Source organism: Winogradskyella bathintestinalis, from assembly GCF_030407435.1.
Taxonomy (GTDB): Bacteria; Bacteroidota; Bacteroidia; order Flavobacteriales; family Flavobacteriaceae; genus Winogradskyella; species Winogradskyella bathintestinalis.
The window spans coordinates 1-57,671 of the sequence record NZ_JASDDK010000006.1 but is presented as its reverse complement, the minus strand read 5'-3'; the positions used below and the strand labels follow the sequence as shown (position 1 = coordinate 57,671).

Genomic DNA, 57,671 nt, shown 5'->3' with positions numbered 1-57,671 from the left:
ACGGTTGATTTGGAAATAATTTTCGTAATGATGCATTGGCAAATAAGTTACCAAAACCACCTTCTATATCAATCCAACTATCTACGCGAGTTGCACCTGTTCTATAACTTAAATCATAAAAAGCTTCTTTTCTTTTAGTTAGGTAAAATGCTAGTTTTTTTAGCATATTACCACGTTCTTGAAAGGTCATTTTAGAAAGTACTTTTCGCCCTGTTGTTCTTCCATAATTAAGAATTTTAGGGATATCTAAACCTTCTATTGCAATGCTTGTGAATGCTTCTCCGGTTACAGCATCTAAAATTGGTGTTCCTTCTTCTTTTCCTGTTGTCCAAGAACCAGTTACATAATGTTCTATCTTTCTCATCGATAAATTTATTTATCGTTCCCATGAATTCCGAAAACTATCGGGAGGGAAACTATATTATTTCTTCTCGATAAATTCCGATAAAAAAATCGGAATCACTCGAAGTGACATTCTTTATTTTTAACAGCACACGCACGCGTTAGCGATTGAACGGTCTGTTTGAGCTCCTTTTTGCTTTTCTCAAAAAGAGCGCGTAGTGAAAGCGCGACCCTTGTGGTAACGCCCACTATATTTTAAATATTTACGTTTTCTATAATCGCAGCATAACCTTGACCTACACCAATACACATGGTAACCAAAGCGTAGCGCTTATTGGTTTCTTGCAATTCGAGTGCAGCAGAATATGCAATTCTAGCTCCTGTTACACCTAATGGGTGACCAATAGCAATTGAACCTCCATTTGGATTTAGTCTTGCATCGTCATCTGCTAATCCCCAAGCTCGCGTACATGCCAATGCTTGAGCAGCGAAAGCCTCGTTCAATTCAATGACATCCATATCGTCCATGGTTAAGCCCGCTTTTGCTAATGCTTTGTTAGAAGCTTCGACTGGACCAATTCCCATGATTCTAGGTTCAACCCCAACCACTGCCGAACTTACAATTCTTGCCAATGGTTTTAGATTGTATTTTTTTACAGCTTCTTCTGAAGCGATTATCGTTGCTGCTGCTCCATCATTTAATCCTGATGAATTTCCAGCCGTTACGCTTCCGCCTTCTTTTTTAAAGGCAGGGCGTAATTTTCCTAATACTTCTAGAGATGAATTTGGTTTAACAAATTCATCTTTAGAAAATTGTATCGGATCTTTTTTACGTTGTGGAATTTCAACGGTTACAATTTCTTTTGCCAAGCGACCATTTTCTTGTGCTTTGGTGGCTTTCATTTGACTCCAATAGGCGAACTTATCTTGGTCTTCTCGAGAGATATTATATTTTTCTACGAGATTTTCAGCCGTGTTACCCATCCCATCGGTACCGTATAATTCTTTCATTCTTGGGTTGATAAAACGCCATCCAAATGTAGAATCGTACATCTTAGAATCACCACCAAATGCGGTTGATGGTTTTGCCATAACGTATGGCCCGCGTGTCATATTCTCAACACCTCCCGAAATGAATAGATTTCCATCGCCTGCTTTAATTGCACGATTTGCATGAATTATAGCGGATAGTCCTGAACTACACAATCTGTTTACAGTTTCACCAGGTACGGTAAAAGGTAACCCTGCTAAAAGTGAGGACATTCTCGCCACATTCCGGTTGTCTTCTCCTGCTTGATTGGCACAACCCATTATCACATCGTCATAATCTTCTTTTGGAATATTAGGATTTCGTTTTACAATTTCTTCGATTACTAGGGCTCCTAAATCGTCTGTACGAACTGCTGATAATGTACCTTTGTAATTTCCTATTGGCGTTCTAATGCCGTCTATTATATATGCTTCTTTCATAAACTTGTATAATTCCCTCGTTAAAGGGAATCTTGTAATTTTAATTTAAGACCTTTCGCCAACTTCGTTATATACTTTCTATGAAAATATATTTTCATTTCAGTAATGCTCAAGGTGCCATTTATTTTATATTTATAAGATTCCTACCTTCTCAGAAATTGATTAATTCAATAATGCAGAAAATGTATCTCCTTGCTTCATATCTCCTGTATTATAACCTTTCATAAACCATTGCATACGTTGTTCTGATGTCCCATGAGTAAAACTGTCGGAATTAACGCTTCCTCTTGTACGTCTTTGTATGGCATCGTCTCCTACAGCATTAGCAGCACTCATAGCTTCTTCAATATCTCCAGCCTGTAGGTGTTTTTTGTTATGATGTGCCCAGACTCCTGCGTAAAAGTCAGCTTGCAATTCTTGAGCAACCGATAATTTATTGGCTTCCGTTTTGCTACTTTGTTGCTGTAATTGCCTTACTTTTTGAGAGGTTCCTGTGATGGTTTGAATATGATGACCAATCTCATGAGCCGTTACGTAAGCAATTGCAAAGTCGCCTCCTTTAGCACCGAATCGGGTTTTAAGCTCATCAAAAAAAGCTAAATCCATGTACACTTTTTGTCCGGCTGGGCAGTAAAAAGGACCTGAGGCTGCCGTAGCATTTCCGCAACCTGTTGAGACTGCATCTGTAAACAAAACCATTGTTGGCTCCTTGTAATCACCAAGATTGTTTTCCCTAAAAAGTCTGTTCCATACATCTTCTGTATCTGCTAAAACTGTAGCCATGAAGTTCCCCATTTGTTTTTCTACATTTGTAAGCTCTCTTTGTGTGACTTGTTGTGTAGTTTGACCTCCACCAACTTGTTCAATAATTGGTGCTAATTGCTGACCTGTCTCACCTCCAAAAAGTTGTAAAAGAATTACAACCACAGCAACAACTCCACCACCAGCAGCTAACTTGCCTTTATTCCCCATACCTCTTCTGTCTTCGAGGTTACCACTTTTTCTTCTACCTTTCCATTTCATGATGCTTATGATTTAATTAATTTGTTATAAAATTATTCTTGCCATTGTTTTTGTGTTCTATACACAACACCTTTAAACAAAGCTACTAATTCTTCCCCACGTTTCACTTCTACAATATTGAATCCCAACTTATTATTTACTTTTTCTATAACAGATTCTGCAACTATATAATCTCCTTCATTAAGAGCTTCAATGTGATTTATACTTGTTTCTATTGAAACCGCATAATTACCATGTGTATTAGCCGTAAACCCAAACGCAGTATCTGCCAATGAATAACTGATTCCTCCATGTGCTTTGTTCATACTATTGAGCATGTCCTTTCTTATGGTCATTCCTACTTTACATTTGCCTACTTCACATTCTAGAATTTCTATGCCTAGCCATGTACTGTAAGCATCTTGGCTTAACATTTTATGTGGTATTTGATCTCCTTTCATGTTTACATTCTACGATGTTGGGGATTTTATTATTTTATTTTTTAACACCCCTAAAGTCCCATCAAGGGGACAATTAATAAAACTTAAAAAAACGTTTTACTTTCTCTATTCATTTTACGCAACAATGGACTGCAACGGTATCTGTCTTCGTGATACTCATTATATAGTCCATCCATTTTATTAACGCACCAATCAATTCCTTTTTCGTCGGCCCAAGCTAATAATCCTTTTGGATAATTAACTCCTTTGGTCATTGCATTGTCTATATCTTCAGCTGATGCTATGTTAAAAAACAGAGCGTCTGCGGCTTCGTTTATTAGCATGACTAGTACTCTATCGAATATTTTTTGAGCAAGAGACCTCTCCACTGCGCTCGAGGTGATATTCTGAGATTCTTCGCTATCGCTCTGAATGACACGTTTTCCGTTTTTATCATAATTGTAATAGCCTTTTCCTGATTTTCTTCCTAAATAACCTGCTTCAGCAAAACGCTTTTGTGTAAAAGCTGGTTTGTACCTTGGATCAAAATAAAATGCTGTAAATACGGTTTCGGTTACCACATAATTTACATCATTTCCTATAAAATCCATCAATTCGAATGGACCCATTCTGAACTTACCAATAGTTTTCATCGCATTGTCAATGGTTGCAAAATCAGCAATTCCTTCCTCATAAATTCTCAACGCTTCCCCGTAAAATGGTCTTGCCACTCTGTTTACAATAAAACCTGGTGTATCTTTAGCAACGGCGACAACTTTTTTCCAATCTGAAATCGTTTGAATCGATTTTTGAAGTACTTCTTCTGATGTTTGAATAGCAGGAATCACCTCAACTAATTTCATTAAAGGTGCTGGGTTGAAAAAATGAATTCCAACACAGCGTTCTGGTTTTTTTAAGGACGCTGCGATAGATGCAATGGATAAACTTGATGTGTTTGAAGCAATAATACAATCATCAGACACATAACTTTCTAATTCTGAAAATACTTTTTTCTTGATGTCAATATTTTCAATAATTGCTTCTATCGTTAAGTTTGAATCCGCTAAATCCTTTAAATTATCGACATAATTGATGTTAGATTGAATTCTATTTTTTTCATCTGAATCAATTCGTCCTTTTTCGATCAACCTTGATAAAATCTTATCCAATGCAGCTTCCACTTTATCTAAAGCTGTTTGATTTGTATCATATAATTTTACCGTACAACCAGAAGTTGCTGCAACTTGTGCAATACCGCTTCCCATTGTTCCGCCTCCTATAATTCCTACTTTCATCTTTTTGCCCACGAAAGTGGGTAACTTTTAATTAAACTTATTTTAAATACCTTTCAGGTTTTTAAAACCTTACAGGATAAAATTACTTTTCTCATACAAAAGGTAGATTTTTTAAATCCACATTCCCGCCAGAAATTATAATTCCGACGTTTTTGTTTTTAAATTCTGATTTATTTTTTAATACTGCTGCCAAAGGCACGGCACTTGAGGGTTCGATGATTATCTTCATTCGTTCCCAAATGAGTTTCATTGCTTCTTTAATTTCATGTTCTTCAACACGAATAATTTTATCGACATAATCCTTAATGATTGGAAAATTTCTATCCCCAAGATGTGTTTTTAAGCCATCTGAAATCGTATTTACGGTTTCATTTGTTTCGATTTTACCAGAAATTAAAGAACGATAAGCATCGTCTGCTTCCATTGGCTCACCTGCAATAACTTTACATTTTTTTGAAAAATGATGTGCGGCTAAAGCAGTTCCTGCTAATAAACCTCCACCTCCAACTGGTGTTAATATAAAATCTAACTCAGGTTGTACTTCCAACAATTCCATTGCTGCTGTACTATTACCATATATCACCTCATCTTGATTTGAAGGATGTAAAAATGTTGCTCCTTTCTCTTCTTTTATCTTATTTGCTGCAGCTTCCCTTGCTTGCAATGTTGATTTGCATTCTATAATATCACCTTTGTAAGTTTTAACTGCATTTTTTTTAACTTGTGGTGCATTCTCTGGCATTACGATATAGGCTTTTACACCTAACTTTTGGGCTGCTAAAGACACAGCTTGGGCAAAATTTCCAGAGGAATGGGTTACCACTCCATTACTTTTCTCTTCTTCTGAAAGTGATATTATAGCGTTTGCCGCACCACGCATTTTAAAGGCACCCATTTTTTGAAAATTCTCACACTTAAAAAACAAATTACAACCAGATACTTCATTTAATAACTGTGAAGTTAACACAGGTGTGTTGTGAATAAATGGTTTTATTCTTTGGTGGGTTTCTAATAATATCTTTTTACTTGGAAGATTAGGATTGTCCACTTGAGGGGACTTTAGGGGTGTTTTTAATAATTTTATTTCTTCTTCAATTGACAATGAAACACTAAACATATTATTTTTAACATCCCGATCGGAAAACCTAATAAATTTAACTCCATAATCCTCTAATTTATTCTGCCTTTTTACATCCTGAAAATACCTGTATTCATGAGAATCTCCATCAATTTCTATGGCTAACATTAATTCATGGCAGTAAAAATCAACAATATAATCTAACATTGGTACTTGTCTATGAAACTGAACTCCCAATGCTTTATTTTTGATGTTTTTCCATAGTAAAACTTCAGCTAAAGTGCTATTTTTTCTTAGCTCTCTTGCATAATCTTTCAATTTTGGATTGTATGGAATTATTGTGTTTCTCATTTATTGTTTTACACCCCTAAAGTCCCCTCAAGGGGACAATACTCATGAGTATAATTCTAGTTCCCTTTAAAATTCGGTTTTCTTTTTTCAATAAATGCTGCTACTCCTTCTGCATAATCTTCTGTGCTGGCAGCTTCGATTTGTAATTTAGATTCTAAAGCTAATTGAGCATCTAAATTATTTGTCATTGATTTATTATATAATTCTTTAATCAATCCTAATGCTTTAGTTGGCATATTTGCTAATTTGACAGCAATTTTGTTAATCTCTTCTTCAAAATTTTCAAGTGGAATCATTTTATAAATCATTCCCATTTTTTCAGCTTCTTCAGCTGAAATTTTATCACCTAACATAGCTAAAGCCAATGCTTTTTGAAAACCAATTAGTCGTGGTAGAAAAAAAGTTCCGGCACTATCTGGTACTAATCCTATTAAACTAAATGCTTGAATAAAACTCACTTTTTCGTGTGCTATAACTATATCGCAAGCTAATGCAATGTTTGCCCCGGCGCCTGCTGCTACACCATTAACAGCTGCTATGATTGGCTTTTTAATAGCTCTAATTCTAGTGATTATTGGATTGTAATGTTCTTCTAATATTTTTTTGAATCCTGGATTTAATTCTGGATCTGTAACTTCTTTTAAATCTTGCCCAGCACAAAAGGCTTTACCATTTCCTGTTAGAATTATAGCTCTGACTTCATCATTTTTTTCGCAATCATCTAAAGTGTCATGTAATAAAAATGCCATTTCACGATTGAAACTGTTAAAGACTTCTGGTCGGTTTAGTGTTATAGTTGCAACTTTGTTTTCTATTTTTAGTTGTATGCTTTTGCTCATGTTCATATTTTTATAGTGAATTCCGCATTATGTGCGGAATGACAAATCCTATTTTCTTGACTTGATGAGATCCTGAAACAAATTCAGTATAACAAATCATTGTTATTTCAAACATTTAAAATAATCGAATGGTTCTTGGCAATCGTCGCACTGAAATTGTGCTTTACAAGCCGTTGAACCAAACTGACTAACTAAACGCGTGTTTTGCGAACCACAATTAGTGCATTTTACTATTCGCTTTTCGTTTAACAATACATCTTTGTCTGCTTCTGCGTCTAAAGGTGCTGCGATTCCGTAATCTTCGAGGGCTTTTCTTCCTCTTGGTGTTATCCAATCTGTGGTCCAGGCTGGATGTAGAATTAAATCTATTTCAGAGTTGTATCCTGCTTCTTTTAATGCTTTTTTAATATCATCACCTATGACATCCATTGCTGGGCAGCCACTGTAGGTTGGTGTGATTTCAATTTTAACAATACCATTTTCAAAAACAGCAGAACGCACCACTCCCATATCCATTATGGATAGTACTGGGATTTCTGGATCAGATACTTTTTCCAGAATTGGAATTAGTATTTCTTCGATATTTTGCGTTTCTGCTATCATTTTAATACCTTTCGACTGCGCTCGAGGTGACAGTTTACTTAAATTTATGAGATTCTTCGCTTTACTCTGAATGACATTTAATTTTTATACTAATAAGATTCCTGCTTTTGCAGGAATTGGTTTTACCATTCCATATTAGGATACGTGCGTTGCATGTATTGCAAATCACTTAACAAATAGCCTAAATGTTCTGTATGAATGCCTTCTTTTCCTCCTTTTTGAAAATATTTTGATTCTGGAACTTCTAGCGTTGCTTCTATTAAAAGATCGTTTACTGACTTGTAATAAGCGTCTTTTAAAGTTGTGACATCAACACCAATCCCCTCATTTACCATTGTTTTATCGGCTTCCGTTTGATGAAATAATTCATCTGTATAAGTCCATAATGTATTGATTGCATCTTGCATTTTCGCTTTACTTTCTTCGGTGCCATCTCCTAAACGTTTTACCCAGTCGGAAGAAAATCGCTCGTGATAACGCACTTCTTTGATACACTTTTTAGCAATTGCCGATAGTGTTAAATCCTTACTTTTTTCTAATTCTGAAAGAAATGCTAAATGATAAACATCAAATAAAAACTGTCGTCCGATCGTATAAGCGAAATCTGTATTTGGTTGCTCTACTAACAGTACATTTTTATACTCGCGCTCTTTACGTAGCATGGCAATATCATCTTCTGTTCGCTCATCTTCTGCAATTTTTGCAGCGTATTGGAAATAGCTTCGTACTTGTCCGAATAAATCTAATGAAATATTAGTGCAAGCAATGTCTGTTTCTAATGTTGGGCCGTGACCACAAAGCTCTCCTAGACGCTGACCGAGGATTAAGCTGTTGTCTGCAATTCCGAGGATATAATTATATAGGTTTTCTTTCATATTCATTTCCCACGAAAGTGGGAATCTTTTTAATTGAACATTTTGGTTCTAACTATTGAGACCTTTCGACTGCGCTCAAGGTGACATTTAGTTTCTATTTATGAGTTTCCCACTTTCGTGGGAATTGTAATTTAAGCAAAGCTCAAATTACATGTGTTTTACCTCATCAGGTAAATCGTAAAATGTTGGGTGACGATACACTTTGTCTTGAGCCGGCTCAAATAACTCACCATTATTCTCAGGATTTGAAGCTGTGATATTTTTAGATTCTACAACCCAAATACTTACTCCTTCATTTCGCCTTGTGTATACATCTCTAGCATTTTCTAATGCCATATCTTCATCTGCAGCGTGTAAACTACCGCAATGACGATGTTCTAATCCGTTTTTACTTCTAACGAAGATTTCCCAAAGGGGCCAGTTTTTTTTCATTTTAAATCGAATTTTAAGTTGAATTTTATAATCTTTAGTGCAATTTAAAAACACCCCTAAAGTCCCCTCAAGGGGACAATCAAAATATTAAAAAACCCAACTATAATTTTATCTATATTTATTAAAGAGCGGTCGTGTAGTCTGAAACCTAACAGCGAAGCGGTCTAAAATCATTATTCTTTTTATACGGCTTGCCTTTCTTTTCGTTCTTGTTTCTTTTCGGCATGAGCCATTGCTGCATCTCTCACCCATTCTCCACGTTCCCATGCGCCAAGTCTGGCTTTCATTCGTTCTTTATTCATTGGACCATGACCTTTAACAACTTGCCAAAACTCATCCCAATTGATTTCACCAAAATCATAACTTCCTTTTTCTTCATTCCATTTTAAATCTGGATCTGGAATTGTGAGTCCGATTAAATCTGCTTGTGGCACAGTTTGATCTATAAATTGCTGACGTAAATCGTCATTTGATTTACGTTTTAATTTCCATTTCATAGATTGTTCTGTATGCACGGAAACATCATCTGTTGGCCCAAGCATCATTAAGCTTGGCCACCACCAACGATTTAGCGCATCTTGTGCCATTTCCTTTTGTTCTGGTGTTCCGTTTGCCAATTTTATCATGATTTCATAACCCTGACGTTGGTGGAAACTTTCTTCTTTACACACACGAATCATAGCTCTGGCATAAGGTCCGTAAGAAGTATTACATAAAGGCACTTGATTAATAATTGCTGCACCATCTACTAGCCAACCTATAGCTCCCATATCTGCCCAAGTGATTGTTGGGTAATTAAATATTGAAGAGTATTTTGCTTTACCTGTATGCAGTTGTTCGTACATTTCGTCTCTAGAAATCCCTAAAGTTTCTGTTGCAGAATATAAATATAATCCATGTCCTGCCTCATCTTGAACTTTTGCAAGTAAAGCTACTTTTCGTCTTAAAGAAGGTGCTCTGGTGATCCAATTTCCTTCTGGCAACATTCCTACAATTTCAGAATGCGCGTGCTGCGACATCTGACGAATGTGCGTTTTACGATACTTCTCTGGCATCCAATCTTTAGGTTCAATTTTTTCGTCACGTGCTATGCGTGCTTCAAATTGATCTTCTAAATTTTTAATTTGTTCTTCACTCATAATTTATAGTATTTAGTGAATAGTTATTAGTTTTTAGTGGGTTCCGCATCATACTTCGACAAGCTCAGTAAAACAATGCGGAATGACAAATAATTAAACATCAAAATCAACGACTACTTTATCTGAAGTTGGTACGGCTTGACAGCTCAACACCAAATTCTGCGATACTTCTTTTTCATCTAAAGCATAGTTAATTTTCATTTCTACGGTTCCTTCTTTCACTTCGCATTTACATGTGCTACAAACGCCGCCTTTACAGGCAAAAGGCAAATCTGCTCCTGCTCCAAGTGCTGCGTCTAAAATGTTATCGTACTCTTTTGTCATGGTGAATTCAAATTCTTTTCCACCATCTACAATAGTTACTTCAATACCTTCAACTTTCTGTTGTGCTAATCGCTCTGCACGTTTAATATCTTCTTCTGAAAGTCCGGTTACAAACAATTCAAAATGAACCAATTCTTTTGGCAAACCTGCATTGACCAAATAATCTCCTACATAATTCACCATTTGCTCTGGACCACACAAAAAGACTTCACTTGTATCTGGAATATCGATAAACGTTTGCGTAAGCACCTTCATTTTTTCATCATCAAAACGTCCGTTGAACAAATCGATATCACGACGCTCTTTGGTTAGAAAATAATAGATTTCTAACCTCCCAAAGTATTTATTTCTAAGCTGCTCTAGCTCTTCCTTAAAGATAATAGATTTTGCCGTTTTATTTACATAAAATAGCTTACAAGTTGAATTTGGCTCTGCAACTAAATGCGATTTTATCATAGACAGGACTGGTGTAATACCGCTTCCTGCTGCAAAAAATAAGTAATTTTTAGATGCTTGTGGTTGCACTTCTACACCAAATGTTCCGCTAGGAGCCATCACTTCGAGCTCATCACCAGATTTTAATTCTTCGTTTACATAGGTTGAAAACTTACCTCCTAGAATTTGCTTTACTGCAACTTTCCATTGATTTTCATCTGGGCTTGAGCACAAGGAATACGATCGTCTTACATCTTCACCATCAATATCTGCTTTTAAAGTTAAATGTTGCCCTTGTCTAAATTTAAAAGCCTCGTTTAAATCTGAAGGAATTTTAAAAGTGATGACCGATGTATCGTCGGTTTCCTTATATATATCTTTAACCTTTACGTTGTAAAATTCTGCCATTGTGTTTGAAATAAATCAAAACTAACACTTGTTAGTTTACATGACAAAGTTAAGAAATAAAAATGAAATTATTTGTTAATTCCGTGAATGAGCACATCATTTAGGCTGTTTGACAAATCTGATGTGTTAAGATCTTCTTTTTTAGGTATCCAAAGGTACAAGGAACGTAAAGTAGTAAGCATAGAAAACATAATGATTTCCGGATTGTTTGCTTTTATTTCTGAATTACTTATGCCTTCTTTAATGATTGTTAAAAAGTTATTTTCATAATCTGTTCTCAGCTTTAAGTAGTAGTCTAGTTGTTCTTCAAGATGCATCCAATCATTATTTAATGAAGCCATACCGCTAGTATTATTGGCGGTGATTGCTACGTGTAAATTTATTATTTCTTTCAGCTTAGAAATGGTGGACACTTCTGAATTTATAATAGCATCCATACCATTAGTAAATTCTTCCGCAATTGAAATGATAATTGTTTTTAACAAATCTTGTTTAGAGCTGATATGGTTGTAAAGACTTGCCGCTTTTATGCCCATTGTCGTTGCCAAATCGCGCATTGTTACTGCGCTGTATCCTTTTTCTTTGAAAAGTTTTGCAGCGGTGTTTACAATTTCGTCTTTACGTGTTTCTTGTTTCATTGGTCCTAATTAAATTACTATTGCAAACTACAATAATAAATAGAACATAGAAAGGCTGTTTTATTCTTAACTTTGGCTGTCATAAAAATCGACAAGTACTATTAGAATTATGGATAAAAGCATAGAAACCAATCCGCTTATAGATAGGCTTCCACCACACTTAAAACAATTTATTAAGCCGCAGCATTACGATGATTATTCTCCAATAAACCAAGCTGTTTGGCGCTATGTAATGCGTAAAAACGTTTCTTATTTGAGTAAGGTTGCGCATCATTCGTATTTAAATGGACTGGATACTACTGGGATTTCTATTGATACAATTCCAAGCATGTACGGCATGAACCGAATACTGAAAAACATTGGTTGGGCTGCCGTTTCGGTTGATGGTTTTATTCCACCAAATGCGTTTATGGAGTTTCAGGCATATAAAATTCTGGTGATTGCCTCTGAGATTAGACAATTAGAAAATATAGAATATACGCCAGCACCAGATATTATACATGAAGCGGCTGGACATGCACCAATAATTGCAAACCCAGATTATGCTGAGTATTTAAGACGTTTTGGAGAAGTTGGTGCCAAAGCCATTTTATCTTCACACGATAATGACATGTATGAAGCCGTTAGAAAACTTTCAATTTTAAAAGAAGCACCCAATAGTTCACAAGAAGACATTGACAATGCAGAAACACATGTTAATGATCTACAAAATAAAAAAGTGCCACTTTCTGAAATGGCAAAAATCAGAAATTTACATTGGTGGACAGTTGAATACGGTTTAATTGGCACTGTTGAAAATCCAAAAATTTATGGCGCAGGTTTATTATCTTCCATAGGAGAAAGCAAATGGTGCATGACTAATGAGGTTGAAAAAAAACGCTACAGTATTGATGCTGCCGAAGTTGAATTTGACATAACAAAACCACAACCTCAACTTTATGTCACTCCAGATTTCGCTTATTTAATGGAGGTTTTAGAGGAATTCGCCGGAACAATGGCACTTAGAAAAGGTGGTTTTAGAGGTTTGCAAAAACTCATAGATTCTAAAAAAGTTGGAAGCATAGAGCTTAATACAGGCTTACAGATTTCTGGTGTGTTCACAAATATGATTACAGATGAAGACAATAATGTTGTTTTCTTCAAAACCGAAGGCCCAACGGCTTTAGCGAACAGAGAAAAGGAACTTATAGGACATGGAAAAGACGCCAACCCAAACGGGTTTAGCTCACCAATTGGTAAATTAAAAGGAATAAGCTTAGCTATTGAAGATATGCAACCTCGCGATTTAAAAGCCTACAATTTTTACGATGGTAAACGTATTGCCATAGAATATGAAAGTGGTATTACAATTGAAGGTTTAAATGTGACCGGAATTAGAAATGTTTACGGTAAACTTATCCTCATTGAATTTGAAGATTGTACAGTAAATTACAAAAACGACGTCTTATTCTCACCTGAACAAGGTACTTTTAAACTTGCCGTAGGCTCATCTATATCTTCCGCTTTTGCTGGTGCCGCAGATTACAGATCTTTCGATAATTTATATCATGTTTCTGAAACCGAAACGCAGCAATTACCTAAAACTGAACATAAAATAGAGCTTGAGTCTCTTTATAAATCCACTCAAGAGTTAAGAAGATCATCTTATAATACTGATAGTGCTAAACAAATAGTTACTCTTTTAGACAAAAATCATCCTACCGATTGGCTTTTGCGATTAGAGTTGTATGAATTGTCTAAAAATCACGACAAAACATTAAGTACTTCTATTTTAAACCAACTTAATGCCATAAAAACGCAAAGGCCAAAAATAGAACACCTTATCACTGACGGCTTAGAACTAATTAAATAAAAAAAATGGGATTATTAGAATTTATTTTTGGCGCTAAAAAGCGTCGTATTAAAGATTATCTTACAAGAGATGCTGTAATATTAGATGTTAGAACACAAAAAGAATGGGACAATGGACATATTGAAAATTCTGTTCATATTCCGCTAAACGAACTTAATAACAGAGTTGGTGAAGTAAAACAACTGAACAAACCAATTATTACGTGTTGCCAAAGTGGTGTTCGTTCTGCTAAAGCTGCAAAATTTTTAAATTTAAATAACATTGAGGCAACCAATGGTGGTGGCTGGCTGAGCTTAAAAAGCAAGCTCTAATTATAGTTTAAGTTTCTGTAATGCTTCTGAGGATTCAATTGGGTTTTCGTTGTATTCTAATGTCCAACCCAAAGAATTAGTAAGTATATAAAATTTTGAAAGTTCACTAATTAAGCGGTTCTGTGCATTAGATTTTAAGTCTGAAGCTTCAATATTTTTCATCAACTGCTTTTTTACCGTCACTTTAATGTCATTATAATCTTTAGCTTCAAACTGACTTAAATAGTCAGCTTGAACATCGTAATATTCAAAATCTGGATTTATTTTTATTTCTTCCTTTGGGATACTTATTATGCGAAGCGTTTTAGTTAGTTCGTCTATTTCATATTCAATTTTACTTAAATCGTATGCAACCGTAACATCTGCATTAACTACGACTAAAGCTTTCTTTTCGACTTCAATAAACCGATCAAAAATTACTTTATCCTTTTTACTATATGAAAAAACTTGACTAAAGTGACCTTCAGTTACTATTAGTTTGCTGACATTTTTAAGCTGTTCTCGTATTAAAGCAGAATTTTCTTGTAATATAATTTTATCATCTTTTTGGTCTCCACAATATTTAAAAGTGAATAAAACAACTAATGTAATTATAACACCGAATAGTATTTTTCGCATAAGCTAATTTAAATATTTAATGTTAAATATCACTCAAATTATTTTTAAGTCTTAATTTTTTTGATGTAATAATTTCGCTTATATGAATTAAATAATTGACGAATAGCGTTATAGAAAAGACTTGGATCTAAGTATCTTTGAAGGCGTAAAGTATCGACTAAACGACTCTAGACTTATAAAATCATGATTAAACAATATTCTATTCTACTATTTACAATTTTTGCCATCTTCTCTTATGGTCAAGATGTCACATTTGAAAAAAATCACAACAGAGCGGCTAGCGGACTAGAGCAAAATATTAATAAGAAAGGGGATAGTTTAATATTTAAAAGTGATAAAGTAATTCGACAAGTAGATATTTTTAATAACGATTACATGAAAAGTATTCCTGTAAATAATTATGAATCTAAAATTGAAGTTGGAAATCTACCGGTAGGCGAGTATATCGTTCAGGCCAGACTTGGTAGGAAACGGATTATAATGTACTTAGTAAAAAATGGACCAATTGTTCCCGATCCTGAAATTTTAGATATAAATATTAATGATGACTCCGCAGTTGCTCAAACAGATAATAGTGTTGAAACTTCTAATGACAGCTCCGCCTTGGTAAGCGAAAATATTACAAGTGAAGAATTAGATTCAGAGAAAATATCATATTGGGTGGTGTATGAAAAAAACACGTCTTCAGGTTCCTATAAATCTATGAGTTTAGAAAATATAAATGAAGTGTCTAGAATGATTTCAAAAAACAAGCTGGAATTGAATACTGAAATTGCAAAAAATAATACGTTGATTGTATATGAAGTCTATAATTCTTCAAAATTTATGCGTAAGCAGTTAAGAAAACCCACCTATTTTAAATCATCTGACAATTCGAAAATATTTAATGGAAAACCGTACTATGCATCGGCGAATGTGAATTTCGATACAGATGAATTACCTTAATGACTGTTTTTACATCATTTTATATTCTTCAACTGTCTTTTGCTCATTATAAACAATAGTTTGAATAACTTTAAATTGTCAATTTAAAAATTCTATATCTCTTTCAAATAGAAAAAACTTCAACAAAATTGGAGTTAAATTAAACCTTTATTTTTTGCTTTACATCGTGTGTGCTTGTGCCTTATCTAAAAAAGCTGCAAGATGTCTTAGAAATATTTTAGCGTAGTCCGATGATTATAACTTTGCTTTTAGAAAGGTAAATATTGATGTTTTAATTCACAGGTATTTGCTTTTAGCCCACAAATTTTAAAAGTAAATGTTATGATTAAAAACATTTGTACACTCGTCATCCTACTTGTGGCTGTAAATAATTACGGTCAAAACATTACATTGTTAAAAAACAATAATCCAAAAGCCAAAGACTTATCGCATCAATTGAATGCCGCCAAGGATAGTATTCTACTAGCTTGTAAGACTAAAATCCTCCAAGTTGATATTTTTAATGAAGATTTCGAAAAAATAATTATAATAGATAATTATGAAGCAAAAATTTACTTGGGAGATATTCCGGAAGGCAAATTTGTGCTAGAAACCAAATTAGAAGATAAGGTGGTATTAATAGGGTTGATGCGACACACTGATTTGCAGACATCAGAAATCCATTATAATAAGGACATTAATGAGGGTAAAGGTATGATGCTAGATGAAAGTTTGAAGGTAATAACGAAAGTACCGAATAAAAGTATTGCATTTATTTTAACAGGCTCTAAGCCGAAGCATCCGACTTATAAAAATCAAAAGTTTTATTGGGCGGTACGTAAAATAAATACTAAAAGTGGTGCTAATAGAACCATGCAATTATTAGACAAGACCTCTGTGGATAGAATGATTTTAAAACATAAGGAACAGTTAAAAAGAGTTGCAGGCCGCCATAGTGAGTTGATGATTTGGGAAGTTTATGATACATCCAAATTTATGGAACATCAGGTTTCAAATCCCGATTTCTTCTATTCATTAAACTCGGATTTATTCAATACAATTCCATATTACTCTACTAATAATAAAGTGGTAAATCTTTAAGCACGATACAGCAGGTTAAATAATGATAGCTTGTGAGTTAATGTGTGTTTATGCCATGATTTTTGTGTTATGTCGACACCCGATACACATTAACTACAAAACAAGTAACATAACTGAATTTTAAAAATCAATACAGAAAATCTAATAACTTTGTAGTTAACATCTAAGAAGTCTTACGAGGCTTTTTCGGTGTTAAAATTGTTTCCCAAAAACAAAACCTACTTATTATGAAACTACTATACACACTTGTGTTTGTCTTTTTGACGACTATAGTTTATGGTCAAAAAACCACATTGTTCCAAAATACTAATGTTAGAGCCAAAGAGCTAAAACATGACCTGACTGCATCTGGCGATAGTCTAATTTTTAAATGTGAAAGAACCATCTTTGAGGTTGCAATTTTTAAAGACGATTTTGAGCGCATAATAAAGGTTAGAAACAATGAAGCTGTCATTCCTGTCGCTGATTTGCCTGTCGGAAAATATATTGTAGAAGTACTACTTAGAGATAAGTTAATTGTAATAACTTTACTTAGAAACGAACCTTTTGATTTGCTTGATGCTGCTCCACTAATAACTGGTAATTCTAACATTATCAGTACCCGACCAATTAAAAAACATCTCGTAGCGCATTTTACGAAACCAAAAACTAAAATGCAATCTGATGAAGAAAATTATATTGAAAAAACAAATCAATTGGTTTTGTCTAAAAAAGATGCGTTTACAGAAGAGTACAATACAAGTACAACGGACTTGGCAGTAGCCGGAAAAAGAGCAACTGCGGCACGCGGAACATCGATAAGAGCTAATTCGTCACAGTCCACCTTAGCAAAAGGATCAATCTCAAAACCGAATAAAAAATATTGGGTGGTTTATAAAATTAACAATGGTCAGAGCTCTGAAAAAATTCAAAGAATGAGTGACCAAGAAGCTGTTGATCGTTTAATTAAGAAAAATGAAATAGACTTAACTACAAAAACGGGGAGATTAAATGAACTTATTGTTTGGGCTATTTATGATTCGTCTATGTTTGTGCAGCATAAAAGGAAACACAAGACTGATTATATGAATATCGCCTCAGAAAGCTTTCAGTTAAAACCGTATTATAAAAAAGTTAATTCAGTAGAAACCAATTAGTGTTTTTAGTTAAATAAAAGAAGTCAATAAAAATCTCAAAGAAGTGTTTTCTTTGAGATTTTCAGTTATAGCCTTTCTTGTTTAATTTTGGAGTGGTATTTAAATCAACAAAAAATTGTGTTATTTCTTTTTAAGATCTAATTTCTCGGCGAAATAATCACAAAAATCTTTCATTGTGGCGGTCATTTTTTCATCTTGGGTAGCCCTTAAAAATGTATCACTCATAGTCACTAAGGTTTGATGAAAAAACAATTTCATTTCATCAACAGGCATATCCTTGGTCCACAAATCTATTTTTAATGTTTCTTGAGCACTACCATCCCAAACCGATAACATTATTGCTTTTGCTTCTTCGTGGTTAACACCTCCGTCTTGGGCAGACCAATTTAATTTTTCGGGAACACGATTTTCGTCTAGTTCGACATTTAGAACTATTTTAGATTTTATAACTTTAGACATTATTTTTTTGGTTTAAATTTTGCTTTATTAAATATATCTTGAGGTTCTGTTTGCATAATTGTTAATAAATCCTCATTTGTTTTTTCGGCATAAGACCTAACAATTTGCCAACCCATATACTGACCCAAACGACCTGGCGATTGGTTGTCTAATTCTAAATAAAATTTTGAAAAAGGTGCATCTGCAATAAAACGATTTGGCAATTTAGGATCGGTACTGTACAATAATTCCTTTTCAATAAAATAGCTCCATATTTGACTTTCATTAGCTTCAGCCCATTTAATTTGAACATCAGAATAGCCTATTTTTTCTGCATCTGTTTTAAACGGAATCATTATATCCTTGAAATAAAGTAGTTTTCCAAAATAAATCATTTCATCTAATAGTGTTTTCCTATGAGTTTGAAAGATGAATTTTTTAGCATAACCATTGGCCACATCCGAAACAATTTGATTTTTATTCAAATTTGCGGCAATAAACATGGGTATGTTCTGATAAAATTCATGCTTAGCACCTAAATAATTATCTAATGCAATAAGTACTAAAGAATCATTAACTATAATTTTATCTCGGTAAGCTACGTCGTTCGTTAGCGTAATTACTCTAGGAGCCTTAAATGTTTTATCGTAATATTTTAAGTGTTTAAATAAGCCTTCTAACTCTTCTTTAGAGGTTTTAAAATCTGGAAAAGTTTGTTGCACCTCGTTTAGTAATTTGTTTTGTAATGAATCTTCCATTCGATTAATTACTATTGAGTCTGGAATGTGTTTAGAAAAGAAAAACGGATAGGCGCTTTTTAACTCTAACAAATTTTCGGGCAGGGCTTCGAAAAATGCTTTATCAAATCGTTCTACAGTAAAATCAGTTTCAATTTTTGCGATTTCTTTTTCAATCTTAGAGTCATCATCACAGGATAGTAGCACTAAAATGAATAGAATTATAATATTAAATTTGATTTGCATTTTGTAAAACATTTTTAATCTTAACACTATTGCGTTACTTTTGTTGTGCAAAGGTACACTTCTTTATGAACTCATTTCTATTTTTTGAGTTTAAGCGCAAATAATTGTGTCTAGTTCTATTGCAGTTTCCTTCTTGATGGTGAAAGAATAGAAATGGCTTATATAGGTTTTTAATTATCAGAATTTATGGAATCAAAAAGTATTAACGAATTTATATAAAATATAAAAAACTATGCAAACGGAACAGGTTGTAAATCATTTAGTAGATTGGTTAAAAGACTATGCCGTAAAGGCAGGTGTTAACGGCTTTGTTATTGGTATTTCTGGTGGAATTGATTCTGCTGTAACATCTACACTTTGTGCCAAAACAGGTTTAGATCTTTTGTGTATTGAGATGCCTATCCATCAAGCTGAGAGTCATGTAACTAGAGCACAAGAGCACATTTCTCAATTAAAGGAACGTTTTTCTAACGTAAAAGATAAGGTTGTTAACTTAACTCCCGTATTCGAAGAGTTTAAAACCGAAGTCAGTTTAGACGGTAAAAAAGCTACAGTAGATATGGCTTTGGCAAATACAAGAGCGCGTTTGCGAATGACAACATTGTATTATCATGCAGGACTTTTAGGTCTTTTGGTAGCAGGTACAGGTAATAAAGTAGAAGATTTTGGAGTGGGTTTTTATACAAAATACGGTGATGGAGGCGTGGATTTAAGTCCAATTGCAGATTTATTAAAATCTGAAGTTTACGAAATAGGGGAGTATTTAAAAGTACCAGCGTCCATTATGAATGCTGCGCCTAGTGATGGTTTGTTTGGTGATGCAAGAAGTGATGAAGATCAAATTGGCGCCTCCTATCCAGAATTGGAATGGGCCATGCAAATGAAAGACGAAGGTAAAACACGAACAGATTTTGAAGGAAGAAATCGGGAGGTTTTTGATATTTTTATGCGTTACAATACATCCAATAAACATAAAATGATAGCGATACCAATTTGCGAAATTCCTAGTAATTTAAAATAATTTTTGTGTTTTAGCAATTAAAAGTCTTAAATTATTTAATTTTTGATTATTTTTGTTAGACAAATCTCCACTTTTGTATTTATTTACGCTATTAATTAATAGATTTTTAACCCTAACCAAGAAAACAAAATACAATTGTTATGATAAATATTTTAATTGTGGACAGGCATCCAATCGTTAGAACCGGATTAGAGTTGGTTTTGAGCAATAAATCTGATTTTGAAGTTATAGGTAGTTTGGGTAGTGGGATCGAGATTTTTGAATTTGTAAAACGTCATAAAGTAGATGTTATAATCTCCGAAATCGATTTGCCAGAACTTAATGGCATAACTGCACTAAGAGCTATAAAAAAAGAAAATAATGACGTAAATGTCTTAATGTTTAGTCATCAGCCAGAAGAAATTTATGCCATAAGTACTATTAAAGCAGGTGCTTCTGGATACTTAAACAAATCTGCGAGTATTGAAGAATTGATAGTGGCAGTCCGAAAAGTCAGTAATGGTGAAACATCTCTAAGCGAAAAAATGGATAAACATTTTAGATATGAAGACACTCGAAAGAGTCGCAGTCGCATGTTTAAAAAATTATCAACTAGAGAGGTGGAAGTTTTAAAATTACTATCCATAGGACGCAAAAATAAGGAAATCGCTCAAGAACTAGATATTAATGAAAAAACAGTGAGCACTTATAAAGCGCGATTATTTAAGAAACTTAATGTTACTAATATTGTTGACTTAGTTCACCAAGCGAAACACCATAATTTAGCTTAATCATCTTTTAACCCACAACTTTACCTAATTTACGGGATAATAACATTTTCAGCCCAACATAATCCTTTACATCTTCTATGATTGAGCGTGTATCTGCATTTTGGTTTAAAGTTTCATTTTTATACTCAGCTACTTTTTTGTCAATTAGGTGACAACGTAAACTTAAAATGGTTTGACTTACCAATTGTGAAATAGAATCTTTCTTTTCCTTAGGCACAATTTGATTGCGTTCCCAATCATGAAGATTGTAACGTTCATCTTCCATTAAGATACTTGTTACGGTACTTGCAGCTTCCTGGTCTAATTGATTAACGAAATTTTTAGTAGAGAAACTGTCGTCTTGGTTCAATCTATCAATAATGGAGTAGTAGAGTACTTTAAACTGCGGATTAGAAAACTGCATTTCGTCCTCTTGAAGATCTAAGTATATTTTCTCGAATACACGCGTTTCATGCATGGTAGGTTCTAAAATTAATTCGCCTGAAGATTCTTCCTCCCTTAATATTAAATCCTCAAATTGTTCGGTTCGATCTCCGTATAACATTAATATCTCAATAATTTTACGTTCTAGTTCAAACTGAATATCGACCTTCTTCTTTGTCTGTTCTTCATTTTTAACAACCTGAAATGCTTTCTGATCTTGTTTATAGGATTTGCTGGCTTCTTGAGTTTCTTTCTTATTAATTTGTGCTAGCGTACTAAACAGAACGTTTTCGCTAATATCCATAATTCGCGCACATTCTTGAATATAGATTTCACGTTTTATCTGATCTGGGATTTTGGCAATGCTGTTTACAATTTCACGAATTGTCTCAGCTTTTTTAATCGGGTCATTATTTGCTTCTTTTACTAATAAAGACGCTTTAAACTGAATAAAATCTTTGGCATTGTCGTTGAGATATTCGGTAAGTTCTTTTAATGTATTATTTTTTGAAAAACTATCTGGATCTTCACCATCTGGAAATGTGCAAATCTTTACATTAACGCCTTGTTCCAAAATTAAATCGATACCACGAATAGAGGCTCTTATTCCTGCAGCATCACCATCAAAAAGTACTGTAATATTATTTGTAAGCCTATTAATTAAACGAATTTGGTCAGCCGATAACGCTGTTCCAGAAGAGGAAACTACATTCGTAATTCCAGTTTGATGAAACTGAATAACATCTGTATAACCTTCTACCAAATAACAATTATCTTCTTTTGCAATACTTTGTTTGGCATGATATAATCCATAGAGAACTTTGCTTTTATGGTAAATTTCGCTCTCTGGTGAATTTAAATATTTGGCTGCTTTCTTATCGTTAACTAATATACGGCCACCAAAACCCAGTATACGACCACTCATACTATGAATAGGAAACATAACTCTGCCCTTAAATCTATCGAAGCGTTTTTCACCTTTAACAATAGTTAAACCAGTTTGCTCTAAAAATTGAAGTTGATAGCCCTTTCCTAATGCATCATCTGTAAAGGCTTGCCACTCGTCTAAGGAATAGCCTAATTGAAATTTTTTAATGGTTTCTTCTGTGAAACCACGTTCTTTAAAATAGCTTAAGCCTATTGCTTTTCCTTGATTGGTGTTATGAAGTACTTTCTGAAAATAGGTGTTTGCATATTCGCTAACCAAATACAAGCTCTCTCTAGTATCTGCTTGGGCTTTTTCTTGATCGGTACGCTCAGTTTCTTCTATCTCAATATTGTATTTTTTGGCGAGATATTTTATCGCTTCTGGGTAAGTGAAATGTTCGTGTTCCATTAAGAAAGTAACAGCATTGCCACCTTTTCCACTAGAGAAATCTTTCCAGATTTGTTTTACAGGAGACACCATAAAACTAGGTGAGCGCTCTTCACTAAAAGGACTTAAACCTTTAAAATTACTACCCGATTTTTTGAGTTGAACAAAATCGCCAATAACCTCTTCTACGCGAGCTGTTTCAAATACTTGTGCTATGGAATTTTGTGAAATCAAAGAATTACGTTTTTTGTAAGTCGGTAAATTTAAGATAAAACAATTTTATAAAAAATTAATCATCAGGTGTAAATTGATTATATTGTCTAAAATAGGAAACTTATAAGGTTTTAGAGAAAATAGTGTATTTACATGAATTGGATTTTACTTATTGTTGCAGGATTATTTGAAGTAGCATTTGCAGCTTGTTTAGGTAAAGCTAAGGAAGCTACAGGTACTGAAACCACATATTGGTATATTGGTTTTTTAATATGTTTATTTATAAGTATGTTATTGTTGGTTAAAGCAACGCAACAAATACCTATTGGGACGGCTTATGCAGTTTGGACAGGTATTGGTGCCATAGGAACTGTGCTAGTGGGCATATTTATATTTAAAGAACCAGCTACTTTTTGGAGATTATTTTTTATAACTACCTTAATTATTTCAATTGTTGGTTTAAAATTTGTTTCAAATTAAACACAAAAAAAACCTATCTAATAAGATAGGTTTTATACTTAAAAAGGTTGTAAGATATATAATTATATAACTTTTACATTTACTGCATTTAATCCTTTTTTTCCTTCTGCTAAATCGAATTCTACATTATCACCTTCTCTAATCTCATCGACTAAACCAGAAATATGTACAAAATGCTCTTTTCCGTTTCCTTCTTCTGTTATGAATCCAAAACCTTTAGAGTCATTAAAAAATTTTACTGTACCAGTACTCATATTATATATTATTTAATTAAAAAACAAAGGTAATCTAATTAGTTGGTAATCAAATATTTTGAGTCTATTATTTTTAAGGCCTATATAAGTGTCTAAAAATTAGTCTTTAGTAGTACTAAAAGTGCAATAAAAAACTAAATATTATATTCTGACAGTGGTTTGGTGAATTTTTCAGGGTTTTCTGCTAAATGGTATCTAGGATCGTCAATAGCTTCAACAATAACGTCTCTAAATTTAGGGCTAGCCTTGTAAAGCAATATTTTACAGTCTTCACTTAAATGTTTAAGCTTAATGGTTTTACCCATGGCTTGGTATTTTTCAACGATAATAAATATGGCTTCAATAGCGGAATGATCTGAAATTCGGGCTTCAACAAAATCGATTTCTACATTATTAGGATCATTCTTTATATCAAATTTTTCATTGAAAGAGGTAATACTGCCAAAAAACAATGGTCCCCATATCTCATAAGTTTTTGTACCATCTGGTTGCATACGTTTTCTTGCTCTAATTCTTTTGGCGTTTTCCCATGCAAAGGATAAAGCCGATATAATAACACCAACAAATACGGCAATGGCCAAATCGAAAATTACGGTGACCACAGAAACAATTACGAGCACTACAGCGTCTGACATTGGTATTTTTTTCATAATTCGGAAACTGGACCATGCAAAAGTTTCTATAACCATCATAAACATAACTCCTACTAATGCCGCGATTGGTACTTGCTCAATATATTTGTCTGCAAATAATATAAAACTCAGTAAAGTTAATGCCATCATTACACCAGATAAACGCCCTCTACCGCCTGCATTAATGTTAATTACCGTTTGTCCTATCATTCCACAGCCACCAGTACCTCCAAATAATCCACTAAGCATATTTCCGGCTCCTTGAGCGACACATTCTTTATTTCCGTTACCTCTAGAATCTGTTAATTCGTCAACAAGATTCATAGTCATAAGCGTTTCTATTAAACCAACAGAGGCAGCTAAAAAAGCATAAGGGGCAATAAATTTTAAAGTGTCTAAGTTGAAAGGTAAATGGCTCCATAATTCTAGAAGATTGAGCTTACTAGATAATTCATCAAATCCATTGAGTCCTGCGCCACCACCGTCTCTAATGAACTCTCCAACGTTGATAGACTGCAGTCCGCCAAAAATTGAAATTAAGGTGACTATTAATATTGCTGTTAATGCTGCAGGCAGTTTTTTTGTTAATTTAGGTAGTCCCCAAATAATTAACATGGTTAGCAATACTAGGCCTATCATTACATACAGCTTTTGGCCTTGCATTAAAGATTTTACAACACCATTATCTTTAACAGCATAAAAGCCATTATTCTTTATGTTAAAAACAACTCGTTTAGTGTCGACATCAAAAACTTGATTGTCTGACATTATAAAAATGGTTTCACCTGTATTAATGTTGTTTATATTCTGGCCGTTTATAGAAAATAACTCCGTACCCGAAATTAAATCTTTTACTGTATTACCACTTACGTTGTAAACCAGTTCTTTAGAAACGGTGTCGCGCATGTTTTGTCCGAAAACATCTTTTTTATTTTCTTTAAACATGCCTAATTGCGCCATAAAAATAACTATGGCCAATCCATTAACAAATCCCATCATTACCGGGTGTGGAATTAACCTCACAAACTTTCCAAGTTTAAAAACGCCTGCTAATACCTGAATTACACCCATTAATACTACGGCGGCCAACAGATAGAAATAGCCCATATTTTCTACGGGCGTATCGAAAAGAAGTCCTTTAGCGTGGCCTTCTTGAATCATGTATACAAAGATAACAGCTACAGCTCCAGCGGCTCCGGATATTAGTCCAGGTCTACCTCCAAAAAGTGCAGAAATAATTCCAATGACAAACGCTCCAAAAAGTGCTACAATCGGACTTATTTGAGCCACAAATGCAAAAGCCACAACCTCAGGGATCATTGCTAAAGAAACGGTTATACCTGCAAGAATATCATTCTTAGGGTTTTGAGTGATTTTTTTAATGGTGTTTCTGGCAAGCATCATAATTCTTCAAATTAAAAGTCGGCAAAGATAGACTTTTTGAATTTAATTGATAAAAAGTTCTATGTTTTCCCAACATCCTGTGTGGAAAATATGGTTTTATGAGAGGTGAAGGAGGTATTTATAGGTATCACAATAAGTCGCTATGAACTGAATTTTTTGATTATAACACATCTTAAATAGGGAGCAAAAAAAAGCATTGGGTTCCCAATGCTTTTCATAATTATCAAAATTGCCCTTATTTTTTCTCTGGAGGAAACTGCATCATCATTTCAGATACAAATTCCTTAATTCTAGCTTCTTTCTTTTCCATGTTTCTAGTTTCAAGATTACCTGTGCCAGAGCCCTGCCAAATTAATTCTTTCTTTTGGGCATCGATTAAATCTATAAATAATACACCTTCTGTAGAAGTAGAAACTTGGTTATTGTTCCAGCCAGATCGCCATCCCCAGCCACCATATCCTCCCCAACCCCAGGCTCCATAGCCCCAAGCATTGTTGTAAATATCTACTCGTTGGTTAGATTTGGTGAAAATACTAACTAACATATCGGGATTTTCAGATTTAATATACCCTTTGGCCATCAATTCGGCCTCAATAGCTCTTAAAATTCTTCGTTTATCGAGATCGTTTAATTCTGCCTTGTCAATGCCTGGTTTAAAAAATGCAAAAGTTTTGTAAGCATCAAAATTAGCTTCTCTATCGTAGTCCGTTGCAACTCTTACTGAGCTACAAGATGAGAGTACAAACAATAAAAGTAAAGCTGGTACAATTTTGAGTGGTTTCATTAAATGTTTCATAGCGCTTTTTTTTAAATTATAAATTTTCTAATAATTCATCATCAACAAAATTTGGTAAGGTTACTTTTAGGTCTGGCTCAGATGCCATAGCCCGTTTAATAGCGAAAATGGCTCCTTTATTTCTGGCCCAACCTCGTCTTGAAATTCCATTGTTAACATCCCAAAACAACATTTGTTTGAGACGTTTTGATGCCTCTATACTACCATCAAGAACCATACCAAAGCCGCCATTTATAACTTCTCCCCAACCGACACCTCCGCCGTTGTGAATGCTGACCCATGTCGCTCCTCTAAAGCTATCTCCAATTACATTATGAATCGCCATGTCTGCTGTAAATCGAGAGCCATCGTAAATATTGCTAGTTTCTCTATAAGGAGAATCGGTTCCTGAAACATCGTGATGATCTCTACCTAATATAACCGTTCCAATCTCATTATTAGCGATAGCTTGGTTAAAAGCTTCAGCAATTTTCATTCTACCTTCAGCATCTGCGTACAATATTCGGGCTTGCGAGCCCACGACAAGTTTATTTTCTTGAGCACCTTTTATCCATTGGATATTATCGGCCATTTGTTGCTGAATTTCTTCGGGTGAATTTTTTTTAATCGTCTCTAAAACTTTACAAGCAATGTTATCGGTTTTAATTAGGTCTTCAGGTTTTCCAGAGGCGCATACCCATCGAAAAGGACCAAAACCATAATCAAAACACATTGGCCCCATAATATCTTGAACGTAGCTAGGATATTTAAAATCAATATTATTCTCAGCCATTATATCCGCTCCCGCTCGAGAGGCTTCGAGCAAAAATGCATTTCCATAATCGAAGAAATAAGTGCCTTTAGCCGTATGTTTATTAATAGCATCTGCATGGCGACGTAAGGATTTTTGAACGTTTTCTTTGAATAATTCAGGGTCGTTCGCCATCATGTTGTTCGCATCTTCAAAGGCAATATCAACAGGATAATAGCCGCCAGCCCAAGGATTATGAAGGGAAGTTTGATCGCTTCCTAAGTCGATTTGTATATTGGCTAAATCAAATTTTTCCCAGAGATCAACTATGTTTCCTAAGTAAGCGATGGAAACGGTTTCCTTCTCATCTTTTGCTTTACGCACTCTTAGAACTAATTCATCTAAATCGGTAATTTTTTCATCGATCCAACCCTGATCTAATCTTACTTGTGTAATTTTAGGATTTACTTCAGCACAAACCGTAATGCAGCCTGCAATATTGCCTGCCTTAGGTTGTGCACCAGACATGCCTCCTAAACCAGAAGTTACAAATAAATGGCCTTTAGGTTCTTTTTTAATTTTTCTAAATCCATTTAAAACTGTAATTGTTGTGCCGTGTACAATGCCTTGTGGCCCTATGTACATATAGCTTCCCGCTGTCATTTGACCGTATTGGGTAACGCCTAAAGCATTAAATTTCTCCCAATCATCTGGTTTAGAGTAATTAGGAATCATCATGCCATTAGTGACCACAACTCTAGGTGCTTCTGAGTGTGAAGGGAATAGCCCCATTGGGTGACCAGAATACATCACTAAAGTTTGTTGATCATTCATCTCTGCCAAATATTTCATGGTTAAACGGTATTGTGCCCAATTGGAAAACACGGCACCATTACCTCCATAGGTAATAAGTTCATGTGGATGTTGTGCAACCGCATAATCTAAATTGTTTTGAATCATTAACATAATAGCCGCTGCTTGTGAAGATTTGGCAGGATAGTCTTCAATTGGTCGGGCATACATTTTATAATCCGGTCTTAAACGATACATATAAATACGACCATAGGTCGTTAGTTCATTTTTAAATTCGGGCAATAATGTGTTATGATCTTTCTTATTAAAATAACGAAGGGCATTTTTTATAGCAAGTTTTTCTTCCTCTTTAGAGAGAATGGCTTTTCGTTTTGGTGCGTGATTAATATTTGAATCATACGGTTTCGGTTTTGGTAATATATTAGGAATACCTTCTAAAATTTGATCTTTAAACGAGATTTTGGTAGTCTGCATTACTTTTATTTTAATGTGTTTTTATTGGTCTTATGCGAAACGGAAGAATTGAATCCATACGGACAATGTCTGCAACCACTTTCGCAACAATAACCACGTTTTAAATGGTATTGCTCTGTAAAACAACGGTAGCCTTCTGGTGTAAGATAGTAGTCTCCGTCTTCAATTGGGACGTATTTTTTCATATTAAACAAAGATAATGTAATTTGGTTTGATTTTTGAAACGAACGAATTATGATCTTAATTTCAAAATACTTGGTGCCGAAAGGCTATTTAGGTTTAACCGTTTTTCCATTTATGTTTTTAAAAACATCGGGGTTAAAAGAAAATAGGATTTTGATAAATCATGAAAAAATCCATTTAAGACAACAATTAGAATTATTCATTTTTCCTTTTTATATCATTTATACAATTGAATTTTTAATACGATTAATTCAATATAAAGATTGGCATTTGGCCTATAGAAATATTTCTTTTGAACGTGAAGCCTATAAGCATGAAAAGGACTTTTTTTATTTAAAATCCCGACCATTGTTTAACGTAATCAACTTTATTAATAAATAAATTCGGCTATGGTTTGTTGCCGATCGATTAACTTTGTTAAAATAAAAAATAGCATGTGTTGAACGCTACGACCTATAATCAGGATTTATCCATTCTTAATACTTCAGTTGATATTACAGTTAAACGTGAAGATTTAATTCATCCTTTTATCTCGGGAAATAAATATCGAAAGTTAAAATACAATGTAGAGAAAGCTAAAGAAATTAAGGCCACATCTATGCTAACATTTGGAGGAGCCTATTCAAATCATATTGCCGCCGTAGCTTATGCCGGTAAAGCGTATGGTTTTAAAACTATTGGAATAATAAGAGGTGAAGAATTAGGTTTAAAAAAAGATTTAAATCCAACTTTAAAATTTGCTAAAGCTTGCGGGATGAAATTTCAATTCGTCTCAAGAGACGATTATAGAAAGAAGACTAGCGAAGATTTTATAGCCACCTTAAAACGTCGTTTTGGAAATTTTTATTTATTACCAGAAGGTGGTACCAATGATTTGGCGGTTAAAGGTTGTCAAGAGATTATACAAACTGAAGATTTTCATTTTGATTATGTGTGTTGTGCTGTAGGAACAGGTGGTACTATTTCGGGAATAATCAATGCGTCCCAAACCCATCAGAAAATATTAGGTTTTCCGGCTCTAAAAGGTGATTTTTTACAACAAGATATTTGTAAATTTGCAACTCAACAAAATTGGAATTTAATAACAGGTTACCATTTTGGTGGCTATGGTAAAATAAAGCCCGAATTAATAGCGTTTATCAATAGGTTTAAACATAATTATGATATTCCGTTAGATCCAATATATACGGGAAAAATGCTATTTGGTATTTTTGATTTAATTGAGAAGGATTTTTTTCCGAAAGCTTCAAAAATATTAGTCATTCATACTGGTGGTTTGCAAGGGATAGCTGGTGTAAATGCGAAATTAAAACGTAAAGGCGGACCTTTAATAGATTTATAGAATGAAATTTAAGTTTAAATATATAAGTATAGTTTGTGTGCTGTTTGCATTAAGTTGTGGCCCTAAAAAAGGCATTGTGACAAAAAGAAAAAACAGTAGCACTAAGAAAACCGTAGTAGTTAAAGAACGAGAAGAAGTTACAGTAAAGCCTGTTGTTAAAAATTCGGCTCCACCAAGTATAGTAGATGTTTATATAGAACTTTATGCCGAAATAGCCAAGAACAAAATGAGATCTCATAAAATACCGGCAAGTATTACATTGGCTCAAGGAGTTTTAGAATCTGGTGTTGGTCGAGGTCGATTAGCGGTAAAGGCGAATAATCATTTTGGAATAAAATGTCATGGTTGGAAAGGCGCAAAAATCTACCACGACGATGATCGTTCTCAAGAGTGTTTTAGAAAATATGATAGAGCTGAAATGTCTTATGAAGATCATTCAGAATTCTTAACAGGACGAAGCCGATACGCGGACTTATTTAAATTAAAACCCGATGATTATAAAGGTTGGGCAAATGGATTGAGAGCTGCTGGCTATGCAACCGACAGAAAATATCCGCAAAAACTGATTAGTTTAATTGAACGTTATCAACTATATAAATATGACGAGGAGGTTCTTAATGGAACGAATAATAAATCCTCAAGATCGTCAACTACCATAATTGAAGGTAAGAAAAAGCCGTATGCAAATAAGCACATTGTGTCTCAGGGTGATACCTTGTATTCACTTTCAAGATTATATAAAACGACGGTAGAAGCGATAAAAACTAAAAACAATTTAAAATCGAATGACTTATCTATAGGTCAACAACTCATTATTCCCAATTAATTTATGATATATCAAAGAAGTAGCGCATTGTTTAAAGAGGCCAAGACTGTTATTCCTGGTGGAGTAAATTCTCCCGTAAGGGCATTTAACGCCGTTGGTGGAACACCTATTTTTGCCAAATCAGCTAAAGGAGCTTATGTTTTTGATGAAGATGGTAATCGTTATATAGATTATATAAATTCATGGGGACCTATGTTGTTAGGGCATGCATTTCCTCCAGTTGTAGAGGCTGTCATTGAAAAAACCAAGGAAGGTACCTCTTTCGGAATGCCCACAGCAATTGAAACTGAAATTGCAGAATTGGCCATTTCCATGGTGCCTAATATTGATAAAATTAGATTTGTGAATTCCGGAACAGAAGCCTGTATGAGTGCGATTCGTTTAGCGAGAGGATTTGCGAAAAAAGATAAAATAATTAAGTTCTCTGGTTGCTATCATGGTCATAGTGATTCCTTTTTAATTGCGGCAGGAAGTGGTGCAGTTACTTTCGGTACGCCAAATAGTCCTGGTGTAACTCAAGGAACTGCTAAAGATACTTTGTTAGCTACATATAATGATATTAATTCTGTTAATGCACTTATTTCTTCTAACCCAAACGAAATAGCAGCAATCATTATCGAGCCCGTGGCTGGAAATATGGGCTGCATTCCTCCAATTGATGGGTTTTTAGAAAATTTAAGACAAATCTGTGATGCCAATGACATATTGTTGATTTTTGATGAGGTCATGACAGGGTTTAGATTGGCAAAAGGGGGAGTGCAAGCGTTGAAAAATGTTAATGCGGATATCGTTTGTTTTGGTAAAGTTGTAGGCGGTGGTTTGCCCGTAGGGGCTTTTGCTGCACGTAATGAGATTATGGATTATTTGGCGCCAATTGGTCCTGTGTACCAAGCTGGAACGTTAAGTGGTAATCCTTTAGCTATGGCCGCGGGTTTAGCCATGTTAAAGGCGATTAACACGGATAAAGGTTTAATGAATAGATTAGAAGAGAAAACAAAATATCTTCATAACGGTATTGCCGAAGCTTTAAATAAAAATAATGTGACGCACACCATTAACAGAATTGGTTCTATGATTTCCGTTCATTTCACTGATCAGACGGTAGTAGATTTTGATTCGGCAGCGAAAGGAAATAATGAGACCTTTAAAAAATTCTTTCATGGTATGTTAAACGAAGGTGTTTATATTGCACCTAGTGCTTTTGAAACTTGGTTTATAACTGACGCCTTAACTTACGAAGATCTCAATACCACTATTGCTGCTGTAGAGCGGATAGCAAATACCTTATAATAAAAAAGCCTCGCAATTTGCGAGGCTTTTTTTATACTAATTCTCTGACAGGTATGCTTTATATCGCGCATATTGGTCATCGTTTAAAATCGATTTGATTTTATCGTCTAATCGATTTTTATATTTTGTTACTTCTTCTTTTGAAATCGATTTGTTGTTAGAACTAACCATTTCTTGACCATAGGTTCTAAAGGCAATATAAATTTCATCGCGTTGATTATTATCAAACTTTACGTATTTTCTTAGAGCTTCAGTTTTAGTGGAAGCTTCAGCATTTATTTCTTTTTTAGCGTCTAGTTTGCTATTTTGAGCTACCACAGATTGGTGGCTAAGAAATAGTGCAAATGTAAATAAGCATACTGTAATTACCTTTTTCATTTTTTGGATCGTTTAATTAAATTGGATACTAAAATAATAATTTTATTCAACAAAAGAAAAAAGTATCGACTAAGCGATACTTTTTTATGTAGATTCCCAATAGAAAAACTAGTTTTTATCTTCGAGCTTTACTTTGTTTGTCTTATGACGTAAATCTCTTCTTTTCTGTTTTCTAGGTTGCATTTTTTCAAATTTAGCGAATTGTTCTTCGGTTAAAATCTTTTTCATTTCACGCTTCATTTCTATTTGCATATCTAGCTTTTGCGATTTCATTTTTAACATCTCATCTTTAGATGGTTTCTTTCGAGTGTCATCTTTTTCTGTTTTGTTATCTTGTCTTAAACTCTGTTTGTCTTCAGCACCATTTAAAATTAACTGATGTACTTTTTTTTGTTGTTCATCATTGAGATCTAATTTTAAAGTCAATTGTTTAGATTTCAAATCTGCAATTTCGGTCGGAGTCATGCTTTTTCTTAATTCAGCACGATTTTCTCTATCCAGTTTTTGCGGTTGCTTTTGTTGAGCAAAAGAACTTAAGGTTGCAAATGCAATGGCAATAATTACTAATTTATTCATGTCGTTTTTATTTTATTGTTATATGAGTTTAGACAGCAACTAAGTATAAACGTTTAACAAAGAATTTATTTTTAACATGAATTTTAACATTAGCGTCATATAATCCAAAATGTGATTTAATTAATAAACAACGGCTGAATTTTTAAACCTTATGTTTTAGACTATTTAGGATCTAATATAAGATTGATACGTTCTATAGCATCTGCAATATGAATTCTACTCATAGCATCTCCACCACGAGCTGAACGCAATTGACTACGTAACGATTTTAACTCAGCTCTAACTACCGCTTTTATATCTGATTGACTAGTGTTTACTGCTGTCATTTTAACATAAGGACTACCAGATCTTCCACTTTGGTTCTTGGCTGTCATTAAGCGCTCTAATTGATCGATGTGCGCACGTTGTAAGTTACGTCGGTAAGTGTCAATTTTCTTTCCAGTCCGTAATTCACTCCAAATACCTTTACGTAAATCGCTCATCATTTCTGTTAAGGCATATGATTTATCATCATAAGTATGTGCTTCAGTTAAACGTTGCATTTTACCTAAACTCATAATATTATTTAGCGTTCTTGCCTGCAAGCCTCTAATACGCTCAACAGATCCTGAAAATTCTATACGATCAAAAATAGATTTATCAATTAACCACTGTGGGGTTTCAAATAAGTTTTTTTGCATAAATTCCATAGCTTCTTTTTGGTGAGCTTTAGGTACAGCAGTATAAACAGCACCTTCTTGATCTGATGTTTTATAATGCTCATAGACACCACCAATATTATTAGAAACATGTCCCATATAACGGTTAAATTGTGATATTACGTGTCCGTACATTTCATCTAAGTCATCATAGTCTTCACCAGCTTCGGTGGTCCATTCAATTAAGTTAGGTACAATACGCTTTAGGTTTTTAATACCATATGCACTAGCTAACATGGCATTGTCACCTAAATCTTCAGTTTGTGAACTCGGATCTACAACGTCACCGGCTTGTTGGTGTCCAAAACGATACATTGGATCGCCGGCATGTTTCATAATCCAATCGTTAAGAATTGGCTTTTCTTCTTCAGCCGATTTATCAAGAATTGGTCTATATCCCCAAGCGATAGCATACTTATCGTAAGTTCCGATTTCTGGCATTAAAGCCACTCCTTGATCTTCAGGTTGCGCTACATAATTAAAGCGTGCATAATCCATAATAGATGGAGCTGTTCCATATTTTTTAGTAAATTCTGCATCACGTAATTTTTCAACCGGATACGCCGTACTAGAACCCATATTATGAGGTAAACCAAGTGTATGACCAACTTCGTGTGCCGATACAAAACGGATTAAACGCCCCATAACTTCATCCTTAAATTGTGGACTCTGCGCATCAGGATTTATTGCTGCTGTTTGCACAAAGAACCATCCACGCAGCAAAGACATAACATTATGGTACCAATTGATATCGCTTTCTAAAATTTCGCCAGTTCTAGGATCACTTACATGAGGGCCATTAGCATTAGGAATAGGTGAGGCTAAATACCGTACTACAGAATAACGTGCGTCTTCTGGGCTCCATTCTGGATCTTCTTCAATTGACGGAGGATCTTTAGCAATTATAGCTTCCTTAAATCCGGCCGCTTCAAAAGCAACTTGCCAATCTTCAATTCCTTGTTTAAGGTATTTTCTCCATTTTTCAGGTGTAGCTCTATCAATATAGTAAACAATTTGTTTTTTAGGTACTACTAATTCACCACGTTTAAATTTTTCAATATCCTCTTCTTTAACTTCTAATCTCCAACGGTCTAAGAATTCTACAGACTCACTTTTTTGAACTTCTAAGCCATAATCGGTTTGACTACTTGTAAACCAACCTACGCGTTCATCAAAATAACGACGCTTCATAGGATTGTCTGGTAACAATACCATAGAATTATTGATTTCTATTGAAACTGTACCTGTACTAGAGTTTGATGGAGGTTTCCCAGCAGCATACGTTTTTACATGGCGTGCTTCTATATTTCTAGGATAACTTTTTATAGTTTCAATAAATGATTTATCACTTTCTAAACGTGAGATTTTATATGGCGATCTCGCTCGTTGTGATAAACCTAGTGATTTCACATCTTTTTCAAACAATGGTGTGGCATCAATTACAGTTTTTGTAGAATCTTTGCTGTAGGCCTTAATTGGAAATGTGTATAAAACAGGCTCAAAATTTGAATTTATAACGGCTTCGTTTACAGGAAGTGAATCTGCAGCAACTACATTATAAGAGACTACTCTAAGCACTACTTTTTTTCCCTTCTTTTCCCAACGCAATACTTGTTCGTTGAGTTTTCCGCCTCCAAAGCCAAGGCCTGAAGCTGTTTTAGATATTCGTGAAACCATTAACATTTCTCTATTAAAAAGCGAATCTGGTATCTCGTAATAAAATTTGTCGTCTAAAGTATGAACGGTAAACAAACCTTCATCGCTTTTGGCATCTTTAGTAATGACTTTGTCATAAGGTTTAGGGTCATTCTTACCAGGTTTTTTTCCTGAAGGTTTTGCCATTGCAGTGGCATCTTTTTTTGATTTTCCAGCATTTTTTGCAGTAGAGCATGAAAATGCCAAAAAGGCCGAAACTACAAAGAGTAGTTTGATGAATACGTGTTTCAAATTAGTTGATTTTTATTAAATTTTGATGAAAATACTGATTCTATTAATAATCTGATATTTTAATAACAGAATTTAATATTTTTTTAACGCGATTCTCAAAATTTTAATTTAACTCAAAATTTGAAGTGTAAAGTTTATGAAAAATTCAGATTTGAATTATTGTTTTGAATTAATAAAGACATAAAATAAAGTAGAAAATTTTAGTGCATGGTAAGTCCTGTAATTGGAAACAAAAATCTTATAGATAAGGTGTCTGTCACCAGCAGGAATATTCTTTTAAACTATGAAAAATTTAGATGACATTAAGGAAAATTAAAGTGTATTGAGATACGCTATAATCATATCTAACCCTTCGGTATGTCTCATTGTGGTTCCGATAAAAGGCATACTTACACCATCAGAATAAAACGACACTCTATATGCTATAAGTGCACTTTGATCAGCAATATTACTGTTTGCTAGAGGTGTCTCAAAGGCAAGGTTTAAAGAAGACTCGTCAGCACAAGTGCCTCCTGGAATATGGCAATGGGCACAATTAATATCCATATAAGCTCTTGCTCGGGTAGCTAAAGGTAAAGAAGTGTCTTCCCAATTAGGGAGAACTCTAACTGAAGCGCTGTTCGTTAACCCTGTTAATTTTTGATTGTCAATAAATTGTTGTAGTTGATTAACCCCATTAATATTAAAATTCATGGATCTCAATTTAGGACCAATGGGTAACATTTGGTTATTATTACCATGGCAGGTAAAACAATCGGTATTAGAAGGGATTTTATATGTTGTTGAATTTGAATTTCCTGTAGCATCAATCCAAGTAACAGGTAATGTGCTGCCCTCTCCGTCTAATACAGCTTCAGTTTGATCATCATTCCATTTATAATCTCCAGCTTCCCAGACCCCATTTAATCGAATTAATACTCGAGTTTCAATAATTTTTCTGCCCAACGAGAGGTCGCGTTCGTCATTATTATAAAAAAACGTTTTAGCAATGACCGTATTATTTGGGAAAATAGGTAGACCATCTCCATCAAACTCCATACTTGTGCCTTCCGGTAGAGCAATAATTCGTTGTTTGTGTGCGTAATCTGAAAATAGTGTAGTGTTTAGGTTATATTCAAATGCATAAGGTGTTATTTGTAGATCTTCAAGATTCCCTACAAACAAATTCATTTGAGATAAAACTGGGCTAAATTCCGTAGCTACATTTGGTAGAGAGGTTGTAAAACTATAAACATCTGAGTTTAGGCTAGTGTTATTTGAGGCGCAAATTGTTTGAATATAGACGTCGTAAGTTGTACTTGCTTCTAATCCTGTAAGTTCAATATTTGTATCAGAGGCTGATACTGTAGAGCCATTACCTAACGTAAATCCTGAAACACCATATTCAATAATATAGTTAGTTGAAACATTAGCCGCCTCCCAAGTGATTGTTGCAAAATTAGGAGCAATAGAACTTGAAGAAATATTCAATGGCTTATCACAAACTGGAATAAAATCATCTGCATCCTCACTACAGGAAAAAATAATACAAGCAAGGGCGAAAATGAAGTAGGTCTTTTTTAACATGAGAAGCGTTTTTCTAATTTATGGCGAGTGCTAATGTACTGAAAATCTTTGTATACAAAATAAAAGTTTAATGGCATGATTAAACCATCTCAACAAACAAACCATCGTCCGTCTTTTCAACCTTAGTTAAACCATGTTTACCTAGGCCTTTAATACCCTTGTCCCAACCTTTATTGCTTAAACCAGATTGTGATTTTAAAACGTTTAAATCCATTCGCTTTTGAGTCTTAAGGATTTCTAAAATCGTTTTTTCGTTATCGCTAAGATCTACTTTCTTCTTTTCTGGTCGCATTTGGGGGAAGAAAAGTACTTCTTGAATACTTTGATTGTTGGTTAAGAACATAATTAAACGATCCATACCGATACCCATTCCTGAGGTTGGTGGCATGCCATATTCTAAAGCACGTAAAAAGTCATGATCAATAAACTCAGTAGCTTCGTCATCGCCTTTTTTTGCTAAACTTAATTGATGCTCAAAACGTTCGCGTTGATCAATAGGATCGTTTAACTCAGAATAGGCGTTGGCAATTTCTTTGCCACAAACCATTAACTCAAAGCGTTCTGTTAATTCTGGGTTGTCTCTATGTTCTTTACATAACGGACTCATTTCTTTTGGATAATCAGTTATGAAGGTTGGTTGAATGTAATTACCTTCACATTTCTCTCCAAAAATCTCATCAATCAGTTTGCCTTTACCCATGGTTTCATCCACTTCAATGTGCATGCCTTTTGCTGCCGCTCTAATTTCGTCTTCAGATTTATCATAAATATCAAAACCTGTGAATTCTAAAATTGAATCGCGCATCGTAATGCGCTTATATGGCGCTTTAAAATTAATCTTATGTTCACCAAAAGTAGCTTCAGACGTTCCGTTTACAGCCATTGCACAATGCTCTAGCAATTGCTCACAGAAATCCATCATCCAATTATAATCTTTGTAAGATACATAGATTTCCATGGCTGTAAATTCTGGATTATGGGTTCTATCCATACCTTCATTTCTGAAGTTTTTAGAAAACTCATACACACCATCAAAACCACCAACGATTAATCGTTTTAGGTATAATTCGTTTGCAATTCGCATGTATAACGGCATATCCAAACTATTATGATGCGTAATAAACGGACGTGCAGCTGCACCTCCAGGTATTGGTTGTAATACAGGAGTTTCTACTTCAAAGTAACCCGCGTCATTAAAAAACTGACGCATGGCATTGAATAATTTAGTGCGTTTAATAAAGACTTCTTTTACATGTGGGTTAACCGCTAAATCAGCATAACGTTGTCTATAACGTTGTTCTGGGTCTGTAAATGCATCATAGGTTTTTCCGTCTTTTTGCTTCGGAATTGGTAAAGGTTTTAGAGACTTGCTCAATAATTTAAAGTTTTTAACCATCACAGTTTTTTCACCAACCTGAGTCGTAAAAAGCTCTCCTTCAATACCAACAAAATCACCTAAATCGAGTAATTTTTTAAAGACATCATTATAAAGTGATTTGTCTTCGCCTGTACAAATTTCATCACGATTAAAATACACTTGAATACGACCTTCGCTATCTTGCAATTGTGCAAAAGACGCTTTTCCTTGAATGTTAATTGCCATTAAACGACCAGCAATAATCACCTGTTTACCATTTTCAAAATTAGATTTTATCTGTTTTGACGTATGATTAACTGGAAATAAATCCGCTGGATAAGGATTGATCCCTAAAGCTCTAAGCTTTTCTAATTTTTGGCGTCTTACCAATTCTTGTTCTGAAAGTTGCATTCTAATTAATTTTAGATTTGCAAAATTACATTATTTCAGAATATTAGCGAACACCTTTTTGTATTGATTTTAACGCATTAATTTTTACCTCCATCCGTTAATTTTAGGATTTATCTATTAGGTTTTTAGATATTTTTTCAATCTTTCTTTCGTACTACTGCTGCTTTAAGACTCATGTACTTAGTTGGCGCTGATATTATGTTTTTGAAAATAATTTAATGTTTATATTTTACAACCCACGAATTTAGATTGGTGATTTTTTCAAACTGAAGGAATAATTAAAATGATGGAAAGAATTTTGATACGCTCAGCAAGAAATGCGAAAAAATAGTATCTTCTATAATTTATGATTAGGAATATTACTTGGATTTTTAATAAATTTCTTTTCATAGAATAAAATTAATGTAACATTTAGTGTGTGTTAACGTCATATAATTACATCAAATCAAGACATGTATTATGAGTATCTGGCGGGTTATTCTTTCTATTATTTGTCCACCTTTAGCTGTTTTAGATAAAGGTTGTGGCTCAATTCTAATTACTTTTTTATTATGGCTCTGTGGCTGGGTGCCAGGCGTGATTGCCGCGTTGGTAATATTGAATAATCCTGAACGATAAAAGTCTTACCTTTGTGCTTCAATCAATATTTTACCTAATGAGGAAACTGATTTTAATAGGTGGGCTTTTTTGTCTTCTAGTAAGCTGTAATGTTACAGAATCAATTGTATTTAATAAGGATATGAGCGGAGAGTATATGACGTCATTTGATTTAAGCCCTATGCTAAAATATGCAAATGAAACTAGACCGAATACTCAAGACAGACCTAGAAAAGAAAAAGTGGATACAACGATAGTTTTTAATGAATTATTTGAAAATTATAAGGATAGTATTGCTGCACTCTCAGAAGCAGAACGCGATCGATTAGAGAAGCTGAAGGGAATGGTATTGAAAGTTCGCATGGATGAAGAAACGAGTACCTTCGATTTTAATATGAAAAAATTTTTCTTTAATTTCTCTGATTTAGAAAACATAAATGAACAGGTAGATGATGCTATGAATATTGCTAAGGATATTGGTAATAAAGACGCAAAAGCTCCTGAAGAGCAATTAAATGAACTTACTAAAATTGATAAGGTTGTGTATGCCTTTGAAAATAATACATTTTCACGTGTTATGCCTAATGCAGTTGCAGAGCAAACAGAGGATATTGAAAATGATCTCGATGAAGAGATTGCAGAAGATGATGATAATGATTATGCCAAACAATTTGAAATGCAGTTCGAAAAATTATTCTCTAAATCTAATTACACCTTAATTTATAAATTTAAAAACAAGGTGAAGTCAGTTTCTAAAGAGAATGCAGTGATTTCTAAAGACGGAAAAACGGTGACCTACAAAGTACCATGGAACACACTTAAAAAAGATGCGTCGTCAATGAATTTAAATGTGGTTTTAGAAGATTAAATGGTGAATAAAACAATACAGCTACAAGATTTAGGAGCAAAAGATTTTAAGGATACTTGGGATTATCAAGAAACGCTTTTTAAAGCCATTCTCGATACAAAAATCAAGAATAGAAGAGAGGATGCTGGTTTAGAAACGGCTAATCATTTTCTTTTTGTAGAACATCCACATGTGTATACTTTGGGCAAGAGTGGTGACTTATCTAATTTATTACTTACAGCGGAACAACTCGAAGAAAAAGGAGCGACTTTTTATAAAATAAATCGAGGAGGTGATATTACCTATCATGGTCCTGGCCAAATTGTAGGTTACCCGATTCTAGATTTAGATAATTTCTTTACAGACATACATAAATACTTGCGTTTTCTAGAAGAAGTTATTATTCTCACACTAGCGGAGTATGGGTTAAAATCAGAACGTAGTCCTGGTGAAACAGGTGTGTGGTTAGATGTTGGTACTCCATTTGCACGTAAAATTTGTGCTTTGGGAGTGCGAGCAAGCCGTTGGGTTACTATGCATGGATTCGCCTTAAATATAAATGCCGATTTAGGTTATTTCGATAATATTATTCCCTGTGGTATTCGAGGAAAGGCCGTTACAACACTAAATAATGAATTAGGTATAGATACAGTGGATGAAACTGAAGTAAAGCAAAAGATTTTAAAACATTTTAGTGTGCTTTTTGATTCAACATTCACTACTGTGAGTTAACTTAAGCTTCATCATTAAAAAACACTTTATAGAAGTGCATTTTCTTTTCTTCATCATAACCACGTTCTAGGTATTCTGCGGAAGCATCTGGCGCATCAACATCTAGTTTAATCTGAATATTGGTATCTAATTTAATTTCGGTTTTAATTTTTTGCTTTTGTTTTTTTAAGGCAACTTCAGAAACATCAAACTGATTTCTAATCAGAACTTTATTGTCTGTTTCATACGTTTTTTTGTAATCTTCAAAGAGTTGAATTTTGTCTTCTTCCTCAAATACTTCTTCTTTGAACGTGTCGATATTTACAATTTCATTTTCTTTAAAAAAATCAACGGTTTTTGCTAAAAAATTACTTTGCTCTTGTCCTCCAAAGTTGGGTTGCAAAACTTCTTTAGAAAATTCTCTACACAACTCAATACAGTTTTTTGTGTGCTGGTTGCTGTCGTCAGGGTATTTAATATTCAAAAAACTTTTTATCCAATATTGCGTGTCGTAAGTGTTGTTATCCACGCTAAACGCAATTTTGCCTTCCATATCAGATGTATTCAAAATTAAACAACCTTTATCTACCTTCTTAGCTTGGATACCTTTTTGAACTAAAATATCGTAGTTATTATCTTCTAAATAGGTCTGAAAAAATTCTGTTTTATTTTCAATTTTAAAGATGCCAATAGCGTCTGTAAAATAGTCTTCGTATTGGATGTTTTCAAAATGACAAATGAGCACATCCCCAGTTTTAATTTGAGCCGAATTGCTTTGCTCAAATAAGTGGGTGACAATGTGTTTAGATACCTCCACAAAATCCGCGTCATCTTTAAAAAGTTGTTCGCTGTAACTGTTAATCTCATTGAGACCAACATCGCTGTGATGATGGAATCGATAACTTTCTGCGACGTTTACAAATGGTCTTAAAAGATAAGGAAGCATTAAGCTGTAGGTAGCTTCATCAAAATGCACTATAGCATCAGAAAATGCATTTTTTGTGCCATTAAATTTGTTACCAACTTTGTGGATTATACAACTCTTAATTGAGGCTTTTTGTCGTTTTATCATACTTTTTAAATTGTCCTTAAGGAGGACAATATCGGTGTTTTTGGTTTGTATAAAATATGAGTTGCAATACTACAAAACACAACCGTTAAAACTTAGAAAACGTCAATATTATTTTGACGCTTTCCAACCCAATGAATTAAATTAGATAATGATTAAAGTTTTACAAATTCAACACGTCTGTTTTGAGATTTCCCATTAACAGTAGCATTATCGCCAATAGGTTGAGTTTCTCCTTTTCCGTCTGTTGTTAACCGGTTGGCGGAAATTTGATATAAACTGACCAATGCGTCTTTTACAGCATTAGCTCGAGCTTGAGAAAGTTTTAAATTAGAGTCCTCAGAACCATCAGCATCTGTATGTCCAATGATGTTGAGTTTTATGTTTTGGTCGCGTTGTAATACTTGTGAAATCTGGCGAACAATACCAAGAGATTGTGGTTGAATGTTTGAAGCGCCAGAATCGAATAAAATGCCATTTGTTGAAACCCTACCTTCGGTAAGTAATTTACGCCTTAAATCTACTCCGCCTTCAGCGACTTTAAGATTTTTAATAAAAATACGATCTTCACCATCTCTTAGACCACTCGCATGAAATTTTATAAAATTTAGAACGTCTAATTCTTCGATGAACCTGGGAACGTCTATATACTTTACTTCGTTTATCCATAATCGATAGCGCTTTTTGGTTACTGAGATAGCGATGTGTGATTGGTTTTTTACATCGTCTCTAATATCGGCAGCTAGAGACGTTTTAATTGAACCGCTTTTGCCGTTAAAGAAGTTAAAAGTGTTTATGGCATATGGAGCATTTTGTCCGAAAGGAATTGAAACTGAGGCGTAATGTGATTTTCCATCGTTAAAAGCATCAGTATCGCTTAAAATTACAAATAGACGAGCTCCAGCAGGGGTTTTTTTAGAAATACCTGACGAAAGAATATCGAACTCAATACTATAATTTTCTGGAAGATCTGCTAGATCTGGAATGATATACAAACGGTAACCTGTTTTTAGTTCAAACCAATTGCCTTCAACTTTATTAAAATTAACGATAGCGCCAGAGCCGTTTGTATTCCATCTACTAGGTAAATCACCAACAAAAGCTTGGGAAAAATCATCGAAGAATAAAGTTTTATCCCCAGGAACAAAATCATATTTGCTATAAACCTCAAGACCGCTAGATACATCGTTTGGTTCATCGATAGTTGTAATATCATTTTCCGAATTTATAGTGCTGTCATCCTTTTCATAATCTAATTCTTCAGGTATTTCTGTAGTGGTATCAGTATTAGGATTTTTATTTTTTTCGCCTAGCAGCAATTCCTTGGCCGTTTTAATGCTGTATTTAAGCGCATTTTTAGCACGATTAATTTGTAGGGTCGCTTTCCCTTGTTTTATCATGCCAGCTCCATCCATATCATTTAAAATGTCTGGAGCACTTTCGCTTAGTAATCTTACTTCTTCTAAAGCTTCTTCTAATACATCAAGATCTTCGTCTTCTAACGGAGTTTCAGTTGCAGCATAGCCATCATATTTATAGACTTTGTCATAAAGATTAAAGGAGGTCTGTACAAAATTATCCACACTAGAAATTCCAACTTTGCTCTTTGGACGCTTTATTTTTTTTGTCTGTGCCTCAATAGCAAATTGAACAATAAATAAAAAACAAAATGTAAGGATTGTTGGAGGTGAAATGCGTTGATGTCTCATCTTAAATAATTGATTAATAGCACTCTAAATTTAAGAATAACTATTGGAATTAAAAAATGAATAGTAAAAATGGTTAGAGATCTATATCATTTAAGGTTTGAAGAGCATCGCTTAAATTTTGCTATTTTAAAGAAAATGAGATTACGAATTAATTGTATGGTCTTACCAGTGGGGATTGTAAACGCAAAAAAATAGACAAATGAATTCGCTTCAATGTTGACGGTTAACGTGTGGTTAGTGTAACTTATAAACTACAATTGTTTTGTCATCACTTTGTGTAACAAGTTCTAAACCTCGTTCCCCATCTAATTTTTCTAACGTCGCACTAGCTGTACCAAAAACAGGAAAATTTGGAATTGATTTCGCTTGACTATCAAATAGATATACTTTTTTAGATTGTAAATCTGTAGTAGAGACATATATTTTATCATTCAAATAAAAAATTCTTGGTGCTGTATAATCACCGTAATCTAAATCAATGGTTCTCGATTTAATAATTAATCGATTTTCTCGTAAGGAAACCAAAGTTTTACTAGTGGTGGTAATTTGATGTTTATCGGTGAGATTTAGATCTGTAGTGTTTATGCGGCCTTTTGTATCTACTTGAACGAGCTGACCGAGAGTGTTGGTGGTTGTGAATTTATTCTTGTACAAATAAACATTATTATCTGAAAAACGAATTTTATCCTTCACATTAATTCTAATATTACCTTGTCGGTTTAAAATTTGGAGATTCTCGCCTGCCTTAAAAACGATATAATCTTTATTGCTAACTCTATAATGATTGGGTTGCGAGCTAATTTCCGATTCGGTATTTTTGTAATCAAAACCACTGACGGACTGACCTCTATCATTATACATTAATAGGTTTTTACTTTGTGTGACTAGCAATCTATAATCTTTTCGATTGTCGTAATCGAAAACAGCAAGTGGTTGTGTAATAGCATCGTTAAATTTTAATGGAAATGGAGAAACATCTTTGCCATTGCGGTCTAACACATACAGACGATTCGGGGTTGTGAAAGCCAATTGTAATCGGCCGTTTTTGTACATGTCAATCTGCTCAATTTGCCCTAAAATTTTTCCTTGTAGTTGTTTTGTCCAAAGAATGTTGCCAGCGCTTGAAATAAGATATAGTTTATTATTGACATCTTGAACTGCTATATCGTGCGCTTGAGTTATATGATTTTTTACAGTTTGAGGTGCCGATAAAATAGTAGCTTCTAATGAAGTGGCAAATGTTTCGGTTACAGAATTTGTAGCGGCTTTCTTTTTAAATTTCTCAATCACACCATTGATGTGTGTGTAATTATCTTCATGTATAAACTGAACAGCATTAGCATTATAACCTGTCATGTTTTTTCCAAATATTTCAGATATACCCTCCGAATTTTTAAAGATAAACAAAGAAGCTTCATCACTTAAATTTTCATTAATATTTTTAAAAGCATCTGCATTGGCTAAAGTATTATTATTTAAAGCCTCTGTTAATATGGATTTTAGGGTGTCTTCAGATTCAGCAAAAACTATAAAGTTATTATAAATTGAAAAATATGTGGCATTTTCAAAACTGATAAATGGTTTTAAAATTGAATTAAAAAACCTTGGATCACCAAACTCATAGATGTCTATATCTCTAAAAGTTTCCGAATGCGATTTATCTTCAATGGATTCTAAAATTAAATTGGTATCTAAAGAATGAAGAATGAGAGCATCGTTAATAAGCGCAATTTCATTCGAAAATTTCAAGAAAGATTGAGAACTAATAGAAATACTGTCATTGACGTTAGTATTGTTTTTGTTGAATTCAAAGAAATCATCGAAGGTAATACTAAGTAGTGAACTCGTATTATATGGAGCAATAGCGGGAGTATTGATTTTTTGTGGCACGGTATTTTTAAAGGACTCGAAATGGTTGGGTATGGAATCTGTTAAAGACAATATGCCGTTATAAATTATACCTTTCTCAGAATAGTCAATATCTAACGTGGTAAAACTAGGACTATCCTTATTCACTAGGTCGGAGAATAAAAGTTTCGAATAATTTGAAGATTTAGAGTTGAATAGGATAGAAGCTACCGATTTTTTATCTGTAGTCTCAATTAATTTACTAAGCTCATGGTTTTCTTTTTGATCGTCTAAAGTCTTTAAAAGTTCCAAATTATTTGATCCAGCAAATGTATTTCCAATAATTTTATGATAGATGGTTTGTTCGTTGAATTGTGTTTTTACAATATTGAAGTCTTCTAAGGTTTCCGAAATGTGATTTGGGATATCCTTTAATAAAAATAAGGAACTGTCTTTTTCTGTAAGTATTATATAATCCGAGTTGCTTTTGTTGTCAAATGCCACATAGACTTGCTTCGTAGTATTAAAATGTTTTAGTGTTAAAGCAACATTCTGTAACTCCTTATTATATAAGTTCGATAGAATCTCATTATTTTCAACACTACTTAGAAAGTCATTAATTTCATTAACCTTAATAACAGCATTGGTGTTACTGGGAATAAATTTATAGGGTTGTTTAGTTTTATTGTAGTCTTTTTTACAGGCAAGTACTATAGTAAATAAAATAGATAAAAAGACGAGTCGCTTCATTTAAAACTGTGTTTAGATTACAAATATAAAAAGTTAAACCTACATTAATTTCAATATGTCAAATTTATAATTTGTTATCATATTTTAGAATTAATAATAAATTAAAACTTGCTCAACCTCTTTATTTTAAGTGCATGAAAAAGGAAACAGAACGACTTACAAGTTTTAAGAATGAAGTAGGATTTAAATTTCTAATTTATATTGATCTGGCAATAATCGAAACGATTTTCGATGGTATTTGGTGATACCATATTTTTGTATAGCCGCTCTATGTTCTTTTGTGGGGTAGCCCTTATTTTGTTTCCAATTATACATAGGAAATTCTTCATGAATTTTTGCCATATACGCATCCCTGTAAGTCTTGGCCAAAACTGAAGCGGCGGCAATACTCAAATATTTACCATCACCTTTAACTATTGTGGTGTAAGGAGTGGACTCATAAGGTTTAAACTGGTTGCCATCCACAATAATATATTCTGGTATTGGGTTTAATTGAGAAATAGAAGCTTGCATTGCTTTTATTGAAGCATTGAGTATGTTAATGGAATCAATTTCAGATTCATAAATGTGTTGAACTCCAAAAGAGATGCATTCACTTTCAATTAATGGTTTTAATACAGCACGTTTTTTCTCTGAAAGTTGCTTGGAATCATTTAATAACAAGTATTTAAAGGAAGTAGGTAAGATTACCGCGGCCGCTGTAACCGGGCCAGCTAAGCAACCTCTACCAGCTTCGTCTGTGCCACATTCTAAATTAAAAGTAGAATACCGAGTTTTTAGAGCCAAAATGTTAAATTTTGGACAAAGTTAAAATTTTAACGCAACCCTTATAATGTTTTTGCATCTCACTATTATGTTAAGGCTTAAAAGCATGGGTGTAAATAGGGTTCCTTCATTGGTTTAGAGGGTATTTTGATGTTAACGTTTTTTTAAGCAAAAGGTTTGCTTATTTAATATTAAATTAAGATGTTTGCAGCTAGACTAACTCAAATAATTGTTTTTATGAAATTAAAATTAACATGGTTATTAACGCTTTTTATAGCCTTTGTTATGCAATTTTCGTTTGCACAACAACAAACGGTGACAGGTACTGTTACCACCGCTTCGGATGGTTTGCCACTTCCAGGCGTTAATGTTATAGTAAAGGGTACTTCCAAAGGTACACAAACAGATTTTGATGGAAAATATTCCATATCTGCTGCTACCGGCGAAATAATATCTTTTAGTTATATAGGTTTTGCCAAGCAATCTATAACTGTGGCTGATAACACTACTATTGATGTTGCCATGCAAGAAGATGCTGAAAGCTTAGATGCTGTTGTAGTAACAGGATATCAAGATATTAAAAAGGCATTATTTACAGGTGCATCGCAAACTGTAAAAGCGGCTGATATTAAATTAGACGGTGTGCCAGATATATCTCAAGCATTAGAAGGAAGAGCAGCTGGTGTTGCTGTTCAGAATGTTACAGGTACATTTGGAGCTGCACCCCGTATAACAATTAGAGGGTCGTCTTCAATTTTAGGTGATACTAAACCATTATGGATTGTTGATGGTGTAATTCAGGAATCTATTGTTGATGTATCTTTTGCAGATTTGGTATCTGGTGATCCAAATACAATCTTAAGTTCTGCATTGTCAGGTTTGAATCCAACAGATATCAATAGTTTTGAAATTCTTAAAGATGCTTCAGCAACTGCATTGTACGGTGCGAGAGCATTAAATGGGGTAATTGTAATTACTACAAAATCGGGTAAGAAAAATCAAAAACCTCAGTTTAATTATTCAGGTGAATTTTTGGTAAGAGATCGCCCGAGATACAGTCAATATAACTTATTGAATTCTCAAGAAACAGTTTCTGTATATGAGGAAATGCACAATAAAGGTTTTTTAAGATACCCAGACGTTCTTAATTTAAGAAATGGCGGGGTTTATAATATTAGAGCTCAAGCTATAAATTCATATGATGAATCAAATGGTGCTTTTGGTATTCCTAATACGGCTGAAGATAGAGCTGCATTTTTGCAAACCTATGAAATGAATAATACCGACTGGTTTAAAGAGTTGTTTAGAATGACACCGACGCAAACTCATAATATTAGTTTTTCAAGTGGTAGTGAAAATTCTACGACTTATGCATCTTTAGGTTATTATACCGATGCAGGTTGGTCTATTGCAGAACGCGTACGTCGTTTAACTTCAAACTTGAGAAATACGTTTTACTTAGCTGATAGTAAATTGAAAATTACTACATTTTTGTCAGCTAATGTTAGAGATCAAAAAGCACCTGGTGCGCAGACTAGAAATAACGATCCATTCTTTGGTTCTTTTAATCGTGATTTTGATATTAACCCGTTTAGTTATGCATTGTCAACGAGTAGAGCTCTTAGACCAAGAGATAATAATGGGAATTTAGAATATTACAGAGCCAATTGGGCACCATTTAATATTGTTAATGAAATTGAGAATAATACATTAGAACAGAATGTAACAGATGTTAAATTTCAATTACAAACAGATTACAACATTACTGACGATTTAAAATATACGTTTTTAGGTTCTGCACGTTATGCAACTTCTAATGGTGAATTAGCGGCAAGAGAAAATTCAAATGTAGTTTCAGCGTACAGAGCAGATGAGAATACTATAGTACAAAATGCTAACATATTTTTATTTACAGATCCTGATCAGCCAAACGCAATTCCAAGATCTGTATTAGAAACTGGTGGTATTTTAACTGAAACAACTAATACCTTAACTACCTATACATTTAGAAATTCATTGAATTATTCTAAAACATTTAATGATGTACATGGTATAAACTTATATGCTAATCAAGAATATAGACATATTGATAGATCTGCATCGTCATTTACAGGATATGGTTATCAGTTCAACAGAGGTGGTTCTATTTTTACAGATCCAGATATCTTAAGAAAGGTGATATTAGAGGGTAACGATTATTTCTTTTCACAAGAAACTCGTAGTCGTGAAGTATCATTTGCTATGACTGCATCTTATGATTATGATAATAAATACATACTTAATTTAACAGGTAATTACGAAGGTTCGAACAGAGCGGGGCAGTCTTCTAGCGCACGTTGGATACCAACATACTCTATTGGTGGTCGATGGAATGTGCATGAAGAATCATTTTTAGAAGATTCAGATGCAATATCTAGTCTTGTGGTAAGACCTAGTTATGGTGTTATTGGTTTAATACCAAGTAATGCTAGTAACAATTTAGCCATCTTTAGAAATCAGATTACTGACCGTTTAAATCCAGATGATCGTGAAAACTTTATCGATATTGAAGATTTAGAGAATTCAGATTTAACTTACGAATTAACTAAAGAAGTCAACTTAGGTATAGAATTAGGTTTGTTTGATCAACGTATTCAGATTGTAACTGATTTATATTCTCGAAAAGGAATTGATTTAATTGATCTTGTACGTACTTCAGGTATTGGTGGACAGGTTACAAAACTTGGAAACAACTCAGAAATGACGACTAGAGGTTTAGAATTTCAGTTAAATACCGTTAATATTGATACTGAAGATTTTCAGTGGAGAACTGGTTTTAATATTTCTTTTATAGATCAAGAAATTACGGCTATTAGACAAAGACCAAGAGCTTTTGATTTTGTAAGTGGATTAGGTTTAGGTAATGCTGTAGGTTATGCGCCTAACGCACTTTTTTCTTACCGATTTACTGGATTAGATGAATTTGGTGTACCAGGTTTCGATCTTGGTGAAGGTGCAAATAGTAATAACGGAGTTAATTTTCAAGATACAGATGAACCATTAAGTTATTTAGTTTATGATGGTCCATCATTGCCAACAACTACTGGTGGTTTTTCAAATAACTTCAAATATAAGAATTGGAATTTAAGTGCATTTATTTCGTTCTCAGCGGGTAATAAGATTCGTTTAGATCCAGCTTACTCTTCTACTTATAATGATTTATCGGTATTCCCTTCTGAGTTTACTAATAGATGGGTATTGCCTGGTGATGAAGCTACAACGAATATACCTGTAATACCATCTAGACAATTATTACTCTCTTATGGTAATACTAATATGAGTCAAATTTATAATGCTTATAATTATTCTGATCAACGTATAGCGGATGGTGGTTTTGTAAGAATGAAGAATATTTCTATAGGTTATAACTTTGACAGAAGTCTGATTGAAGGCTTAGGATTAACGTCTATGCGTATGAGCTTGCAAGGCACGAACCTCTTTCTTATTTATTCAGATTCTAAACTTGGTGGTCAAGATCCTGAATTCTTTAATACAGGTGGTGTTGCTTCACCTATTACACGTCAGTTTACGTTTTCATTTAATGTCGGATTTTAATACTATAAACTATGAAAAATAATAATATATATATCTATTTACTATTAACAGTCTTCATGGGATTATACTCATGTGATGATACGTTATCTGAGGTTCCAGATAATAGAACGTTTATAGATTCTAAAGAAAAAATAAGTGAGTTACTTGTTGGTGCATATCCACAAGGTGGTTACGCTCCATTTTTAGAACCAATGACAGATAATGCTGATGATAAAGGGCCTTTGGCTTTACAAAATATCAGAGTTAATGAAGAAATGTATTATTGGAGAGACTTAGATGATATAGATGAAGATACGCCAACAAATTATTGGAACATTGCGTATGAAGCTATTTCTCATGCAAACCAAGCTTTGGAGTCTATTGAAGAACTTGGTTCTGGTGAAGATTTAAACGGTGTAAAAGCTGAAGCACTTATGTGTAGAGCTTACGCACATTTTATGTTAGTGAATATATTTTCGCAAGCTTATAATCCGGCAACGGCAGATACCGATATGGGAATTCCATATTTATTAGAGCCTGAAACTAATTTTATACAAATCTATTCTAGAGGTACAGTTAGTGAAGTTTACGATAACATTAGAAACGATGTTGAACAATCTTTAGATCTTTATGAGCGTGCTTCATTATCTTTTGAGGTTCCTCAATACCATTTTACAGAACAAGCGGCTCATGCTTTTGCATCACGTTTTTATTTGGTTCTAGGTGAATGGCAAAAGGTTATTGATCATGGCACAATGGCCTTAGGTTCTGGTGGCCCTGAAGTTTTAAGAGATATGTCTGTATATCGAGAATCTAACTTTGATGAACAAGGTAGACTATACTCTTCTACTGACGAGCGTGCTAATTTATTATTAGCAGCAGGAAGTTCTACTTTTGCAAGATTTAACTTTAGAGCGAGATACCAACTAACTACCTCTGTACAAGATGAGATATATGCTGGTAACGCAACTGGTGGTGATTGGGATTATAGACTTTTAAATATTGGTGGAGATTTAGGAACAGCACCTTATAAATATGTAGAGTATTTTAGAACTACTAATGCGTCAGCAGGTATTGGTTTTGCTTTTTCTACATTTGTATTATTAACTACGGACGAAGCTTTAATGAATAGAGCAGAGGCGTATGCAATGCTAGGTGAATATGACAATGCATTAAATGATATTAATTTAATGTTCTCTACTAAAATTCAGAACTATTCAAGTGTAAATGTACTTTCTAACGAGGATGTAACGACTTATTATGAGGTAGAAGACAGTAATTTGTATACACCGTTTTACACTATACCAGCGGATGCATTACCGTATGTAAATGCAGTATTATCCATGAAACGTACAATTTTCTATCATGAAGGATTACGTTTTTTAGATATCAAACGTCATGAGATAGAGGTAAGACATTTAGACTATCTCAACAATGAGATAGGGGTTTTAGGTAAAGATGACCCTCGTAAAGCGCTGCAAATTCCAGCGACGGCTCAAGCTTTTGAAATTGAAGCCAACCCGAGGTAATCGAAAGAACAATTAATTTATAATATTTATATTTACATCAAATTATAACTATGAAAAATTCGCTAAAATTTTATTTAATGCTTTCGTTTGTAGCGCTAACGTTCGTTTATTCTTGCGATGGCGACGAAGAAGCACTTACAGAAAGCCAAATTGATACCTCACAACCAATTCTTAATAGCCTTGATATATGGCTTAGAGATAATTTTGTAGACACTTATAATATAGATATATTATACCAGTGGGATATATACAATGTTGCAATAGGAAGATATCTTCACCCACCATATCTTGATAATGTACAGCCTTTAGCTGAAGCGATTACCAAAACATGGATAGAACCTTATAACGAGGTTGGTGGCGAAGACTTTATTAAGAACTTAGCACCTCGTGAGTTTGTGTTTTCTGGAGGGTTTAACTATAACCCGGATAGTCCTACAATTACATTAGGAATTGCAGAACAAGGAGCTAGAATTACTTTTTTTAACATAGATGAACTGGTGTATGATAATTTAGACTACAATAGTCTTTTTAGCGTAGTGTCGCCTATTCAAACGATGCATCATGAATATTTACACATTTTAAATCAAACAGTGCCTTACGATCCTATTTTTGAAGAAGTAAATCCTGAAGGTTACTTGTCTAACTGGACCGAGCGAAGTGATAGTGAAGCGAGAGAAGATGGCTTTATTACGGCCTATGCAGGAAGTCAAGCTGGTGAGGATTTTGCTGAAATGGTGTCTCAAATGTTAACACGTTCTAATGCCGATTGGAATGCACTTGTAGATAGTATCTCAAGCGAAGAGGCTAAGGAAAACATTAGACGAAAGGAACTTTTGGTAGTAGAGTATTATCAAAACAGTTTTGATATTAACTTCTACGACTTACAAGTGCTAACTTATGATGCACTTATAAACCTTTAAAAAATAAGAACTATGAAAAGATTTTTTTTATATAAAACGTTGGTATTATTAGTAGCTGTTTTTACAATGGTCTCATGTAATTCTGACGATGACAACCAAGTGTTTAGTGAATTGCCAGGTGTAAGATCTCAAATTAGTATTAATGAGCTAACAACCCTTTTGCTTTCACAACAACAAGGCTATGAAGCTTCCTACTTTACTAATAGTAATCAATATGGTGGTTTTACTGTATTTTTAAATTTCAATAGTGACGGAACAGTTAGACAAACTTCGGATTTCGATGATGATTTTGATTTACAAAACTCTACATTCGAAGTAAGACAAGGAACTACTACAGAATTAATTTTTAAAACTAGAAATCATATTACTAAAGCTACGAATCCTACAGCAGAAGATGCTTATGGTGATATTATAGATTTAGGAAATGGATTTCAAGGAAACAGTAATTTTCAATTCTTTTCTAATGATAACGGGGTATTAACCTTCAGAGATGTTAGACAGCGAAATACTGCGAGTTTAGTATTAACTCCAACAAATTTTACGGATTTTGATTCTGAAAGTTTAGCGAGCGTACAAGAAAGTTATGAGAATAGATTAGAGTTTGTTGATTCTCCAACGGTAACTCCTTTTCCATTTATGCAAATAACCTCTAGCAATGGGGTAGAAAAATACGCACTTAATTATAATAAATCGAAATTTTTTGCTGAGCGTAGATTTCTTGAAGAAGATAATACGTTTACCTCCTCATTTTTTGGTATGCTATTTACTGAAAATAGTATTATTGTAAATCCGGCTGTTGAAGTGGATGGTGAATTATTAGAAGAGTTCTTTTTAGATACAACGTCTCCAACGTTGCAATATGTTGCCGAAGTTAATGGAGTTACAGGTATTATAGGTTATGCAACAACTCCAGCAGTTCCTTTATTAGGCTATTTAGATTTACCAGAATGGCTTATTTTACACAACCCGTTCTTAAATTCTTTAGCTGATGATTGGACTCCAGACTTAACGAGTCCTGGTTTCGATACTCTAATAGCTGATTTAAATACGTCAATCACGATGTTTAATATTGAGAGAATTGACTTTAATGATCTCAATACCGATTCTGCAACATTATATATTGGATCTAGCATTGGTGGAGGAAATTATAATATAAGTAAAGAAATTATCGATGACAAGGTGTATTTAACCATAACAGGTACTACACTTCCAGAATTTTTTACAACTGCTATCCAGCCACTTCTAGATGTTCTTCTAGATCCAAACGGCTTGTATGTAGATCAGCCGACGACACTTAATGCTTTCTCAAATAGAGTATTTACATTTACTTCTGCTAGTAATACAACTATTACATTTAGTGCAGTTGCTTTGTAAGATATAAGTATACTAAATTTTATGAAAGTCTCAAGAACAGTTCTTCTTGAGACTTTTTTATTTTTTGAAATATGAAGACTTGGTTTTTAGCTTAGATGCTTTATTGATATCACATAAGGTAATCTCCAAAAAATGTAATACGAGACACGATTATCCTTATTCTTTTCTGAACTACTTTTATAAGTTAATCGTTTTTAAACTTAGTGTTATTTATAATCTTTACAATTGGGTGTAGTTGGCTTTCTAAATAATATATTGTCAGAAAATATAAAAGTCGTAAATTTTATTTACTGTGCGATTAAAAGTATTTTTGTGATTTAATATTTAGTACCATTTTTAACGTTGTGAAATATTTATAATTACACTATACTTTTTTTGAATACATTTAACCTGACTAATCAGCATTATCTCTTTTGAAGTAATATCAGTTTGTAACATGTTTAAAATACAACCTAATTTAACAAGTTGCCATTCGGTATTTTGAGAGCAAAGAAGCAGAATATAAATCACATGCTACAACAAGCATTTGTTTCTTATCGGCTAACAATGATGAATATTTTATGAAATTCTCCCTTTTTTATATCACTTTTTTATTTTCAATTGTTTTGAATTCACAAATTTTAGAGCAGTCTAACAATAATTCTGAAGCCTTTAATAATTTTCAATCATCTAAGGACACCACCTTAATAAATAGGTCTAAAGGTTTCAAAGATGTTGCAACTATAGATATGTATCTAAAGTTTAAGAATAGTTTAGATTCTTTGCAAGTAGATACCACATTGGCCATTAGAAAAGATTATAAATTTAATTACTTGCAAAAAGATAATTTCGGGTTAATGCCCTTTTCTAATATTGGGCAATCATACAATAAATTGAGTTTTGATGCATCAGAAAATAAAATAAAACCTCTTTTTGGTGCAAGAGCGCGACACTTCAATTATTTAGAACATAGCGATATTTTATATTATCAAGTGCCCACTCCTTGGTCGCGACTGACCTATAAAACAGCTTTTGACCAAGGTCAGCTTTTAGATGCTTTTTTTACAGTTAATTTATCCAAACAATTTAATTTTTCATTGGCTTATAAAGGACTTAGGTCTTTAGGTAAATATCAGAATGCTTTAACCAGTTCAGGTAATTTCCGTTTTACTTCAAATTACAATTCTAAAAACAAAAGATATTATGCGAAGGGCTATGTAGTGATGCAAGATTTATTAAACCAGGAAAATGGCGGCATAAAGAATGAGGATTTAGAAAATTTCACATCCGGAAATGAAGAATTTACAGACCGATCGGTGTTTGATCCAAATTTCGAAAATGCCGAAAACATACTTGAAGGAAAACGTTTTTATTTTGAGCATACCTATAATATCTTAAAAGATAAAGACTCTATCGATAATAATAACATTACCCTATTCAATAAAATTACTTTTGAAGATAAATATTACCAATATAATCAATCCACTACTGCAAATGATTTCTTTGGAGAGGCCTTTACAACAGAAATAGATGATAAAGTGAAGTTTGAAAACTTTTCTACTTCAGTAGGTATTGATTATTCAAATAGCACCTTGGGTAAGGTTGGCGTAGCAGTAAATTATACAGATGTCAATTATGGTTACAATAGTGTCGTATTGTTTCCAGACCAACAAACCATTCCTAATAGAATTAAATCTAATTTCTTGGGTATTGATGGAAAATATTCAAAAACCTATAAGGGATTTAGTATTTATGGACAAGGAGCTATCAATCTATCCGACACCTTTGTTGGTAGTTTTTTAGACGGAACGATCAGTTTGCGACTGAATGAGGATATTGCTATTTCTGGTGGTATAGCAATCAATTCGCGCATTGCTAATTATAATTATTTATTATACCAAAGTGATTATATTAATTATAACTGGAATAATTTTGACAATTTCGCGAATATTAACACGCAACAAATAAAATTCAATCTTCAATCAGAGAAGTATTTTAACGCCGCACTCGATATATCTAATATAGACAATTTTACCTATTTTAATTTAGAAGAAATTATAGATGGGATAAATGTGGTAAAACCTAAACAATATAATGAACCACTTCAATACGTAAGATTAAAACTTCAAAAGGAATTTAAATTAGGTAATTTTGCCCTAGATAATACAATCATGTATCAAAATGTAGTTAGTGACGATGCTGTTTTAAATGTACCAGACATTATTAGCCGAAACACATTATACTATACGGATCAATTATTTAAGAAATCAATGACGCTTCAAACAGGCGTAACATTCAACTATTTCACAAAATACAGAATGGATGGTTACGATCCGTTGCTAGCAGAATTTTATACACAAAACGAAACGGAATTAGGAGGGTTCCCGCGATTAGATTTCTTTATTAATGCTAAAGTAAGACAAACGCGCATTTTCTTTAAAGCCGAACACTTCAATTCATCGTTCACAGGTTACGATTATTTTTCAGCTCCAAATCATCCATATAGAGACTTTATTATTCGGTTCGGACTAGTATGGGATTTCTTTTTATAAAGAAGTAGTATTCTCAACCTTTTTTTAATTTAGGAAAAATTACGTTATCCACATACATTCTTTCGGATACATTCGAAATTAGTTTCTAAAATAATCTATAGTAATATAGCTGGACTTTAAAATCGTCACTAAGTATTATATCATAAGTCATGCTATAAAACTGCAATGCTATAGGTTTTATAGAACAAATTACAATTAGTAGTAGGCCATAACTTTTCTAAAGTATCTTGAAATAATATAACATATATATTGAAGTTATCGAATAACCTTAATAAGTAAGTATATAAACGACGGTAGAAAACGCAAAAAAATTCGATATGTAAAATACTGTATTCTAGAGTTTTGAAAAATAATTTGAAATTAATTTAAAAAAAGTGTTGTGGAATTGAAAAAGGGTTTTATATTTGCACCCGCTTAGCGCAACAACGTTAAGAGAAAGTAAAGAAATAAGTTCATTAACATATTGAATTGACAGCGTAAGAATCAACTGGAAACGGTTGATTTAAAACAAGAGA

Annotated in this window: 51 protein-coding genes and 1 pseudogene (1 of these 52 running past the window's edge); 20 read left to right on the top strand and 32 right to left on the bottom strand. The window is 33.7% G+C overall.

What is annotated here, in order from left to right:
* The 14 genes and pseudogenes from paaZ to QMA06_RS14020 form a co-directional block, all read right to left on the bottom strand.
* Window positions 1-364 carry the 5' end (the start) of a phenylacetic acid degradation bifunctional protein PaaZ gene (paaZ, locus tag QMA06_RS14085; RefSeq protein WP_290207528.1) on the bottom strand. The gene continues 2,174 nt to the left of window position 1, outside the view, so the window shows 364 of its 2,538 coding nt (coding positions 1-364); it begins with the start codon at window positions 362-364; its stop codon lies off the left edge, out of view.
* Window positions 365-597: 233 nt separating this feature from the next.
* Entirely contained in the window at window positions 598-1,812 is a 1,215-nt protein-coding gene (gene pcaF, locus QMA06_RS14080) for a 3-oxoadipyl-CoA thiolase (RefSeq protein WP_290207527.1), read from the bottom strand.
* Between the two features lie 162 nt (window positions 1,813-1,974).
* A complete protein-coding gene (gene ypfJ / locus QMA06_RS14075; RefSeq protein WP_290207526.1) occupies window positions 1,975-2,835 on the bottom strand; it encodes a KPN_02809 family neutral zinc metallopeptidase in 861 nt (286 codons plus the stop codon).
* 32 nt (window positions 2,836-2,867) lie between these two features.
* Window positions 2,868-3,275, bottom strand: coding sequence for a PaaI family thioesterase (locus QMA06_RS14070; RefSeq protein WP_290207525.1), 408 nt, complete (start codon window positions 3,273-3,275; stop codon window positions 2,868-2,870).
* 83 nt (window positions 3,276-3,358) lie between these two features.
* A complete protein-coding gene (locus tag QMA06_RS14065) occupies window positions 3,359-4,549 on the bottom strand; it encodes a 3-hydroxyacyl-CoA dehydrogenase NAD-binding domain-containing protein (RefSeq protein WP_290207524.1) in 1,191 nt (396 codons plus the stop codon).
* A 91-nt stretch (window positions 4,550-4,640) separates the two neighbouring features.
* The gene (locus QMA06_RS14060; RefSeq protein ID WP_290207592.1) at window positions 4,641-5,597 is read right to left on the bottom strand and encodes a pyridoxal-phosphate dependent enzyme; all 957 of its coding nucleotides are present in this window, start codon (window positions 5,595-5,597) and stop codon (window positions 4,641-4,643) included.
* A gap of 45 nt (window positions 5,598-5,642) precedes the next feature.
* Window positions 5,643-5,978 (bottom strand): annotated as a pseudogene (locus tag QMA06_RS14055) (endonuclease domain-containing protein); the annotation flags it as partial.
* A gap of 56 nt (window positions 5,979-6,034) precedes the next feature.
* Complete coding sequence (locus QMA06_RS14050) at window positions 6,035-6,817, bottom strand: enoyl-CoA hydratase-related protein (protein ID WP_290207523.1); 783 nt, start codon at window positions 6,815-6,817, stop codon at window positions 6,035-6,037.
* 102 nt (window positions 6,818-6,919) lie between these two features.
* Complete coding sequence (gene paaD / locus QMA06_RS14045) at window positions 6,920-7,420, bottom strand: 1,2-phenylacetyl-CoA epoxidase subunit PaaD (protein ID WP_290207521.1); 501 nt, start codon at window positions 7,418-7,420, stop codon at window positions 6,920-6,922.
* Window positions 7,421-7,542: 122 nt separating this feature from the next.
* Window positions 7,543-8,295 carry a 1,2-phenylacetyl-CoA epoxidase subunit PaaC gene (gene paaC / locus QMA06_RS14040; protein WP_290207520.1) on the bottom strand — a complete coding sequence of 251 codons (753 nt, stop codon included), beginning with the start codon at window positions 8,293-8,295 and terminating at the stop codon, window positions 7,543-7,545.
* A gap of 147 nt (window positions 8,296-8,442) precedes the next feature.
* Window positions 8,443-8,727 (bottom strand): 1,2-phenylacetyl-CoA epoxidase subunit PaaB, encoded by a 285-nt coding sequence (gene paaB / locus QMA06_RS14035; RefSeq protein WP_290207518.1) that lies wholly within the window; start codon window positions 8,725-8,727, stop codon window positions 8,443-8,445.
* Between the two features lie 182 nt (window positions 8,728-8,909).
* Window positions 8,910-9,866 carry a 1,2-phenylacetyl-CoA epoxidase subunit PaaA gene (gene paaA / locus QMA06_RS14030; RefSeq protein WP_290207516.1) on the bottom strand — a complete coding sequence of 319 codons (957 nt, stop codon included), beginning with the start codon at window positions 9,864-9,866 and terminating at the stop codon, window positions 8,910-8,912.
* Window positions 9,867-9,959: 93 nt separating this feature from the next.
* Window positions 9,960-11,033 carry an FAD-binding oxidoreductase gene (locus QMA06_RS14025; protein ID WP_290207515.1) on the bottom strand — a complete coding sequence of 358 codons (1,074 nt, stop codon included), beginning with the start codon at window positions 11,031-11,033 and terminating at the stop codon, window positions 9,960-9,962.
* 68 nt (window positions 11,034-11,101) lie between these two features.
* Window positions 11,102-11,671, bottom strand: a complete 570-nt coding sequence (locus QMA06_RS14020) for a TetR/AcrR family transcriptional regulator (RefSeq protein WP_290207513.1) — start codon at window positions 11,669-11,671, stop codon at window positions 11,102-11,104.
* A 109-nt stretch (window positions 11,672-11,780) separates the two neighbouring features.
* On the opposite strand from QMA06_RS14020, the gene QMA06_RS14015 reads away from it, so the two are divergent.
* Entirely contained in the window at window positions 11,781-13,523 is a 1,743-nt protein-coding gene (locus QMA06_RS14015; RefSeq protein ID WP_290207512.1) for an aromatic amino acid hydroxylase, read from the top strand.
* A gap of 5 nt (window positions 13,524-13,528) precedes the next feature.
* Complete coding sequence (locus tag QMA06_RS14010) at window positions 13,529-13,834, top strand: rhodanese-like domain-containing protein (protein WP_290207511.1); 306 nt, start codon at window positions 13,529-13,531, stop codon at window positions 13,832-13,834.
* On the opposite strand, the gene QMA06_RS14005 is transcribed toward QMA06_RS14010, so the two are convergent.
* Window positions 13,835-14,452, bottom strand: a complete 618-nt coding sequence (locus QMA06_RS14005; RefSeq protein WP_290207510.1) for a DUF4230 domain-containing protein — start codon at window positions 14,450-14,452, stop codon at window positions 13,835-13,837.
* A 183-nt stretch (window positions 14,453-14,635) separates the two neighbouring features.
* Between QMA06_RS14005 and QMA06_RS14000 the strand changes: the two genes are divergently transcribed.
* The 3 genes from QMA06_RS14000 to QMA06_RS13990 all read left to right on the top strand — a co-directional run bounded on the left by QMA06_RS14000 (window position 14,636) and on the right by QMA06_RS13990 (window position 17,613).
* On the top strand, window positions 14,636-15,397 hold the full coding sequence (locus QMA06_RS14000; protein WP_290207509.1) for a hypothetical protein: 762 nt from the start codon (window positions 14,636-14,638) through the stop codon (window positions 15,395-15,397).
* 321 nt (window positions 15,398-15,718) lie between these two features.
* Window positions 15,719-16,477 carry a hypothetical protein gene (locus tag QMA06_RS13995; protein WP_290207508.1) on the top strand — a complete coding sequence of 253 codons (759 nt, stop codon included), beginning with the start codon at window positions 15,719-15,721 and terminating at the stop codon, window positions 16,475-16,477.
* A gap of 227 nt (window positions 16,478-16,704) precedes the next feature.
* Window positions 16,705-17,613: a hypothetical protein gene (locus QMA06_RS13990; RefSeq protein WP_290207507.1), complete on the top strand. Its 909-nt coding sequence runs from the start codon at window positions 16,705-16,707 to the stop codon at window positions 17,611-17,613.
* Between the two features lie 120 nt (window positions 17,614-17,733).
* Here the strand turns inward: QMA06_RS13990 and gldC are convergent, their stop codons facing one another.
* Window positions 17,734-18,072, bottom strand: a complete 339-nt coding sequence (gldC, locus tag QMA06_RS13985) for a gliding motility protein GldC (protein WP_290207506.1) — start codon at window positions 18,070-18,072, stop codon at window positions 17,734-17,736.
* Window positions 18,072-19,034, bottom strand: coding sequence for a gliding motility lipoprotein GldB (gene gldB, locus QMA06_RS13980; protein ID WP_290207505.1), 963 nt, complete (start codon window positions 19,032-19,034; stop codon window positions 18,072-18,074). The genes gldC and gldB overlap by 1 nt, the downstream gene beginning before the upstream one ends.
* 232 nt (window positions 19,035-19,266) lie before the next feature.
* Here gldB and nadE point away from each other — a divergent pair, with 232 nt between their 5' ends.
* Together nadE and QMA06_RS13970 are read left to right on the top strand one after the other, a co-directional pair.
* Complete coding sequence (gene nadE / locus QMA06_RS13975) at window positions 19,267-20,055, top strand: NAD(+) synthase (RefSeq protein WP_290207504.1); 789 nt, start codon at window positions 19,267-19,269, stop codon at window positions 20,053-20,055.
* Between the two features lie 140 nt (window positions 20,056-20,195).
* Window positions 20,196-20,825 (top strand): response regulator, encoded by a 630-nt coding sequence (locus QMA06_RS13970; protein ID WP_290207503.1) that lies wholly within the window; start codon window positions 20,196-20,198, stop codon window positions 20,823-20,825.
* 7 nt (window positions 20,826-20,832) lie between these two features.
* Here the strand turns inward: QMA06_RS13970 and dnaG are convergent, their stop codons facing one another.
* The gene (gene dnaG, locus QMA06_RS13965; protein WP_290207502.1) at window positions 20,833-22,797 is read right to left on the bottom strand and encodes a DNA primase; all 1,965 of its coding nucleotides are present in this window, start codon (window positions 22,795-22,797) and stop codon (window positions 20,833-20,835) included.
* 132 nt (window positions 22,798-22,929) lie between these two features.
* Between dnaG and QMA06_RS13960 the strand changes: the two genes are divergently transcribed.
* A complete protein-coding gene (locus QMA06_RS13960) occupies window positions 22,930-23,256 on the top strand; it encodes a DMT family transporter (RefSeq protein WP_290207501.1) in 327 nt (108 codons plus the stop codon).
* 62 nt (window positions 23,257-23,318) lie between these two features.
* Here QMA06_RS13960 and QMA06_RS13955 read toward each other — a convergent pair whose 3' ends face one another.
* From QMA06_RS13955 to QMA06_RS13935, 5 genes are all read right to left on the bottom strand, one after another.
* A complete protein-coding gene (locus QMA06_RS13955) occupies window positions 23,319-23,510 on the bottom strand; it encodes a cold-shock protein (protein WP_179339703.1) in 192 nt (63 codons plus the stop codon).
* A gap of 134 nt (window positions 23,511-23,644) precedes the next feature.
* On the bottom strand, window positions 23,645-25,546 hold the full coding sequence (locus QMA06_RS13950) for a SulP family inorganic anion transporter (protein WP_290207500.1): 1,902 nt from the start codon (window positions 25,544-25,546) through the stop codon (window positions 23,645-23,647).
* Between the two features lie 235 nt (window positions 25,547-25,781).
* The gene (locus tag QMA06_RS13945; protein ID WP_290207499.1) at window positions 25,782-26,342 is read right to left on the bottom strand and encodes a DUF4136 domain-containing protein; all 561 of its coding nucleotides are present in this window, start codon (window positions 26,340-26,342) and stop codon (window positions 25,782-25,784) included.
* 16 nt (window positions 26,343-26,358) lie between these two features.
* Window positions 26,359-28,344, bottom strand: a complete 1,986-nt coding sequence (locus QMA06_RS13940) for a urocanate hydratase (protein WP_290207591.1) — start codon at window positions 28,342-28,344, stop codon at window positions 26,359-26,361.
* A 20-nt stretch (window positions 28,345-28,364) separates the two neighbouring features.
* Entirely contained in the window at window positions 28,365-28,544 is a 180-nt protein-coding gene (locus tag QMA06_RS13935; protein WP_290207498.1) for a DUF5522 domain-containing protein, read from the bottom strand.
* 49 nt (window positions 28,545-28,593) lie between these two features.
* Between QMA06_RS13935 and QMA06_RS13930 the strand changes: the two genes are divergently transcribed.
* From QMA06_RS13930 to hemL, 4 genes are read left to right on the top strand one after another with little or no spacing between them, the layout of a single operon-like run.
* Window positions 28,594-28,923 carry a hypothetical protein gene (locus QMA06_RS13930; protein WP_318036608.1) on the top strand — a complete coding sequence of 110 codons (330 nt, stop codon included), beginning with the start codon at window positions 28,594-28,596 and terminating at the stop codon, window positions 28,921-28,923.
* A gap of 58 nt (window positions 28,924-28,981) precedes the next feature.
* A complete protein-coding gene (locus QMA06_RS13925; protein WP_290207497.1) occupies window positions 28,982-29,884 on the top strand; it encodes a 1-aminocyclopropane-1-carboxylate deaminase/D-cysteine desulfhydrase in 903 nt (300 codons plus the stop codon).
* A gap of 1 nt (window position 29,885) precedes the next feature.
* Entirely contained in the window at window positions 29,886-30,710 is an 825-nt protein-coding gene (locus QMA06_RS13920; RefSeq protein ID WP_290207496.1) for a glucosaminidase domain-containing protein, read from the top strand.
* A gap of 3 nt (window positions 30,711-30,713) precedes the next feature.
* Window positions 30,714-32,000 carry a glutamate-1-semialdehyde 2,1-aminomutase gene (gene hemL, locus QMA06_RS13915; protein ID WP_290207495.1) on the top strand — a complete coding sequence of 429 codons (1,287 nt, stop codon included), beginning with the start codon at window positions 30,714-30,716 and terminating at the stop codon, window positions 31,998-32,000.
* Window positions 32,001-32,036: 36 nt separating this feature from the next.
* Here the strand turns inward: hemL and QMA06_RS13910 are convergent, their stop codons facing one another.
* From QMA06_RS13910 to lysS, 5 genes are all read right to left on the bottom strand, one after another.
* Complete coding sequence (locus tag QMA06_RS13910) at window positions 32,037-32,378, bottom strand: hypothetical protein (RefSeq protein ID WP_290207493.1); 342 nt, start codon at window positions 32,376-32,378, stop codon at window positions 32,037-32,039.
* A gap of 108 nt (window positions 32,379-32,486) precedes the next feature.
* Window positions 32,487-32,954 carry a hypothetical protein gene (locus tag QMA06_RS13905; protein WP_290207492.1) on the bottom strand — a complete coding sequence of 156 codons (468 nt, stop codon included), beginning with the start codon at window positions 32,952-32,954 and terminating at the stop codon, window positions 32,487-32,489.
* Between the two features lie 161 nt (window positions 32,955-33,115).
* Window positions 33,116-35,599, bottom strand: a complete 2,484-nt coding sequence (locus QMA06_RS13900) for a zinc-dependent metalloprotease (protein ID WP_290207491.1) — start codon at window positions 35,597-35,599, stop codon at window positions 33,116-33,118.
* Between the two features lie 312 nt (window positions 35,600-35,911).
* On the bottom strand, window positions 35,912-37,165 hold the full coding sequence (locus QMA06_RS13895; protein ID WP_290207490.1) for a fibronectin type III domain-containing protein: 1,254 nt from the start codon (window positions 37,163-37,165) through the stop codon (window positions 35,912-35,914).
* A 79-nt stretch (window positions 37,166-37,244) separates the two neighbouring features.
* Entirely contained in the window at window positions 37,245-38,933 is a 1,689-nt protein-coding gene (gene lysS, locus QMA06_RS13890; RefSeq protein ID WP_290207489.1) for a lysine--tRNA ligase, read from the bottom strand.
* A gap of 459 nt (window positions 38,934-39,392) precedes the next feature.
* On the opposite strand from lysS, the gene QMA06_RS13885 reads away from it, so the two are divergent.
* From QMA06_RS13885 to lipB, 3 genes are all read left to right on the top strand, one after another.
* Window positions 39,393-39,551, top strand: coding sequence for a YqaE/Pmp3 family membrane protein (locus QMA06_RS13885; protein WP_092446701.1), 159 nt, complete (start codon window positions 39,393-39,395; stop codon window positions 39,549-39,551).
* A gap of 121 nt (window positions 39,552-39,672) precedes the next feature.
* Window positions 39,673-40,398, top strand: coding sequence for a hypothetical protein (locus QMA06_RS13880; RefSeq protein WP_290207488.1), 726 nt, complete (start codon window positions 39,673-39,675; stop codon window positions 40,396-40,398).
* A 3-nt stretch (window positions 40,399-40,401) separates the two neighbouring features.
* Window positions 40,402-41,109, top strand: a complete 708-nt coding sequence (lipB, locus tag QMA06_RS13875) for a lipoyl(octanoyl) transferase LipB (protein WP_290207487.1) — start codon at window positions 40,402-40,404, stop codon at window positions 41,107-41,109.
* A 1-nt stretch (window position 41,110) separates the two neighbouring features.
* On the opposite strand, the gene QMA06_RS13870 is transcribed toward lipB, so the two are convergent.
* The 4 genes from QMA06_RS13870 to QMA06_RS13855 form a co-directional block, all read right to left on the bottom strand.
* Window positions 41,111-42,160, bottom strand: a complete 1,050-nt coding sequence (locus QMA06_RS13870; protein ID WP_290207486.1) for a nucleoid-associated protein — start codon at window positions 42,158-42,160, stop codon at window positions 41,111-41,113.
* A gap of 152 nt (window positions 42,161-42,312) precedes the next feature.
* Entirely contained in the window at window positions 42,313-43,866 is a 1,554-nt protein-coding gene (locus tag QMA06_RS13865; protein ID WP_290207485.1) for an OmpA family protein, read from the bottom strand.
* Window positions 43,867-44,100: 234 nt separating this feature from the next.
* The gene (locus QMA06_RS13860) at window positions 44,101-46,464 is read right to left on the bottom strand and encodes a ribonuclease HII (RefSeq protein ID WP_290207484.1); all 2,364 of its coding nucleotides are present in this window, start codon (window positions 46,462-46,464) and stop codon (window positions 44,101-44,103) included.
* 183 nt (window positions 46,465-46,647) lie between these two features.
* Window positions 46,648-47,250, bottom strand: a complete 603-nt coding sequence (locus tag QMA06_RS13855; protein ID WP_290207483.1) for a ribonuclease HII — start codon at window positions 47,248-47,250, stop codon at window positions 46,648-46,650.
* 216 nt (window positions 47,251-47,466) lie between these two features.
* On the opposite strand from QMA06_RS13855, the gene QMA06_RS13850 reads away from it, so the two are divergent.
* The 5 genes from QMA06_RS13850 to QMA06_RS13830 all read left to right on the top strand — a co-directional run bounded on the left by QMA06_RS13850 (window position 47,467) and on the right by QMA06_RS13830 (window position 57,156).
* On the top strand, window positions 47,467-50,823 hold the full coding sequence (locus QMA06_RS13850; protein WP_290207482.1) for a SusC/RagA family TonB-linked outer membrane protein: 3,357 nt from the start codon (window positions 47,467-47,469) through the stop codon (window positions 50,821-50,823).
* A gap of 11 nt (window positions 50,824-50,834) precedes the next feature.
* The gene (locus tag QMA06_RS13845) at window positions 50,835-52,331 is read left to right on the top strand and encodes a RagB/SusD family nutrient uptake outer membrane protein (RefSeq protein ID WP_290207481.1); all 1,497 of its coding nucleotides are present in this window, start codon (window positions 50,835-50,837) and stop codon (window positions 52,329-52,331) included.
* Between the two features lie 50 nt (window positions 52,332-52,381).
* Window positions 52,382-53,251, top strand: a complete 870-nt coding sequence (locus QMA06_RS13840) for a substrate import-associated zinc metallohydrolase lipoprotein (RefSeq protein ID WP_290207480.1) — start codon at window positions 52,382-52,384, stop codon at window positions 53,249-53,251.
* A gap of 12 nt (window positions 53,252-53,263) precedes the next feature.
* Window positions 53,264-54,625, top strand: a complete 1,362-nt coding sequence (locus QMA06_RS13835) for a DUF4302 domain-containing protein (protein ID WP_290207479.1) — start codon at window positions 53,264-53,266, stop codon at window positions 54,623-54,625.
* Window positions 54,626-55,230: 605 nt separating this feature from the next.
* Window positions 55,231-57,156 carry a putative porin gene (locus QMA06_RS13830; RefSeq protein ID WP_290207478.1) on the top strand — a complete coding sequence of 642 codons (1,926 nt, stop codon included), beginning with the start codon at window positions 55,231-55,233 and terminating at the stop codon, window positions 57,154-57,156.
* Window positions 57,157-57,671 lie beyond the last annotated feature (515 nt).

Coding starts and splice junctions, on each gene's coding strand:
- pcaF (WP_290207527.1), bottom strand. CDS start 1,812: ATGAAAGAAGCATATATAATAGACGGCATTAGAACGCCAATAGGAAAT.
- ypfJ (WP_290207526.1), bottom strand. CDS start 2,835: ATGAAATGGAAAGGTAGAAGAAAAAGTGGTAACCTCGAAGACAGAAGA.
- QMA06_RS14070 (WP_290207525.1), bottom strand. CDS start 3,275: ATGAAAGGAGATCAAATACCACATAAAATGTTAAGCCAAGATGCTTAC.
- QMA06_RS14065 (WP_290207524.1), bottom strand. CDS start 4,549: ATGAAAGTAGGAATTATAGGAGGCGGAACAATGGGAAGCGGTATTGCA.
- QMA06_RS14050 (WP_290207523.1), bottom strand. CDS start 6,817: ATGAGCAAAAGCATACAACTAAAAATAGAAAACAAAGTTGCAACTATA.
- paaD (WP_290207521.1), bottom strand. CDS start 7,420: ATGATAGCAGAAACGCAAAATATCGAAGAAATACTAATTCCAATTCTG.
- paaC (WP_290207520.1), bottom strand. CDS start 8,295: ATGAAAGAAAACCTATATAATTATATCCTCGGAATTGCAGACAACAGC.
- paaB (WP_290207518.1), bottom strand. CDS start 8,727: ATGAAAAAAAACTGGCCCCTTTGGGAAATCTTCGTTAGAAGTAAAAAC.
- paaA (WP_290207516.1), bottom strand. CDS start 9,866: ATGAGTGAAGAACAAATTAAAAATTTAGAAGATCAATTTGAAGCACGC.
- QMA06_RS14025 (WP_290207515.1), bottom strand. CDS start 11,033: ATGGCAGAATTTTACAACGTAAAGGTTAAAGATATATATAAGGAAACC.
- QMA06_RS14020 (WP_290207513.1), bottom strand. CDS start 11,671: ATGAAACAAGAAACACGTAAAGACGAAATTGTAAACACCGCTGCAAAA.
- QMA06_RS14015 (WP_290207512.1), top strand. CDS start 11,781: ATGGATAAAAGCATAGAAACCAATCCGCTTATAGATAGGCTTCCACCA.
- QMA06_RS14010 (WP_290207511.1), top strand. CDS start 13,529: ATGGGATTATTAGAATTTATTTTTGGCGCTAAAAAGCGTCGTATTAAA.
- QMA06_RS14005 (WP_290207510.1), bottom strand. CDS start 14,452: ATGCGAAAAATACTATTCGGTGTTATAATTACATTAGTTGTTTTATTC.
- QMA06_RS14000 (WP_290207509.1), top strand. CDS start 14,636: ATGATTAAACAATATTCTATTCTACTATTTACAATTTTTGCCATCTTC.
- QMA06_RS13995 (WP_290207508.1), top strand. CDS start 15,719: ATGATTAAAAACATTTGTACACTCGTCATCCTACTTGTGGCTGTAAAT.
- QMA06_RS13990 (WP_290207507.1), top strand. CDS start 16,705: ATGAAACTACTATACACACTTGTGTTTGTCTTTTTGACGACTATAGTT.
- gldC (WP_290207506.1), bottom strand. CDS start 18,072: ATGTCTAAAGTTATAAAATCTAAAATAGTTCTAAATGTCGAACTAGAC.
- gldB (WP_290207505.1), bottom strand. CDS start 19,034: ATGCAAATCAAATTTAATATTATAATTCTATTCATTTTAGTGCTACTA.
- nadE (WP_290207504.1), top strand. CDS start 19,267: ATGCAAACGGAACAGGTTGTAAATCATTTAGTAGATTGGTTAAAAGAC.
- QMA06_RS13970 (WP_290207503.1), top strand. CDS start 20,196: ATGATAAATATTTTAATTGTGGACAGGCATCCAATCGTTAGAACCGGA.
- QMA06_RS13960 (WP_290207501.1), top strand. CDS start 22,930: ATGAATTGGATTTTACTTATTGTTGCAGGATTATTTGAAGTAGCATTT.
- QMA06_RS13955 (WP_179339703.1), bottom strand. CDS start 23,510: ATGAGTACTGGTACAGTAAAATTTTTTAATGACTCTAAAGGTTTTGGA.
- QMA06_RS13950 (WP_290207500.1), bottom strand. CDS start 25,546: ATGATGCTTGCCAGAAACACCATTAAAAAAATCACTCAAAACCCTAAG.
- QMA06_RS13945 (WP_290207499.1), bottom strand. CDS start 26,342: ATGAAACATTTAATGAAACCACTCAAAATTGTACCAGCTTTACTTTTA.
- QMA06_RS13935 (WP_290207498.1), bottom strand. CDS start 28,544: ATGAAAAAATACGTCCCAATTGAAGACGGAGACTACTATCTTACACCA.
- QMA06_RS13930 (WP_318036608.1), top strand. CDS start 28,594: ATGATCTTAATTTCAAAATACTTGGTGCCGAAAGGCTATTTAGGTTTA.
- QMA06_RS13920 (WP_290207496.1), top strand. CDS start 29,886: ATGAAATTTAAGTTTAAATATATAAGTATAGTTTGTGTGCTGTTTGCA.
- hemL (WP_290207495.1), top strand. CDS start 30,714: ATGATATATCAAAGAAGTAGCGCATTGTTTAAAGAGGCCAAGACTGTT.
- QMA06_RS13910 (WP_290207493.1), bottom strand. CDS start 32,378: ATGAAAAAGGTAATTACAGTATGCTTATTTACATTTGCACTATTTCTT.
- QMA06_RS13905 (WP_290207492.1), bottom strand. CDS start 32,954: ATGAATAAATTAGTAATTATTGCCATTGCATTTGCAACCTTAAGTTCT.
- QMA06_RS13895 (WP_290207490.1), bottom strand. CDS start 37,165: ATGTTAAAAAAGACCTACTTCATTTTCGCCCTTGCTTGTATTATTTTT.
- lysS (WP_290207489.1), bottom strand. CDS start 38,933: ATGCAACTTTCAGAACAAGAATTGGTAAGACGCCAAAAATTAGAAAAG.
- QMA06_RS13885 (WP_092446701.1), top strand. CDS start 39,393: ATGAGTATCTGGCGGGTTATTCTTTCTATTATTTGTCCACCTTTAGCT.
- QMA06_RS13880 (WP_290207488.1), top strand. CDS start 39,673: ATGAGCGGAGAGTATATGACGTCATTTGATTTAAGCCCTATGCTAAAA.
- QMA06_RS13870 (WP_290207486.1), bottom strand. CDS start 42,160: ATGATAAAACGACAAAAAGCCTCAATTAAGAGTTGTATAATCCACAAA.
- QMA06_RS13865 (WP_290207485.1), bottom strand. CDS start 43,866: ATGAGACATCAACGCATTTCACCTCCAACAATCCTTACATTTTGTTTT.
- QMA06_RS13860 (WP_290207484.1), bottom strand. CDS start 46,464: ATGAAGCGACTCGTCTTTTTATCTATTTTATTTACTATAGTACTTGCC.
- QMA06_RS13850 (WP_290207482.1), top strand. CDS start 47,467: ATGAAATTAAAATTAACATGGTTATTAACGCTTTTTATAGCCTTTGTT.
- QMA06_RS13845 (WP_290207481.1), top strand. CDS start 50,835: ATGAAAAATAATAATATATATATCTATTTACTATTAACAGTCTTCATG.
- QMA06_RS13840 (WP_290207480.1), top strand. CDS start 52,382: ATGAAAAATTCGCTAAAATTTTATTTAATGCTTTCGTTTGTAGCGCTA.
- QMA06_RS13835 (WP_290207479.1), top strand. CDS start 53,264: ATGAAAAGATTTTTTTTATATAAAACGTTGGTATTATTAGTAGCTGTT.